Raw genomic sequence first — 50,522 nt, 5'->3', positions numbered from 1 at the left:
AGATTTCTTAATCTCCTCTTAGAATTAAAAAGATAATGATTAAGAGTCAATAAAGCTTAGTGCTTTTACTTACTTTTAGTTAGTATTACTTACTTTATCTTTTAAGGGTTTTATTTAGTTTCAATCAAGCTTTCTTTTGTTGTATATAAGAAAGCTTTAGTGGGGTTATTGGTTTTTGTTTATGCTTTTAAAGCTTTTAAGTTTGTTATCTATTCTTTATATCTCTTTATATGTTTTAGTTTATTTGTTTCTTAGTCTCTTAGTTTCTTTATTTAAGGCTTTAGTTTTCTTAGTGTCTTATTGCTTATTGTTATTTAACCTTTTTGGTTTGTAAAATATCTAAATTCTACCCTTTTCTCTCCTATTTCAAGTTTCAAATACATCCTAAATTTTAGGCTATACATTTTCATAAGCAAACTTAGATGCTAAGTATCATGAACTTAAAAACATATGCAAAAATGTTGCTACAACTCCACCACATAATGGAGCTAAAATAGGAATCCAAGAGTATTTCCAATCTATCTTTACTTTAAGTGGTAGCAAAAATAACACTATCCTAGGTCCTAAATCTCTAGCAGGATTCATAGCATAACCTGTCGTAGAACCCAAAGAAAGACCTAATACCCAAACTAAAATAGCCACAGGTAAAGCACCTATAGAACCAAGCCCTATATTAGCATTTGGATCAATTGTTAAATGAATATTAGCACCTGTAATATGTAAAATCGTAAAAATCAAAACGAAAGTAGCAGTAAATTCACTAATAAAATTAGATACATAATTACGAATTGCAGGTTCAGTGCAAAAACAAGCTCTCTTAGCACTTTCATCTTCTGTAATTTTGAAATGATCTTTATAAACTATCCAAACCAAAAAAGCTCCTACCATAGCACCAATAAATTCTCCCATGAGATATTGTGGCACTAATTTCCAAGCAACAGCATTTGTTAGCGCGAAAGTTATCGTTACAACAGGATTAAGATGTGCACCACTTATTGGTCCAGCAACAATAACCCCTACAAATACTGCAAAAGCCCACGCAGTAGTTATTATCATCCAATTCCCATTTTTATCATGTTTAGTGTTTTTCAAACAACAAGTCGCTACTACTCCATTACCTAAGAGTATCATTAAAGCCGTACCTAAAAGCTCTGCCATAAAAATACTCATTTCAAAAATCTTTATCGTCTTGTTCTAGCCAATGCAAGGAGCTTTTTACAGCTTTCTGCCAATAATATAACATCTTATTAACTTGTTTTTTGTCTAATTTTGGTGAAAATAAAGTATCTATATGCCATTGCGATTTAATCTCATCAATACTTTTGAAATATCCCACCGCTAATCCTGCTAAATAAGCTGCTCCTAAAGCAGTTGTCTCAATTATTTTTGGGCGCACTATATTAAAGTTAAAAATATCTGATTGAATCTGCATTAAATATTGACTTTGGCTCGCTCCTCCATCAACTCTAATTTCTTGGCAAACACTATTGGCATCAGCTTCCATTTCTTTAACAATATCATAGACTTGAAAGGCAATGCCTTCTAAAACAGCACGAGCCATATGCCCATCTGTCGTCCCTCTACTAATCCCAAAAAAGGTTCCGCGAGCATATTGATCCCAATAAGGTGCACCAAGTCCAGTTAAAGCAGGAACAAAATAAACTCCGCCATTATCTTCAACATTTGCGGCTAAGGCATCAATATCTGAAGAGGTGCGTATCATTTTAGCACCATCTCTTAGCCATTGAATAGCTGCACCACCGACAAATACGCCACCTTCTAAAGCGTAAGTGGTCTTTCCATCAATTTGCCACGCAATGGTTGTTAAGAGATTATTTTTACTCTCAACAGGCTTCTCTCCTGTATTCATCAATAAAAAACATCCTGTGCCATAAGTATTTTTTATCATACCTTTATCTATACACATTTGCCCAAACAGAGCAGCCTGTTGATCTCCTGCAATTCCCGCTATTGCAATTTCATTATCTACCCAACGCGTTGCAGTATATCCATAGATTTCACTAGAGGATTTTACTCTTGGTAAAATCGATAAAGGAATATCAAATAATTCTAATAATTCATCATCCCAATCTAAAGTATGGATATTATAAAGCATTGTTCTACTGGCATTACTAGGATCTGTAATATGCACTTTACCACGTGTAAGATTATAAATTATCCACGTATCTACCGTTCCAAAGCATAATTCTCCATTATTAGCTTTTTTCCTAGCATTTGGGATATTATCTAAAAGCCATTTTATTTTTGTCGCTGAAAAATAAGCGTCAATAATTAAACCTGTCTTAGAGTATATTATTTTAGAATAATCTTTTTTCAGATTCTCACAATAATCAGCGGTTCTACGATCTTGCCAAACGATAGCTTTAGCAATAGGTTCCCCTGTTGTTTTATCCCAAATAATAGTTGTTTCTCTTTGATTGGTTATGCCAATAGCTGCAATATCTGTAGCATTAAGATTAGATTTTGCTAAAGCTTCAGTAAGAGTAGAAATTTGGGAACTCCATATTTCCTTTGCATCATGTTCCACCCAACCCAAATGAGGAAAATATTGCGTAAAAGTTTTTTGCGCATTAGCAATAATTTTGCCCTCTTTATCAAAAATAATAGCTCTTGATGAAGTTGTTCCTTGGTCTAAAGCCATAATATATTTTTTCACACTAAACTCCTTTAATACAATATTGTTTGGTTAAATTTTTGAAATCTTCAATCTCTTTTTCTAATCTCTTTTTGCTCCAGTTTTTATATTTACCAATAAATATTCCAACCTCTTTAGCTATTTCATTAGAAGCCTTTGCATCAAGAAATAATAAGCGGATTCTACGGGATAATACATCCTCTAAAGTTTCTGCCATTTCATATTCTAAAGCCCACAAGACTTGCGCATAAGTATAAGGATAATTGGGGTGGATTTTTTGGGCTAATTGTGCTTCTTTTTGCTCTAATTCTAAAATAGCCCTATAATCACTGCCATAGACACAGAGTCTATCCTTAAAATCTCTATTATTTAAATAACCATATAAAGGAAGCTCTTTAGTTATGCAAGGTTGATAAGGTAATAATTTCTTTGCAATAGCAAAATCTATCGTTTCTTCTGCCATTTTTCTATAAGTCGTCCATTTACCACCATTAATAGAGATTAATTGACTTTCAGAAATGTGGATTTTATGGCTTCTTGACACATTCTTACTAGCTTTATTCTTTTGTTTTATCAATGGACGTAAGCCAACAAAAATAGACAAAATATCTTCTCTATTAACTTTTCTAGTAGTGTATTCATTAAGTGTTTTTAAAAGAAAATCTATCTCTTCTTCTAAAGGCAGAGGTTCATAGGCAACATTTTGGATTTGGGTATCTGTTGTTCCAACAATTAATTTATGATGCCACGGAATAGCAAACAATACCCTCCCATCGGAAGTTTTTGGGACTATCAAAGCATTATCATTAGGTAAAATCTTCGCATCAAAAACCAAATGGATTCCTTGGCTTATCACCAGACTTAAGCTATCATCTTTATCCATTTGATTAATCTCATTGCTAAAAACTCCAGTTGCATTAATAACACATTGAGAATAGATTTGTTGCTTAAAAGAAGGCTCTAAAACATCCTCAATCTCAACACCACAAATTTTTCCCTCTTTGTTTTTCAATAATTGATTAACTCGCATATAATTTATCAAACAAGCTTGATTTTCAACCGCAGTTCTAGCTAGACTCAAACCCAATCTAGCATCATCAAACTGCCCATCATAATAACAAACTCCCGCTTGCATTTTTAAGTCTTTTATCCCACTTAAACTCTTTCTAACTTCTTCTCTATTGAGGTAGCGCGTTTTGCCTAAGCTTAATCTTCCTGCCATATAATCATAGATACTAAGCCCTATAGTATAATAAAAAGCACTAAAAATACTTGTAGTAGGGATAACAAAAGCTTGTGGTTTGCATAAATGTGGCGCATTGCGTATTAATAGACTTCTCTCGTGTAGTGCTTCATAAACTAAAGGAATATTGCCTTGAGCAAGATATCTTACACCCCCATGTAATAATTTTGTAGAGCGACTAGAAGTCGATTTTGCAAAATCAGATCTCTCTAATAACAAAGTTTTATAGCCACGAGTTGCACAATCAACCGCTATACCCAACCCTGTTGCCCCTCCTCCAACGATAACGACATTCCATAATTGTTCTTTTTTGATCCTTAGAATCTGCTCTAAACGTTTCATTACAGCTATCTTTATTAATGGATTAACAAAAGCATTTGAAAAAATTAAATCTTTGCAGATTCTAACACAAACTCGCCACACTATCCCAATAAAATTAAAACATTAAACGCAATATTCTACAAAATGTTACAAATAATCCAAGACCTATTAAATATCCATACCAAAGAATCTTGTAAAATCTATAGAGCAATGAGTATAAACTCAATAATTATTATCTTAATTTTTATAGCTTATTTGATTTTATGGGAGACGAATTTTGATAGATTATCTAAAATCTCCCCTCCTTTTCTAAATCCTAACGCACAAGCTTCATAAGCATAAAAGACATTTGCTTGGTAGAAACTATTATTATAGGTATTTAAATCCACAAATTCTTGATAAACTTCTGGATAATTCCCATAATTTCCCTCTTTTACTATTAAAGCATTCCCCGCATTATCAAGGATACTCACACTCTCCCCCTCCCTACCAAAAGCGTGTTTTTTAACCTGCTTTTTATTAGCTAAAGGCTCAAAAGAAGTTTCTAGTAAAAGCGGATGATTAGGGAATAAATCCCATAGTATCTTTAGCATTCTCTTGCTTTGAAACATCAATGTATAAGCAGGATTTAAAAAGATTGTATTTTTATTGCGTATCATTGCAGTTATTAAAGTCGCCATTTCTGGTTCATCAGTAGCAATGCTCTCCCAAGGAATAAGCTTAAACCAAAATTCAAAATTCTCTTCTGCATAACTTAAACCTAAACTCTCATCTAAATGTGCTTCGTGAGCGTAACAAAAATCAGTCTTAAATCCTGCTTCCTTAGCAATCACTTCAAGCAATCTCACCGTGTTTTCTTCTTCCTCACTCCCTTGTATGCTAGAAAAAAGTATCTTCCAACCCTCATAAATTGCACCAAAATTAGAAATATCATCTCCTAAAGTAATCATACGTTTAAAGTTATCACCTAAAGCCTCATAGAGATTATTAAACTGCAAGGATTCATCAAATCCATTTTTTTTCAACATCGCCCATTGAATAATCGCACTTTCATAAACCATCGTCGGGGTATCTGCGTTAAACTCAAGTAACTTAATAGGTTTCCCATCAATTCCACCAGCTAAATCAAAACGACCATACAAATGCCAATGCACTTCCTCTGCCCAACTCATCTCAATAGCTTCTATGAGATTAAAGGGGATTCCAAGCTCAAAAAACAAACGATTATCAATTACATATTGCCCCGCTTCAATATACATATCATAGAGTTCATTAGTAGCATTATAATAATCTTGTGCTTCCTGTTCTGTAACCTCTATAATTTCATCACTAACATAAGAAGTATTGTCAGTATCCATATGCCAACTAAGCCCAAGCTCTTCTAAATCTTTTGGACTTAAAGGATTAACTTTTAAAATCTCCATAGGTTACCCCCCAAAACTGCTTGAACCCGCAGAAGAACCGCTTGAAACATTATTTCTATTTTGCCCACCTGTGTTATTAGGAGCATAAAACCCACTTTTTCCGGCATTTGTCCCCGCTCTTGTCCCTGCGGTAGCTCCCTTATTAAACGAGCTTTGTGAGCGTTCATAGGCTTGTGGTGATTTATAAGAGCTTCTTTGTTGGGATTGAAAATTTTGATTATTAAAAAGTTTGCTACCTATCCAACTCCCCAAAATTGCTCCAGCAGCACTTGCTAAAATCGTCTCCCCTAAGGATAATCCACCACCTGTTGGATTGGTAAGCTGTGAAGTTCCAGAATCAATCTTTTTAGATTCTTCAGCGATGAGCGTATCCACTTCTTCTTGAGTTAAAATCCTCTCATTACCATTTGCTTCCTTTAAAATTATTCGAGTCGTGCTACTTGGATATTCCTCTAATATTTTATAACTTCCATCGCTTTGTTGCTCTATCATTACGGTTGCACCATTTTTAACCGCTTCTTTTACTTTACCACCCACATTCTCACCAATATTGTTATTACAACCCACAATAATGAGCACAGCAGCTAGTCCTAAGCCACTTTTACTAAAAATACCAACAACTTTGGGATCAGATATTTTTCTTAAATACTTCTTCATTCCAGCTCCTAAAATCCAAATATTGTATGTAGAATTAAATAGTTGCGATTATACCTTTTTAACCCTTAAACTCTATAAATCCTAAAAAATCTAAGTCTATATTAAACTTTTTAATTTTTATTTAAGTTGAGCTTAAATATACTCCAAAGTATGGTTTTGTGACCAAAAATGCACTCAAACTTTAAAAAGAAAGGAATAAAATGAAATTTATAAAGCTTAGTTTAGCAACATGCGTTGCACTTGCTGGTTTATCAACTATAAGTTCAGCTCAACCTTTAGAAGAAGCTATCAAGGGTATTGATGTTAGCGGTATGTTGCGTTATCGTTATACAGATGATAGATATAAAAATCAAAGATACACCAAAGATGATTCAGCAAGTATTCGAGGTCAAGGTGGTGCAAGTAAGGGTAGCGCTAAACACGAATGGAGAGCCGAAGCACTCTTTAAAACTCCTGTTATTAACAACATCTCTATGAATCTTGGTGTTTATTATGGGGGTTCTAATAATGTTAATCACGGAAAAGGCACAAGTGGTGATATAAACAATAATACTTCAACTTCAAATGGATTTATAGGCAGTGGTCTAGGTGCTGGAAGTGATGGTCAATTTGGTGTGCGTGAATTTACCGCAACTATTACCCCAGATACCACTTCTACGACATTCAAATTAGGTAAAATGCCTTTATTAACTCCACTTAATGATTCTGATGATAGAGGAACAGGAGTATTTATCACAAATTCTGATATTGATAACTGGAGTTTCGCAGCAGGAGCTTTTGATTCTTGGAGTTTAGATGATGGTGTGCCAAATGGTGATGGCGGTTCTGTAGCTAAACCTTACTATACACTCGCTGCTTTAAGCAACTATGATACAAGCATCGGAAACTTCAGCACTCAATTATGGCTCTATTATATCCAAGATATTGCAGATTTTATCGGGTTTGGTGAATTAACTTGGGATAATAATATGGTATCTTTAACAGGACAATATGCTTATAGCAAATTAGATAATTCAGGACCTCTTAGCACCAATACTGAAACTATGTGGAATTATAAGCCTAAAACTGCTAATGACCTTTATACACTTGGTGCAGGATTAGACTTTAGTGATTTTAATGTTCCTGTCGCTCTTAATGTAGGCTATTGGGGTAATACTCAAGATGGTTATGCGGTTTCTTTAGACAATGAAGGAGGGTTTTTAAAAGCAGGACAACTTTGGTTTTCAAACCCCGCTACAGGAGTAAATATCTCTATGTTTAATGTGGGTGGTGGAGCAATGCCTAAAGGATATGAGAAAAATAAGCTTAGTGCATTTTATGCAAACCTTAATCATGATATTTTAGACAATCTCAATATCGGTATTGATTATGTTCAAGGAAAAAATAAGCTTACAAGAGGCTTATCAAATGCTAAAAGTTCTGGAAATGTTAGCTTCTATGAAATTAGCCCAAATCTCACTTGGCAATATTCTAAATCACTGACAATCTCCTCTTATTATTCTTTCTTACAATCAAAAGCACAAAGAAGTATTAGATCCTCTGTAGGAGATGCTAGTGCTGCTAATTCTACCAATAAAGAGAAATTTAACGAATTAAGGGTTGAAGTTAAATACCTCTTCTAATCTTAAGCTAGAGGATTCTCTAGCTTTACACATATTTAAGAAATCTTTGAATTTTTCTTCATTCTTCATAAAAAGAAAAGCTAAATTTTATTTTTATTTTGCTACCTTTAGAAACTAAAATAATTAGTATTAAGGAGAAAGTATGCGAACACAATGGGTTAAAGTGCGTAAAGATGATAAAATCAAAACACAACTTCATTATGCCAAAAAAGGTATCATTACTCCAGAGATGGAATATGTAGCCAATATCGAACATTTAACAACTAATAAAATTTTAAAAGAAATTGCTAAAGGAAGATTAATACTTCCCTCTAATGTCAATCATACGAACTTAGAACCTATGGGGATTGGTATAGCAACAAGAACTAAGATTAACTCTAATATTGGAAGCTCTGCACTTGCTAGCTCTATTGAAGAGGAAGTTGAAAAAACCCTTGCTTCTATTAAATATGGTGCGGATACTATTATGGATTTAAGCACAGGGGGAGATTTGGATAGTATTCGTCAAGCTGTTATTCAAAACTCTAGTGTGCCTATTGGAACGGTGCCTATCTACCAAATCCTGCACGATGTTAAAAATGATATTAATGCCCTAACTATTGATAAAATGCTAGAAGTTATGGAGAGACAAGCCAAACAAGGTGTGAGCTATTTTACTATTCATTGTGGATTTTTGTTAGAACATATGCCCCGCCTTGCTAAACGAAAAATGGGTATTGTAAGTCGTGGCGGAAGCCTTATGGCTGCTTGGATGATGCACTATCATAAGCAAAACCCTTTCTATGAGGCTTTTGATGATATTTTAGAAATTTGTCAAAAATACGATGTTTCTTTAAGCCTTGGAGATTCTTTGCGTCCGGGCTGTTTAGCGGATTCTAGTGATGAAGCACAATTAGGAGAGCTTAAAGTTCTAGGTGAGCTTACTTTAAGGGCATGGGAGAAAGATGTGCAAGTTATGATTGAAGGTCCAGGACATGTGCCTATGAATGAAATAGAACGCAATGTAGAACTCCAAAAAGAATTATGCCACGAAGCACCCTTTTATGTCTTAGGTCCTCTTGTAACAGATATTGCCGCAGGTTATGATCATATTGCCTCTGCTATTGGAGCTTCTATTGCAGCGTGGAAAGGAGCTGCTATGTTATGTTATGTAACCCCTAAAGAGCATTTAGGGTTACCTAATGTTAAAGATGTCCGAGAAGGCATTATCGCTTATAAAATCGCCGCACACGCTGCTGATATAGCTAGGGGCAGGATTCACTCTAGGGTAAGGGATGATGCGATGAGCAATGCAAGATATAGCTTTGATTGGAATAAACAATTTGAATTAGCCCTTGATCCAGAGAGAGCTAGAGAATATCACGATGAGAGCTTACCCCAAGAAGTTTTCAAAGAAGCGAAATTCTGCTCAATGTGCGGACCAAAATTTTGTAGCTATAAAATCTCACAAGATATTATCGAACAAGAAAAACAAGAAGTTTAATAAAAAGGAAAAAAATGAATCAAGAACAACTCGTTAATTTACTTAAAGAGATTATTTACCCTAATTTTGAAAAAGATATTGTTACCTTTGGATTTGTCAAAGAAATGTTAATACACGAAAACTCTGTTTCTATACGATTAGAGATTCCCTCTGCTTCTGCAGATGTGGCTAATACATTGCGTGAGAGTATTACGCAAAAACTTAAAGACAATGGCATTACTAAACTTAACTTAGATATTAAACAACCCTCTCCACAAAACAACAATAAGTCCCAAGGGACAAAAAATTTAGCACCCCAAATTAAAAACTTCGTTATGGTTAGTAGTGGTAAAGGGGGAGTTGGTAAATCAACAACAAGTGTTAATCTCGCCATTGCTCTAGCCCAACAAGGTAAAAAGGTAGCCCTTTTAGATGCGGATATTTATGGTCCTAATGTGCCTAGAATGTTAGGATTGCAAAAAGATAAGCCTGAAGTGCATCAAGCACTAAAAAAACTTATCCCGCTTCAAGCCTATGGTGTAGAGATGATGTCTATGGGTGTGCTATATGATGAGGGACAGAGCCTTATTTGGAGAGGTCCCATGATTATCCGTGCGATTGAACAAATGCTAACAGATGTATTATGGGATAATTTAGATGTAATGATTATAGATATGCCCCCTGGCACAGGAGATGCACAACTTACATTAGCACAAAGTGTGCCTGTAACTGCAGGAATAGCGGTATCTACTCCGCAAAAAGTTGCTTTAGATGATGGAGCTAGGGCTTTAGATATGTTTTCTAAACTTAAAATCCCAGTAGCTGGAATCATCGAAAATATGAGCGGATTTATCTGTCCTGATAGCGGTAAAGAATATGATATTTTTGGTAAAGGCACCACAGAAGAAGTTGCCAAAAACTATGGCACAAAAACACTTGCACAAATCCCTATTGAACCTAGTGTTAGAGAGGGGGGAGATGAGGGCAAACCTATTGTTTATTTTCATCCAAATTCTAAATCCTCTCAAGAATACCTTAAAGCCGCTAAAGAACTATGGGATTTTATAGAAGAAGTTAATCAAAAAAAACTAGCGGATAATAGCTCTATCCAACCTGTAGATAATGGTAAATCCGCCTGTTCTTATTAAATACAAAGGAATATAATCCTTTGTATTTAATAAATCTAATATAACAAAGGCAACAACTAATACTTTTAAAAATAGAATCTTAAAACTTTTCTTTTATGTAAAGGGGTGGTTTTCAATCTACTTAATCTAACCAATGCCTTAATCTGCAACTTGTAAAGATACTATGACCTCAAAGTCCAACTTGATTTTAAACGCACAGGGCTAAAAGAATGAAATTTTTTAAGGAAGAGCTAATTCTTTTAAAAGGCACTTATAAGCTATAAACCCTGCCTCACAACTTCCATCTTTTATAAAAATTAGTTTTGATTATGCTCACCTTGTATAATCCGCTATCAAAACTTATTAGAGGGGTTAAGATGAATTACCGCTTTTTAATACTTTCTTTTTCTATGTAAAGACATATCAAAATAAATAGCACGTAATAGGTAAATGAAATAGAATTGATACATTTATACACATAAAATATAGGAGTTTTCAAAAATCTTATATTGACTCCATTCCATAAAAAGTAGTGGTTAATGCAGATTTTTTATTCTTACAAATTCATTGCTATTAAATTTATAATCCATAAAAAGGTATCATCTGTATCAATAAGTTTAAATTATCGGTGCCAATTTTTCTTTACTAATTTATAAGAGCCTCTTTTTGCTCTTGCAAATACAACTAATTGATGGCGATATTGATTAGCTAATCTTTTAGCCTTTGAGAGTTTATAGGGAGAGAAAGCATAAAGCATTTGGTATTCTTCAGGGGAATAAAACCAATTTGATTTTTTTAGCAAAAATGTAAAACCAATTTTATTAATCTTAGCCAATCTTGATAACTCTATAAAGATTCCATCAGAAATATCCATTCCAGCCCTTGCAATAACATTAAGGGCTAGAATCATTTTAGGGTATAGCAAAGGCATTGCAAAACGACTATCTTTAGGATAAATGCCAAATAATAAAGCCCTTTTTAAATGCAAAACATTTTTCCCAAAAACTTGTTTTTTAGAATGGTTTAAAATACTTTTAGGATTAAGATAGGCTAAATAATCATTAGGTTTAATGCCACAGCGATATAATCCTTTTTTACCCTTTTGCCCTAAGAGCGTTAAAGAAAAATGCAATTTCTCCCCTACAATCGTATCTCCCCCGATAATCTTTAGACCATATTTCAAAGCCATTGCAGAAAAGATTTTAGCAAGATATTTAACATCTTTTATATCTTTTGGAACACAAAGGGTTAAGAGTAAATATTTTGGGATCGCATTCATCGCATAAATATCAGAGAGATTAACCAAAAAACATTTTTCAATAAGAATCTCTAAGCTGCCCCATTCTCTTTTGAAATGGATTCCTTCAAAAAACGCATCTGTAGCTATAACATAGTCTCCTAAAACAACACCATCATCGCCAACCCCATAAGTAGCATTTCCTCTCTTTAAGGTTTGAATAAATTGCTTTTCTCTATCTTGCATTAATCAATTTTCATACTCATATCTATCCATTTTGCTTGATGAATAATTGCCCCACACGAAATAGCATCAACACCGCTTAAAGCATATTCCCTAATGTTGCTTAAAGTAATGCCGCCACTAGCCTCTAAAAATACACTAGGTGCTAACTCATTACGCATTTTTACCACTTCTTTTATCATTGGTATTTCCATATTATCACACATTAAAATATCTATCCCTGCTTCTAATGATTCTCTTGCTTGTAAAAGATTTTCACACTCTACTTCAACTTTAGCAGTCATAGGGATTTTACAACGAACATCAGCAACAAACTTTTTTAAAGAAAGTATCCTTGATAAATGTGTATCTTTGAGCATCAAGCAATCATCTAATCCTAAACGATGATTAATAGCCCCACCATTACGGGTAGAATATTTTTCAAAATCTCTCAACAAAGGACGAGTTTTACGCGTATCGAGTAAAATACATTTGCTCCCCTCCATAGCTTTGACATAAATATTAGTTAAAGTAGCAATACCGCTAGAATGCTCTAATAGATTCAAAATTGTTCGCTCAGCACTTAAAATATCATTAATATTTCCGATAAATTTTACAAGTTTTTGCCCTGCCCCAAACTCTCCTCCATCCTCTAAACTAAATTCACCTCTAATATTAAGTAATTCACATAATCTCTCTACATACATTCTACCAGAGAATACACCCTCTTCTTTAGCGACAATATAACTTTCTATAACAGAGTTATTAGTAATTCGCATATACAAATCACCCCTACCAACATCCTCTTTTAAAACCTGTTTTAAGAAATCATCTAATAAAATCTTTTGCATTTGTTTCCTTTATGAAAGTTCAAGCATCTTATCTAAAGCCCTCTTAGCTTTTATAGCAGTATCTTTAGGCAATATTATTTCATTATAAGATTCCCCTTTATCAATGTATTCTAAAGCCTTTAAAATATCCTCTAAAGTTGTTTCATTCATTGTAGGGCATTCGGGTTTTGTAGAAGAGAGGACAAAAGTGTTTTGTATCCCATTATGAGGTTTTCTTAAACGATTGACAAGATTAAATTCTGTCCCTACTACTACTTTTTGCGTTTCTTTTAGCCCCTTTACATAAGCAATAATTTGACTAGTAGAACCTACAAAATCTGCCTTTGCTACAACACTTGGTTTGCACTCTGGATGCACAGCCACTAAAATATCGGGATACTTTTCACGATAAAAATCAATATCCTCTGGAGTAAAAAGCTGATGCACGGAGCAAAAGCCATTATAACAAATCACATCAGCCCCCTGCACTACTTCTTTAGAATCCTCTCCTAAAACCGCACTTTTTAACCCATTTTGAATAGCCAAATTCTCGCCTAAACATCTATCGGGTAAAAAAAAGATTTTTTTGCCCTGCTTAAGTGCATATTCCATAATCTTAGTAGCATTAGCACTTGTACAAACCACGCCACCAAGTTCTGCAACTTTAGCTTTAACTTCAGCATTAGAATTAATATAAGTAACAGGAAAAATATTTGTGATTCCATAACTTTCAAGTAACGCAATAGAATCATCAAAATACGCATCGCTAATCATTCTTGCCATAGAACAACAAGCGATTTTGGGCATAAACACTTTTTTGTTGGGTGCCAATATCTTTACACTCTGCCCCATAAATCCAACACCGCAAAAAAGGACTATATTATGCTCACTCGCACTTGCCTTCCTAGCTAATTCTAAACTATCACCTGTTAAATCAGCTATTTCTACAACTTCATCTCGTTGATAAAAATGCGCTACCAACAAAACATCATTTTTTTCTTTTAACGCTTCAATCCTTGCTCTCATCTTTAACCTCTTTTATGGCTACCTATACATTCTCCAAAATGTATTTTCTCCTTATTCTTTATAGAATATTCCCAATTTTTAGATAAAACAACAATAGTAGAACCCATTTCAAAACAACCAATTTCATCTCCTTTCTTTAAAAGATAAGATTCTTTAAAAATAAAACTTTTATTTTCTTTTAAATTTACAATCTCTGGGATAATATGTATTTGAATCCTTCCAACATTTAAAGCGCCTATTGCAACTAAATAAAAAGGATTTTCAAAATCATCTATGCATTCTAAAACCACTCTTTTATTTTTATTAAAAAGATTATCATTTTTTTCTAAAGATTTTCTATGCACAGGTAACAACATTCCATTAATAAAATTCACACTTTTTACCTTTAAATTTATAGGTGCGTGGAATCTATGATAATCTTTAGGGGAGAGATAAAAATTTATGTAAAAAAATCCATCTTCTAAATTCTTTGTTACAAAATCACTAATAGCATAAGCTTTACCCTTAATTTGCATAGCTAAATCATTTTGACACTCTCCAAACTCCATAATAAGGCTATCACAAGGAGCAATCATAGTTGTAGTTGTTTTATCAAACTCTCTTTGCTTAACAAAAGAACGCGTAAAAAGAGCATTTAAAGTAGGATAACTCTCTAAAGTATCAAATTCTTCCATATTAATACCAAAAAATTTCACATAAGTGCGGTTAATAAAGACTTGTATCTTTCTAGGAAAGGCACAATGTGTAATTTTTTCAAAAAGATGAGAAATAAAATTTGTATAATGCAAATTATTCCTTTATCCAAATAGTTTCTTCATTCAAATGAGGACGATTGCTTAATATCTCAAAAGGTTTAAATCTCTCTTTATACCCCATAGAATGGTGATTCTTTATCCAATAGCCCGGATATAAATACTTAATATTATACTCTTTTGCAATTTTAATTTGCTTAAGAATAGAATAAGTTCCAATAGAGAATTTTTCAAAATTATGATCATAATAACAATAAACTGCAGAAATACTATTAGACAATATATCTACTAAAGCAACACCTACTAGTTGCTCTCCATAATAATAATCAAATTCATAGCCAAAACTTTGATAACCTTGAACAAAAGTTTCATAATAAGCTTCTAAGGTGATATTTTGATAATCCCAACCCTTTTTGTCTTGCATCCTTTTATGGTATTGATCATAAAGGATTAAATGGGTTTGGGTTACTCGTGGGCGACAAATTTTAAGTGTTAAAGGATTTTTCAAAATTCTTTTTTGTGATTTAGAAAATACAAAAGATTCACAATCTTGACGAATAGTAATACAAGCATTACATTCTTTGCAAATGGGAACAAAAAAATAATTCCCAAATCTTCTCCAACCCCTATCTAATAATTTATAATAAAAACTAGGGGTGCATCCTTGAATGTAAAAATAACGAAAAGTTGCTTCACAATCTGGCAAATAGCTGCATACTTTAGGAGCTTGCACTAATTCAAAAATTTCCATTATTGCAAACTAGCTATATCCCCTAAAGATGAGGCATTATTTGATACTTTTTGAAATTCTTTTTTGGCGGTTGTAACCTTTAAAAGATAATTTCTTGCTTCCTCGTATTTTAAAGAAGTTCTAAGCTTTCTATAAACTTCTGCAGAAGTCATTCCATTAATAATTTCTACTGCCTTTGTCCTATTACTATGAAAGACTGATAAAACATTTCCACTACCTGTATTATAAGCAGCAATAACAGCGTATTCCTGTGAGAGAGAGTTTTTAATCCCCTTTAAATAACGCGTAAAGAGAATATTTAAATAAGTTGAACCATATTGAATATTAGTTTTTGGGGTGAAAAGCATCTCCTTTGTTGGAACTCCATCTCTACTATTTAAAGTTTTATAAACATCTCTCCCCGCACTTGTTGGGACAACTTGCATTAATCCATAAGCAGGTATGCGGCTAACCGCATAGGGATTAAAACTGCTCTCTGTTTTAATAATGGCAAATATCAAAGCTTGATCAAGCTTATATTCTCTAGAATAAAGTGCTACATATTCCCCATATTTATGTTCGCTTTGAATCTCTCTATCTCCTACCATATCAAACTGGACATAATGCACCTTTTTTGTTATACCACCTTCTACAATATCTTTTGTTTGTAATTTATTTTCTACTAAATATTTTGCATAACGATTAGCCCTCCAAGGATAAAGAACAACCATCCCTTCATTATCTTTTACTAAATCTGCCAAGTAAGGCTTCCCTCTATATTCAATATCTTTATCAGAATACAAATCAACCTCTTGAGGATCTTCTGGTGTTAATAAAGTCGTTACAATAGCTTTTTTCAAGGCTTCTTTAGGATTCTTTGTATCTAAAGTTGAAACAGATATTACACCTTTTGAAAAATCTACCTCTGCACGTGAGAGATAAGAGTTTGTATATTTTACATAAATATCTTGAGAAGCAGTTGGTGCATTATCTTTGCCCCATTGTTTTGCAACTTGCTGTGTAAATTGCGTAAGAATTTTTTTGAAGTTAATAGGAATGTTTTGAATATACTCTTCAAGTTTTTGCGGATTTAATAGATGTTCAGCAACTTGCTTCATAAGTGCTTCTTTGGGAACTTCTTTAGGAATTATTTGGGGAATTTCTTTAGGGATTTCTTTAGGGATTATTTGGGGAATTTCTTTAGGGATTTCTTTAGGAATCGCTTGAGGATTATAAACTAAATCTCTATAACCCATTAAACAACCCGCTAATAAAACACCCGCTCCAAAACAAAAGGTTATGATTTTCAAAGAACCAACATTCCTTTTTTTATCTCTTGGGTTTTTTCTAATCCTACTAACTTTTCTGCCAATATAAAAGCAAATTCTAAAGCCGTAGCAGGTCCTCTTGAAGTAATAATATTTGCATCTTCAACAACATTAGGTATAGTTTGATAATAATTATTTGTAATCATTCCCTCAATGCCAGGATAACAAGTAAATCGTTTGTTTTCTAAAATCCCCATTTTAAATAATGCTAAAGGTGCAGCACAAATAGCACCAATAATTTTGCCTTTATTATGCAGAATCTGCAAAATATGTTTTAAGGATTCTGAATTTGCTAGATTTTGAGTGCCTTCCCAACCTCCAGGAAAAACTACCGCATCTAAACAATCCGCCTGTATTTCAAAAATACTTTTATCCACTATAAACTTAACTTTTCCTTGAGAGGAGACCTCTAAAGATGTCTTTAAACTAGCAAGAATAACCTCGCAACCAACTCTTCTTAAAACATCAATAATAGAAATTGCTTCTAGCTCTTCAAATCCATCCGCCAATGGAACCAAAACTCTTACTATCATTTTATTCCTTATTTTACCTTATCTAAATACTCGCCACTCTCTGTATTAATGCGGATAATATCTCCCTCCAAGATATGATAAGGCACTTGCACAACCGCCCCAGTTTCTAATGTAGCCGGTTTCTTGCCTGCACTTGTAGTATCCCCCTTAAAGTTAGGAGGAGTTTCAGTAACTTTTAATTCTACACTTTGTGGAACATTGACACTAATGGCTTTACCATTGTGGAATAAAACACTAATACTCATTCCATCAATGATCCATTTAGCACTATCCCCAACTTGCACCTCATTTAACCCAATTTGTTCATAAGTCTCATTATCCATAAATTGAAAAGAATCGCCATCGTGGTATAAAAACTGCATAGAATGTTCTTGCAAATTAGGCTCTTCGCATTTATCCCCTGCGTGAAAAGTTTTCTCTAACACTCTGCCATCTAAAAAAGATTTCATCTTAACGCGAACAAATGCCGCCCCTTTTCCAGGCTTTACATGCTGATATTCTACAATTTTATAAGGGATACCCTCTAATTCAATCTTTAAACCCTTTTTTAAATCTCCCATTGAATATGCCATTATATTCCCTTCTTTTTAAATCTTATTAGAACTTCCTAAAACATCCATTCTTTCGCTTATCACCTTTATCATAAATTCCTTTGCAGGAGTAAAAAACTTTCTTAAATCAAATTGCGTTTTATCTTCATTAGCTACCCTACGCACTTCAGATATAAAGGCTATTCGCAAGTCTGTATCGGTATTAATTTTGTTAATTCCACCCTTAATAGCTTCTTTTAAAAAATCAAAAGGAACACCCTTGCTACCCTTTAAATCTCCACCATTTTGCAAAAATGCTTCCCTTACATTTTGTGGAATCGCACTTGCTCCGTGTAACACCAAAGGTATCTTTGTTCGCCTCTTTACCTCTATAAGACGTTCAAAATCAAGAATAGGTTCTCCTTTAAACTTAAAAGCACCATGACTTGTCCCAATAGCAGGTGCTAAAAAATCTACTTTACTTTCTTTAACAAATTCCTCTGCTTCTTGAGGATTCACCAAACACGCCTCTTTTTCATCAACAGAAATATTATCCTCAATCCCCATTAATCTACCAAGCTCTGCTTCAACGCTAACTCCCGCAATATGCGCAACTTCAACAACCTTTTTAGTTTCTCTTAAATTTTCCTCAAAAGGATGATGACTAGCATCAATCATTACAGAAGTAAAACCTGATCGTATTGCCTTAATACAAGATTCAAAGCTTGTCCCGTGGTCCAAATGCAAAGCAACAGGAATATGAGGATACCTCCTAGATAGTATCTCTACCATTCCTGCTGCCATATCAATACCCATATATTTAATAGCACCCTCACTTGCTTGAACGATAATAGGGGAATTTTTAAGATTTGCCGCTTCAAAAATCGCACTTAGCATTTCATAATTTACAAAATTAAATGCACCTACGCCATAATTTTCTTTATTTGCCTTATCTAAAACAACACTCCCGCTAACTAACATAAAAATCCTTATTGAGAAATTTCGATTTTTGCTTTTTTACGCAATTCGTCACCCTCTTTTTTAATTGTATCTTGAAACTTGCTAATTTTAAGATTATTTTCAATCTGCCCCTCGACCTCTTTTAGAGATAATGTAGCGGATGGTTTTTTATCATCTACATAAATTATATGATAACCAAATTGACTCTTTACAGGAGCTTGCGTATAGCTTCCTTTTTGGAGCTTAAAAGCTGCTTCTGAAAATTCTGGAATAAATTGGTTTTTATCGAACCAGCCTAAATCTCCACCATTTTGTGCAGAACCATCTTTTGATTTAATCTTAGCCAACTCTTCAAATTTACTTAAAACATTCGTTCCCGATTTTTTTAAATCCGCAATAATTCTCTTAGCATCCTCTTCAGAACTCACCAAAATATGCCTTGCTTTAATAAGATCAGGTTGAATAAATCCCGCTTTATTTTCATCATAAAAGCTTTTAATTTCCGCACTAGAAACTTTGATTTTATCCAACTTTTGACGCATCCAAACTTCAAGCATTAAGTCATCTTGTGCATTAGCTATAGCTTCTTTGTATTCCTTAGTATTTTGTATCTTATCTTTTTTGCTTTGTTCAATTAAAAGCTTTCTTTCAATGGCTTGATTAATGACTTGCTCTTTTCCTTCTTGCGGTAATTGATCAAAAGATACTCCGGGCATTGCACGCATTAAAAGCGCAATATCTTTGTCTGTAACTTCTTCTCCATTTACCTTTGCAAAAGTTTTTGCGATACCTATCCCTTGTAACAACGCCAATGTAACCAATGAGCTTAAAACTACTCTTTTCATTACTTACCTTTTTTACTTTGATATTGATAATATATGAAATTTTACCTTGAAATATTTAAGAGAGTATTAATATTGACAATTAGCGTAGCAATTCTTAGCAAAGACAATCATTACAAAATACCAAAACTCTTTATATTTTACATCCAACAAATATTCAATAACCAAGTTTATTCTTTAGGCTTATATTGAAAAATTGGTAATCCCAAATGATAGCGGATGGCAAGCAATCGAGCAACAAAACCAACCAATAGAGAAAAAATAGTTATAAAATTTTCACTTAAACCAAAATAATAACTATTAATAAAATTTAGCACTACATATAAACTACCTGTCAATAAAGCAATACTAGCATAAAGCTCTTTTTGGAATACAAGCGGAATCCTTGCACAAAAAATATCACGCAAAATACCCCCAAAAACCCCCGTAATAACTGCACCAGCTACTGCCATAGCACCGCTAGAGTGTAAATCCATACCAACTCTTGCTCCAATAACGCTAAATACGGCTAAACCTAAGGCATCGAGCACTAAAAAAGCCTTTTCAAATCGCTCTACAAAATAAGGAATTTTTGTAGTGATTAATGCTGCAAAACAAATAATTACAAGATATTCAGGATGAGCCACCCAAGTAAGAGGATAATGCCCAAATAGAACATCACGAATAGAGCCACCACCGATAGCTGTTACACAAGCAATAAATATCACTCCAAACCAATCCATATTATGCCTTCCAGCAGCTAATGCACCAGTCATTCCCTCTGCGGTAATCCCGATAATATACAAAGTTATTAAAAGCATATTAACCCTTAAACCCTCTAAATAAATAACCCAAATCTATCCCATTAATTTCTTTATCATTATATTGATATTCTAGGTTTTTTGCACCCTCTTGTAAATCTTTACTAGAGATTCCATGCCCTATGGAAATTTTTGCTTCTAAAAACGCACTTAAATGGTCGCAATATTTCAAAAATTCCCCAAAAACAGGCGAATAAAAATCTTTATTAAAATCCCTTAAAATCTCCTCACCTTTAGGCAAGAATATTATTTTTCCATCTTTTTTATAACGATTACTAAATTCTTCTTTAGTGAAATAAATAATATCCTCTTGAATAGGTTTTGGAACTTTTGTAAGGATTTTTTCTTTCACCTCCTCTTCTTCAATTTGCTTAATAAAAGTATCTAATCCCTTTATACTTCGCTTAATAGGAGAGATAATATCCCTTGTTAAAATCTCTGGCAAATCGTGAAATAATCCACACAAAAAATGATTAATTTGCATCTGTTTGCAACATTTTAAATCATAGCCTAATAATAAAGCACAAAGGGCTACAACCAAAGTATGCCCCAAAACAGAGGTGGTTGGAACCCTAGGTGTTTGACTCCAACGTTTTTGGAATCTAAGCTGCCCAAACATACCTATAATTTCTCGTATTTCTTGATAAAGCACAATTTCAACAATCCCTGCTAAATGATAATGCTCCTCTACTTGCCTATCAATGATATTTTTAATATTTTGAACATCAAACATTTTAGGATTAAAATGATAAATAATATCAAACTCCCATTTAGAAGCATAATAATGAGATGCTTTTAGAATCTGTTTTTCTATATTATTAACCTCTCCATAAAGATAACTACGCATATTTTCAAAAAAAGGAAAACCTTTTAAATCCTCCTCAAGCTCTAAACATACAAAATCTACAAGCTCTTTATTATGATTTTTAACAAGCTTATGAAAAACAGGGGGTTTAATATCCGTAAGGATAATCCGCTCAAAAAACTCATAGCAAAATTGTAAAATCAAAAGCTCCCAATCAATTGTTTGTTTGTTTTTTATGGTTTCAAAATGTGCTAAGAAATACGCGATAACAAATTTATGTGCTTGTTTATCAAGCTCTAAAAACTCTACAGGTGTAGCCTGATCATTCCACCTACGAATGCTTGCTGCAACAAAGATTTTATACAATAAAGAAAAAGATAATCTAGGTTTTTTCAAAGATTCCCTTTTAAAGATATTTTTAAGCTAATTATACAACTTTATTATTATTTTATGGATGAAAGATTATAATTTTAGGCTTTGAGATTATAGAAGGTGAATTAATGCCAAATCATTTATTGGATACAAGAGACTTCAGCAAACAAGAAGTAGAAAATATTTTAGAGCTAGCCGAGCAGTTTTTAGATGGAAAGCCAAGAAATAGCTTAAAAGGGCATATCATCGTTACAATTTTTTTTGAAAACTCTACACGCACACTCTCTAGCTTTGAATTTGCAGCTAAGAAACTTGGGGGAAATGTTGTTCGATTAGAAGTCTCAAGAAGTTCCACTAACAAAGGTGAAACACTCTTTGATACAGCGGCTAATCTTAATGCAATGAATCCTAGTGCTATTGTTGTCCGCCATAAAAATGCTGGAGTACCAAATATCCTCTCTAAATATGTCTCCTGCTCCATCATAAATGGGGGAGATGGGGCACACGCACACCCTACACAAGCACTTCTAGATTTACTTACACTCAAAAAACATTTAGGGAATTTACAAAATAAAAAAATAGCCATTGTAGGAGATATAAGAAATTCTCGCGTAGCCAATAGTAACATTGAACTTCTAAGTCGCTTTGGAATGGAGATTATTTTAGTAGGACCTCCGCATTTTATACCGCAAACTTCACTAAAGCATAGCCTTTTTTTAAAAGAAATCATCAATGAAGTCGATGCTGTAATGAGCTTAAGAACACAAACAGAAAGGCATAATTCTCCTATTTATTCAAGTCTTAAAGATTATGCCAGTGATTATTGTATTACCAAAGAACTTTTTGGGGAGAGGGATATTATCTTACTCCATCCAGGACCTGTAATTCGCAATATTGATATTAGTGATGAAATGCTTGAAGACAAACGTTGTAAAGTGTTAGAACAAGTTACCAATGGGGTTGCTATTAGAATGGCAGTTTTAGAAACACTTCTTATCAGAAAAACACCCCAAACTCCTAAAAACTTTCCCTATTTTTAGTATGGAACTTCTAGGACTCTTTTTACTAGGCTTTATGGTAGCATTAACTCCAGGACCTGATATTTTATTCGTCCTTAGAAACACACTAAATTTTGGTGGCAAACAAGGATTCTTAGCATTTTTAGGAATTTTTAGCGGTTGGATTATTTTTTTAAGCCTTATTTATTTTGGACTTTCACAAGTTTTTAATGGTATTTTTATTCAAATCTCCCTTAACCTCATAGGAGGAATCTATCTCTTTTATATCTCCTATACACTTTTTAAAAAGCCCAAAAACCATATTAACTTCCACCAAAAACTTGAAAAAAGTCTTTTTATTTATTTTAAAGGTTTATTAATTAACCTCTCTAACCCTAAAGCAATTTTATTTTTTACTATTGTCATCTCACCCTTTATAAATACAAACTTTGAAATAAGTTTAATAATTTTGCTTTGTGGATTATCTTTATCTTTTTTATTGGTTATCTTTTTAGGCACTTTTAGTAGAAGCTTTATTAGCAATACTTTCTTTGATAGGATTGACAAAATTTGTGGAATCCTTTTTTTAGCCTTTGGTATTTTGCTACTCTTTCAAACTTATAAACTCTTTTTAATGCTCCAAAGCCTCTAAAAAAGATCGCACACTCTCTAAAGAGGCTGAAATTTCAAGCAAAACACCCTCTGATTGAAAATTTCTTTTTAGAATTTCAATTTCCATTTTTTTTATCCAATATTCTGCTTGGGATAAATCACTAAAAGGAATAAAAATTTCTTTTTTTGTCTTTGGCGTATAAGGGATTAGAGCATCAAGGTTTTGTGCTTTTAAAATCACTTCTTTTGCACTTTGTGTATAAGCCCGCACCAGCCCACCGCTACCAAGCAATACCCCACCAAAATAACGCACAATCACTAACCCGCATTCAATAAGCTCATAGCCTCTTAACACCTTTAAAGTAGGCATTCCTGAAGTCCCTTTTGGTTCTCCATCATCGCTAAAAGATTCTACAATCTGTCCTTGTTCGTTAAACCCTCTACTAGCATTAACAAAATGCGCAGCTTTAGGGTGTTTTACACGCATCTTAGCAATAAAATCAATAAAAACCTCTTTAGGGGTTAAAAAAGCAAGGAATTTAGAATTTTTAATTTCATAAGATTCTTCAATAATCCCTGAAGGACTTAACATATTTTATTCACTTCGATTATTAATTAATATTCCTTGAGAAAACTTAATAATTCTTAAAGGGATATCCTCTAAAGATACTACTTCAGTAATTGCACCCCTGCTAATAGCCTGTTTTGGCATACCAAAAACTACACAACTTGCTTCATCTTGTGCGATAGTATAAGCTCCATTTTTATGAAGCTCTTTTATGCCAATACTCCCATCATCACCCATTCCAGTTAAAATAATTCCTAAGGCATTTTTTCCAGCAACATTATTTAAACTACGAAACATAATATCAACGCTTGGTTTATGGCGACTAATTCTCTCTCCTTCTAAGGGTTCAGCACTATATTCATTACCACTACGTTTTAACAACAAATGCGTTCCTCCTGCCGCAAGATAAGCACAAGAAGATTTAAGAAGCATTTTTTTATTAACCTCATATACTTTCATAACAGAGATTTCATCAAGACGTTCTGCAAAAGAAGTAGAAAATCCAGCAGGTATATGCTGTGTGATAACAATAGGAGGAAGATTAAGAGGCAAATTTTGCAAAATTTTTACAATCGCATCGATTCCACCTGTACTTGCACCAATACCTATGATTTTTTTACCTTCTCCATCATAAGGGGAAGATGCCAACAACAAATCTGGATGATGTTTATCGTAATTTCCCAAAATTTAATCCATCACTTTTACAAAAATATTCTGTCCAAGTTTTTCAACTTTATTTTGTATGCCTAAAGGACTTTCTGAATGACCCAAATAAAGTGTTCCACCAATTTTTAAATAAGAAAAAATCTTTTTTAATACTTTCTCTTGATCTTCAATTTTAAAATAAATAATTTGATTACGGCAAAAAATAATATCAAATTCATTAACCCCAAAAGGATAAGTGGATAATTGTAAGTTAAGCTGTTTAAAAGTAATAAAATTTTTTAAAGAAGGCTTTACTTTGATAAATACATTTCTCTCACTCTTAGGAGTAATATCAAAAGAATTCTCTAAATCTAACCATTCAGGTAATGGAGTAATACAAGTATCTACGACATATTCACCAATTTTAGCAGTCTCTAAGACAGAAGTATCAATATCTGTGGCTAAAATACTACAAGGAGTATTAGAGCGGTAAATATCTCTACCATAAGATAAAGTTGCCGCTATAGAATAAGGCTCCTCTCCTGTAGAGCTTGCAGAACACCATATTTTTAAAGGTTCTGATTCTTTTAAGCGATGTGGTAATATCCTATCTAACATATCTACAAAATGAAAATCTTCCCGAAAAAAATCCGTCTTATTATTAGTAAAGGTATTGATAAACTCTTGCTTAAACTTTCCAGTTTTTAATTGCGAAAAAAAATCATCAAAATTTTGAATATTACAACTTTTGATTAATTTATTTAGACGATTCTTAATGGCTAAATCTTTATCGTTGGATAAATGTATCCCCGCTAATTCATAAATTAATTCCTTAGCTTTATTTATCTCTGCATCACGAACAACTACGCTCATTCTGTCTCCTTATATAATCTCTTTTCCATATTTGTGGGGTTATAGAATCTACTCTCTGCCCTATTTCTTGATATTTTTTATAATAGTCTTCGACAAATAATAAAACTTCTATTTTTATAGGCTTAAAAATACCTTTTTCATCTTTTTTCATATACCTAATTAAAAACTCTTTAGCATCACTTTTTTGTAAATAAATAGCAACTAATTCATTATAAGCCTTTAAATATAAATCCATAAGAATTTTCACCTTTTCATAATCAACACTCAAAGCAATATTCTCAAAGTCTCCACAATAAGATAAGATTCCACTACTAAATAAAATATCTAAATGAATAAGTCCTTCACAATAATAAGGCAATACTTCATTTTCTCTCTGCCAAGTAATAAGGGAGACTGCACGGGATATAGTATTAAAAACCAATTCTTTTAGCAAGGTTAAATCGCCCTTTAAAAAATAATAGACTAAACCACCCATTGTTGCTTTAAATTCTTCAATATTTTTAAATTCTCCACTCTTATTCATCTGCAATTCACTATCAAAGCTCACCCATAAAATGTGCCCAAACTCATGCCCAATGGTAGAAATTTCATAAACCCTATACCAATCTTCTTTTCTAAAATACAATAATTCCCGATTAAAATCTAGAAAATCTTGCGAAAAGGTTTTAGAGCTTAAAAGCATAAAAGGCTTTGCACAAGATAGCTCCCTAACCCTATCGGGAAAATAAAAAATTTTCTTACCATATTTTGCACTTACATTTTCATCATTAGGAACAACTTGTGCGCTAAAAAGCCCATTTAACTCTGCCCCATAAAACAACAAAGGCATTCCACCATAACTTTGAGTTTTCTTTAAAGACTCTTCTACGCACACATCTATTTCAGATTTAAAAGCAGTCTTTGGCATTTGTGAGCTTAATTCTTGATAGAATCTCAAAAAAGATTCTTTGCTAATGCCACAATTAGGGACACCTGTTAATAAATCCTGACCCTCATAAATTCTAGCAATTCTTAAATCCCACTCTGGTGCAACAGCTCTTCTAAAATGATCCTCATAATACTCTAAGGGATGTCCAATTTGTAAAGGTGAAGTAATCTGCATCCAACACCTATCCACTTCACGCCAAGATTCTAAGAGTTCTTTAGTATCCTTTTGCAATAAGGCTTGTTGCAAAGCTTTAAGGTATCTTAAATAAGATCCCTTTTGTTCTAATTTGGGACAAACCTCTTTGGTATTTTCTAAAAGCGGCAAAGACTCTTGAAAAATGGTTTTAAAAGTTAAAAATTCCTTTTCAAAAAAATCTGCATAAGCCACTGCTTCATAAGTATCTTTTAAAACAGGAATAGAATAGCTTCTATCACTAATCTCCCCATCTTTAGTAACCTCTAAACTTGTCTGTAAAACCTTTAAAATAGTAGGCAAATCATTATAATACCTATCTTTTAAACTCTTGTTAATCCCTAAAATCAATTCTTTTTGCCAACTTCTAAAAAATCCATTAAAACATAAACCAATTCTATGCACAACTTCTATAAGTTCCCTTAAAAAAGGAGTTAAAAGCTGTTGGGATTGGATAAAATTAAGCAATTTTTCGTGTTTTTGTGTATAGAATTTTTCACTTAACAAAAACATTCTCTCTTTTACCTCCAATATTTTTTCCTCAGAGTAATCAAATTTTTTTAAAATATTTTCTAAAGAAGCCTCTTTTAAGCTTAAAACTCTATCAAGAAGTGCTAAAAGCATTTCCTCGTTTTGTGGTAATGAAGCAAAAATTTCTACTAAAAAGCTAGGAATGTTTTGAAGACTCACATTTTCATACAAAGCATTCATAGCTTTATTTTCATTTTCTAAGAAGTGATAAATTTTGATAATATCCGCAAATACCCTCTTTTCCACCTTATTCCTTCTTAAAAGCCTTAATGCTCTCATAAGCAGCATTAATTTCTTGAAGTTTTGCCGTGGATGTTTCAATAATAGATTTATCCAATCCTTTATGGTGCAAAATATCAGGATGATATTCTCTTACTAATTTTTTATAAGCCTTTTTTATCTCCTCCAAACTATCCTCTTTATTAACACCTAAAACCTTACAAGCTTCGTCTATATTAGAGGATTTTTTATGCTCTGCATAAAAGGCGATAAATGCTTCATATAAAGTATTAAAATCTGCATTTTCAATCTCCAAATAAGCCGCAACATCTAAAATAATTTCTCGCTCTTTTTCACCCAAAATTCCATCGGCATAAGCAAGGGCTAATAAATATTCAACTAATTTAAGACGAGCCTTATATTGTCCTTTAGTCAGTGTTGCATATTTTTGCGTTAATTCCTCCACTGCCTCTTGAGTATTAGCAAAAATTGCTTGAAGTGTTTGCAAAATTTCTTCTTTTTGATTCATAGCACTTTGCAAGGCAATCTGTTCAGCCATATCCTCTAAGGTATTAGCAATCATCTCCTCTTCTAGCTCACAAACTTTGCCATCACTTTTTGCAAGTTTTGACATAAGCCCTATCATTAAGCCATATTCGCTATTTCTAATTTTATATTCTTTACTAGATGTAGTATAAATATCTTGATAATTTTTAAAATCTTCAATTTCATTTTCTGGATATATCTTTGGACGTTTATGAGGATTAGAGAGATAATCTTTGAAATTCATAATTGCAAGAGCAATAATAACTATAGTAATAAGCAAAAGAATTTCCATAGAGTGATTCCTTAATAATTAATGTGTAAAAAAATTCTTTATTTTTCCCACAATGCCTTGAGGTTGTAAAAAACCTAATTCTTGAAGCTTGTTTTGAATTTCCTTGAGCTGTTCTTCATTAACATTGACCTCAACAATTTGTTGAGGAATATCCACCTCTAAATCTGGATATTTTTGTGCTAAGGCGTTTTTAATTTTATCAACACAACCTTGACATTTGATATTTACGCATTGGATTTTCATAAAATATTCCTAATTTTTCCTATAAAGAAGTGGTGGGTCCTATAGGACTTGAACCTATGACCAATCGGTTATGAGCCGAGTGCTCTAACCAGCTGAGCTAAGGACCCTGATTTAAAAAAGAGCTGTGATTATACACAAATTTATACTTAAAAGCAAGAATATTTTCTAAAATAGCAAATAAAACCATAAAGGTAATAAAACTAGTTCCGCCATAACTAAAAAAGGGTAAAGGTATCCCAACTACGGGGGCTAACCCAATTGTCATTGCGATATTAACACTAAAATAAATAAAAATTAATAATCCCACACAATAAGAAACGACTTTTAAAAAATAATCTTTTTTATCTTCTCTACTAAGGCTAAAAATATGAAAAATAAGCATTCCATAAAGAATAAAAAGCCCAATAACCCCGATAAAACCAAATCTTTCTGCAAAATAAGGAAAAATAAAATCACTAGTTGCAATTGGCAAAAATTGATACATAGCTTGTGTTGCCTCTTGCTTATCTTTACCTAAGATCCCTCCAGAACCTATAGCGATAATAGATTGTTGAACTTGATAATCGGGATCTTTAGAAATAAAATCTATAATACGTTTTTTTTGATAATCGTGCAAATTCGCATATAAAATCGGTGATAAAAAACCAATCGCTACTAAAAGAATAAGCCAAATTTTATAATTAACCCCAATAAGAAACAAAACACCATAACTCATTAACAGCAGCACTAAAGAAGTTCCCAAATCGGGTTGTTTTAAGACAAAAACAAAAGGTAATAAAATAAAAAAAGAAAATTTTAAAAATTGAAAAATACCATAACCATTTTTTTTAGGAGGATTTTTATTAATAAGATAAGCTAACATTAAAATAAGTGCTATCTTCATTGTTTCAGAGGGTTGGAAGGTAAAATGTACAAAAGGAATTTCAAGCCATCTTTGAGCACCAAGCCTTGTGCTACCAAAAAATTCCACAATTAGCAACAAAAGAATATTTAACCAATAAAAAGAAATAATTAGCCATGGCACTTGTTGCATAGGGATAAGGAATACTACAATAAACACCAAAAACCCAATAAACATATAAACTAATACTTTATCCCCTAAAAAACTATTATTCTCATTAATAAGATGCCAAGATAATAAAATAATGGGAATTGTAAGCAAAAGCAATGCAAAATCAAAATATGCTAGAATCTTTTTATTGAAGCTAAACAAAATCAATACCTTAATTATTATGTTTGGTTTAAGAGGCTAGGATTCTAACACAACTTTTTAGAATAAAGAATAAAAACTTATGAAAAGATCATCTATTACTTTTAGGGCTTTTGATAATGAAACAAAGCGATTAGATAAATTTCTATCCTCTACGCTTAATCTGCCCCGTAACCAAGTAGAAAAACTTATCCAAAATCAACAAATTCGCCTTAATAATGCACCCCTAGATAAAAAAGGAATTCTCATAAAAAATGGAGATATTATCAGCATTAAAGAACAAATAACTCCACAAAAAACTTTTGAAAAAGATTTTTCTATCCCTATTTTATATGAAGATGAAGATGTGCTAGTTATCAACAAACCCATTAATCTCTTAACCCATAGGATTAATGAATACGACAAAGAACCAACACTTGTAGATTATCTTGTTGCCAAAAATTTTGCATTATCAAATCTTGGAGATTCCTATCGCTTAGGAATTGTGCATAGATTAGACAAAGGCACAAGCGGTGCTATGATAATCGCTAAAAACAACATAGCCCACCAGAACCTAAGCCTTCAAATCAAATCTAAGACAATGGGTAGATATTATCTATGCGTAATTGATAAGCCCCTTAAAGAGCACAAAATTATAGAATTCCCTCTCATACGTAGCCCAAAAAACCGCTTAAAATACATTACTGCAACTCTAAACAATCCTTTAGCTAAAAGTGCCAAAAGTGCTTTTTTTAAAATTATCACCAACCACAAAACAGAACTCATAGGGGCAAAACTCTTTAGCGGAAGAACCCATCAAATAAGGGCACATTTAGCAGGAATTAATCGTCATATTTTAGGCGATAATTTCTATGGATATAAAGAAAATTACCAAAAAAGGATTCTTTTACATTCTCATATCATTCATTTTATTCACCCTAAAACACAAAAATTCATAAAAGTTTATGCCCCACTTTATGAAGATATGAAAGATTATTTAGAAGAATCTTATTATCAACAGCCCTTAAATGAAGACTTTCAAATACCTCTTGATGAGATGTATTGCCATATTTTTGGTAAATAATATTTTTAGAAAATCTATGCTATGATTTAGCACTAAACAAAATGCGTATTAAGCGTATTAATATTTTAAAAGTGCTATCAATATAGTAAATCTTTAAGGAATCTCTATGAAGCGACCTAATACCTATATTTTAAAGTTATTTTGTTATGCTTTTTTGCTATTAATATCCTATAGTTGCAGTAGCACCTTAAACAACCCCTTATCAAGCCTAAACCCCAATACCCCCCAAACTATTAATAATAATCTAACACCCCCTAATGATATTAATACCTTAACAGATATTAACACAATTGCTTTTGAATGGCAAATTGTGCCTGATTCTAATACAATAGGCTATCAAATCTACCGCAAGAAAGCTAATGAACAAAATTTCCAAAAAATAGCCACTTTAGATTCAAGATTCATAACCCATTATGCGGATACAAAATTAACACCGAATACGGATTATCTTTACCAATTTGCTTCCTTTGATACAAGTAAAAATATCTCACCCTACTCACCAATTATTGAAGCAAAAACACAAACTCTAGCACCCCTAAGCTACATAAAAGCCATTAGCAATTATCCACGCATTATCAAAATACTTTGGAATCCTCACCCAGATCTAAGAGTAACTGGCTACCTCATAGAAAAGAAAAATAAAAATGGTGATTGGAAAGAACTTACAAAAATCCCTAATCGTCTTTTAGTGGAATATCTTGATAAAAATTTAGAGGATAATACAACTAATGAATATAGAATCTATGCCTATAATGCCAATCAATCCTTATCAGAACCCTCTGAAGTAGCAATAGCCACTACTAAGCCAAAGCCCATTTCTGTTAGCAATTTGCAAGCTACCAACAATCTCCCTAGAAAAATTACCCTGCAATGGGATAAACACCCAAATCCAGAAGTTACCCACTATACACTTTTACGCTCTTCCCTATTAGGTTTTTCTAAATTACAAACTTTAGATTCTTCGGCAACAAATTATACAGATATAATAGATAAAGATGGGCAAAGTTACGAATATAAGATTCTTGCTATTGATAAAGATGGAATTCCAAGCCTTGAAAGTCCTCCTGTAACAGGTAGCACTCTACAAATTCCAGCAACACCCCTTATTACTTATGCACAAATTGAAAATAATGCTGTGATTTTACGTTGGACTCCTCAAGATGATAGAGCCACTGAATACATTGTTTATAAGAAATCAAGCTTCTTTAGTGAAATCTTGCGTTACAACAAAGTCTTAACACCAGAATTTATAGATAGAGAAATAACACCCGGACAAAAATACGATTATAGCGTTAGTGCTCTTGATAGTAATGGTTTAGAATCTAAACAAACCAAAGAAGTAACACTTTCTTTTTAATCCTATGCCACATTTCAAATCTCACACCCTGACACTCCCTGCTCTCCCCTTTGAGACCACTACACAAGAAGGTAAATTTTGTTTTTTAGAGCATTACATTTCTGCTTATTTTAAAAACCGCTCTCTACTTCACACAAGATATATTCCACACAATCTACCCCCTAAAGACTTCTTTCTATCCATTAAATCCCCCAAAAAAGACCAATATCTCATAAAATGTGATAAATCATCTAAAATCGCCCCCATAGAGATCGCAAAAACTGCACTTTTATTCTTAGCTAACCAACAAAATTCCCTTATATCTCACAACCTAACACCAAAGAACATTACCCCAAACTTTAAACTCCCTTTTATTAAAGAAATTGCAGATATTAAAGAAATGTTAGAAGATTCTACACAAGCTCTCTGGCTAGAAATTGGCTTTGGTAGTGGGAGACATTTATTACATAATGCAAAGAATAATCCAGATATTTTACACATAGGCTTAGAGATTCATCATCCCTCTTTAGAACAAGTTGCTAGACAAATTGGGCTTTGCAAACTCAAAAACTTGCTTATTTTTAATTATGATGCAAGAATCTTTTTAGAATTATTACCTACTAACTCTTTAGAGAGGATATTTATTCATTTTCCAATCCCTTGGGATAAAAATCCTCATCGTAGAATCTTTAGCCCATCTTTCTTGACACAAACCCATAGGATTTTAAAAGAAAGAGGAACTTTAGAATTACGCACAGACAGCAAAGAATACTTTGAATATAGTCAAACTTTAGCTAAAGATTCACCACTTTTCACCGCTAAAGAGGCTATTAACCAACAAAACCCAATAACAAGTAAATATGAAGCGCGTTGGAAAAGACAGCAAAAAAATATTTATGATTTGGTATTAACCGCTAAAAAAACACAAAAAAACACAAAAAAACCTATGATTTTACTTTTCCTTCCGCAGATTCAATCAAACAAGCAATGCTTACACAATTTGCTCCCCATAAATTTCTAAAAAAAGACTTTTTTTTAAATCTTGAAGATTTATTAGTAGAATCAAATTCTACACAAAAACCTAAAAAAGTCTTAAAAATTTCTTTTGGGGCATTCAATTATCCGCAAAACCACTATATAATTATTGACAATAAAGTCCAATATTTCAAAGAAAAACCACTACCAACGGAGGCAAATTATCAATCCCACAGATTGCTTTGCACTCTATTATTTAAAGGATTAAACAATGGATGCAATTATTAAAGCAGAAAATATGAATTTAGGCTATAACAATGAAATGATTATTAAAAACGCAACTTTTAGCATATTTCCTCAAGAATTCGTTTTTATTAGCGGTCCTAGTGGAAGCGGTAAAAGCACTTTAATGCGTTCTATCTATGGCGATTTAAATCTAAAAAGCGGCTCTTTAGAAGTATGTGGAGTAGAGATGTTTAAAGCAAGTAAAAAAAATATAGAAACACTTCGCCGTCATTTAGGGATTATTTTTCAAGATTATAAACTCATTAAAGATTTCAATGTTGAAAAAAATGTAATGCTACCTATGATTATAGGAGGCTTTACTAAGGAATCTTGCCAATCCCAAACAGATAGACTTCTAGCGCATATTAAACTTTCTCATAAAGGCAGTAAATATCCCTTAGAGCTAAGCGGAGGAGAACAACAAAGGGTCGCAATGGCTAGAGCACTCTCCCATAATCCTCTCATCATTTTAGCCGATGAACCCACAGGAAACCTTGATGATTATTCTAGTGAAGTGATATGGAGTCTCCTAAAAGGAGTTAATGAACAATTAGGCATTACCATATTAGTTGTAACACATAGAATCCCAGAAGCTTTCAATCTCCATTATCGTCATCTACACATTGAAGAAGGAGTGATTTATGAACTCTCTTAAAAATCATCTAGCACTGATTATTCCCCTTATTGCCTTACTCTTTGCTTTAGAAAGTATTTTGCTTATGCATCGGATACTTAAAGACTATGAGAGTAAATTAGGTAATAATTATGCGATTATCCTTGCAGCTTCTAAAGAATTAACCCTAGAAGAAATTAAAAATAAAATTCCAGAGTCTAAATCCCTCAACACCATAGATTCAAAAATTATTTTAGAAAATTTAGAGAAAAATATCTCTCCCACTAACCTAACATTACTCAAAAACTCTCTCCCATTTTTTTATTCATTAAACCTTGATTCTTATCCAAGCTCTTCACGGCTAGAAGCCATTAACAAAGCCTTAAAGTCTCTTGATAACATTCTACGCATAGAAACTTTCACAAAAAGCCATAGCCAAATTTACCAACTACTTTTAATTATTAATGGAAGTATTCTTATCTTTTCAAGCCTTATTGCACTTATTAGCATCCTCTTAATGTTTAAACAAATAGAAATTTGGAAATTCCAGCATTTAGAAAGGATGGAGATTATGACTTTACTTGGAGCACCTCTATGGATGCGTTCTCAAATATTGTTCCGACTTGCTTGTTTAGATACCATTATCGCTGTTATTATCGTAGGCATTGGGTTATGGTATGTTACCCAAAACCCTACATTCCTAATCTTTATGCAAGAATTAAGTCTCAACCCAAAAATATTCTCCCCTATGGCAGATTGCATTATTCTCTTATTTGTAGGTTTAACCATCTCCTTAATCTCTGTTTGGATTGTTAGCCTACAAGCAAAGGATTAAAAATGTTTAAAATATTTCTTATTCTTTTTTGCATACTTTTCTTAAACGCCAATGAAAAAGATATTAGCCAAAAAATCACACAAAATAAAGCCGCTCTTGAAAGTAAAAAGAAAAAAGAAGCACAAATCAACCAAAAACTTCAAGAATTAGGCAATGAAGCCAATAAACAAAAAGAAGAGGCTAAAGCCTTGCAAAAAGTTATAGATGAAAGTGAGGCTAACATTGCTAAAAATGAGGAAGAATACCTCCAAAAACAAAAATCTATGGAGGCTCTCTCACAAATACAAAAAGACCTTTTCCAAAAACGCAAAAAAATAGAATTAGAAATTATTGATTTAATGACTAAAGAGGCTTCATTTTCTATCTTATTAAATAGCTACCAGCCAGAATCTATTCGGGATTTACTAACAGAGGAGAGCTTTAAAGTTTTAAACCAAAACACTAAACAACATATCATAAATCTAAGCGAAGAACAAAGCAAAATTGTAACCAACCTTCAAAATTTACAAGAAGAACTCAAAACACTCAAAGCATTTATACAATCAGAAAACAAAAAAAGGGAGACCCTAAAAAATCTCCATAAGAAGCAACAAACCTTACTCGCAAATTATCAAAAAGAAATTGAAAAATACAACCAAGAGCTAAAGAAAATCGTCCAAGAAAGGGATGGTCTCCAAGATATACTTGTTAATCTTAATATCCTAAAAAGCCAAGAGGAAGAAAAACGCAAAAAACTTCAAGAATTAGCCAAAAGCGAAAAACCACAACCTGAAAATCTCTCACCTACAAACACTAAACAACAATCCCAAAAAATACCCACTAATGACTTTGATGTGCGTCAAGTAGCAAGCTCTTATCATAATATCAACACCACCAAATACAAAGGCGCTAAGACAATAGCCCCGCTTGATGATTTCACGATAGAAAAACGTTTTGGTCCTTATTATGACCCCGTTTATAAAATGAAAGTCTTTAATGAATCCATAACCCTTGTCCCAAAAGGAGATGACAAAGTTAAAAGTGTGCTTGATGGAAAGGTTGTTTTTGCCAAAGATACACCGATTCTAAAACGCGTTGTAATTATCGAGCATAAAAATAATATACATACCATTTATGCCCAACTTGATAAAATAGCTCCGACTATCAAACCCGGAAGCACCGTAAAAAAGGGATACACCATAGGGAGAGTAGAAAATGTCTTGAAGTTTGAAGTAACCCTTAAAGATAAGCATATTGACCCACTAGAACTTATTACATCACAAAATATTTAAAGACTTAAACTACTCACTCCTAATCCCTTAATATAATGCATTATCTGCTACTCCTATTATCAAAAAATAGCATACAAATATCACTTATCACTATCCACACCTCTTAAAAAACTAAAATCCTTCAAAATTAAAAAATAATAAAGAATTTATTTTTTACTTCACTTTTTTTATAAATATCCGATATACTTCAAAGAAATTTATTTAAAAGGGGATAAAATGAACACAATTGAAAGTGGAACAAAAATTGCTGACAACCCAATAAATACCCATCAAGGGAATAAAACAAGAGATAGCAATACCTCCACTTCCTCATCTATGCAAACACAGCAAGTGCAGGAACAAAGTATTAAGGAAAGTCAAAAAAATCAAGATAAAGAGGAAAAAAGACAGCAGCTTATTGAGTTAGCACAACAACTCAATAAAGAATTAAATCCTCTTAATACAAGCATTTCTTTTGGCTTTAATGAAGATATTAATGGAATGTATGTCTCGGTTACTGAAAAAAGCACGAATCGCTTAATCCGAAAAATTCCAAGCGATGAGGCAATGGAACTTATGGCGAAAATGAAAGAAATCGTGGGCATAATTTTCAACAAAGAGGCATAATCTCAAAAACAAGGAGTTTATTATGGCAATAGCAACTACTTCATCATTAGGAATTGGTAGCGGAATCTTAAGTTGGGATAATCTTAATGACCTTAAAAACAATGATGTTAAAAATCTCATTAATCCTATCACCAAAAAAATAGAGAAAAATGTCGAACAACAAACAGAGCTTGCTAAACTCATCACCAATATGACTTCTTTGAATACTCAAGCAAAGAATCTCTCGGATTTAAGCACTTACCAAAAACGTTCAACCACTATTGAAGGCACAGGGATAAAGGCAACCGCAGGGGCTGGTTTAGCGGTGCAAGATATTAAAATTAATGTCTCTCAACTCGCACAAAATGATGTAAATCAAGTAGGATTAAAATTCGCATCAAGGGATAGTGTGTTTAGCAACAAAAACACAACCTTAAACTTCTACCATAATGGCACAAACTATAATATTAATATTAAAGCGGGTATGAAGCTCTCTGAAGTCGGACAAGCTATCACAGACGCTACAGATGGTAAAGTTTTAGGAATCATTATGAAAACAGGTGGAGATAATCCCTACCAATTAATGATTCAATCTAAAGATAGCGGAGCGGATAATAAAGTCTATTTTGGTAGCACCCTAGTAGGATCCGCATTACCCGGAGGTAAAATAGAAAATTCAGGAAATGGGAGTATTGAATTTGATATTGCTGGTCAAAAACTAAAAATTGACGCTAAGGATATTCAAAGCGACTTTGGGAATACTGCAGAACAAAACGCTCAAGCACTTTTAGATGCTATCAACAAAAAACTTGAAGACCCAAGCAATAGTACACTCAAAGGATTAGTCGATAGCGGACAAGTAACCATCGGCCTCAATAAAGATGGCACAGGATTAATGCTTAATGATTCTAAGGGCGGAGACATATCAGTTGAAGTTAAAGATATGAAATTCCAAGCCGCACAAGGAACAACTAGTGCAGAGACTGATTTAGGTTTCTCTACCACAAAAACACAAACCCCTAACCAAGTTACAGGTAGCAAAGGAGTAAGCAACGAAACTTTAAGCGGAAAGTTTTCTATCAATGGCACAGAGTTTGATTTAAGCCAAACTATCTCACAAACAGGAGCTAATAATGCAGAAAAAGTCGCCGCTCTTATCAATACACAAACAAGCACTACCAAAGTAGAAGCCAAAATAGAAAATGGCAGACTTATCTTAAATCATCAAAGTGGGGAAGAGATTACCTTATCCTCTAGCGATAATGCACTAGATTCATTAGGATTAAATGCAGGAATTTATGCAACAAACAAAAACTTCTTAAACGATATGAATATCACAAATATTCAAAAAGCACAAAATGCAAAACTTACCTATAATGGGATTAATATAGAAAGGGATAAAAATAGCATTGATGATATTGTCTCTGGACTTACCCTAGAGCTTACCGCAGTTACTAAACCTAATGAAGAAGTTATCGTAAGGATAGCAAGAGATGATAGTGGACTTAGTGATGAAGTCAAAAAGTTTGTAGAAAACTATAATGAAATGTTTAATAAACTCAAAGAGCTTACTAAATATGATAAGGATACAAAAGTAACAGGAGTTTTCAATGGTAATAGTGATATTACAAGTATCACGCGTAAATTGAATGCTATTATCACCTCTATGGACCCTAGTGGAAATAACTTAATGAAATTTGGTGTCTTTCTTAATGATGATGGAACTTTGAAGTTTGAAAAAGAGAAATTCGATACAGAATTTAAAAAAGATCCTGACGCTGCGATCGCATTTTTCAGAAGTAGCACTAGCACTATTAATGGAGAAAGTAAAGAAATTGATGGAGTTTTTACAAAAATTAAAAAAACCCTTGATGGACTTATTACCGATGAAAAAGTCAATGGAAAAGAAAAAAAGGGAACCTTAAAGCTTCTAGAAACCTCACTTAATGATGATAAGAAAAAGTTAGAGACAGAAAAAACCAATACGCAAAAACGGATTGATGACAAATATAATGCGATGGCAGAGAAATGGGCACTTTATGATCAAATGATAGCCAAGCTTACCCAACAACAACAAAAAATGTCTGCAATCATTGCTGCACAAATGAAACAATAAAGGCTAGAAATGAAACCCAATGCAGCTTATAACTCCTATCAACAAAACTCTGTAGCAGTAGAATCTCCTACAAGATTGATCGAAATGCTTTATGAGGGTATCTTGCGTTTTGCCTCTATGGCAAAACGTTGTATCGACTCAGAGGATATTGAAAAAAAAATTTATTATATCAATCGCACAACCGATATTTTTGTAGAATTACTCAATTCTTTAGATTATGAAAAAGGTGGGCAAGTAGCTCATTATCTAACAGGATTATACACCCACCAAATCAAGCTTTTAACCCAAGCAAATATGGAAAATAATAAAGATAAAATTGATATTGTAATAAAAGTAACCAAAGGCTTATTAGAAGCTTGGAAGGAGGTCAATCAAAATGAACTGGCTCAATGAATTAAAAGTTGCTTACCTTAATAGAAACGATAATAAAATTAACGAATTATTAGATAATCTGCCTACCCTCACTACAAGGGATGAAATATTTGAAGCTCTAACGATAATGGAGCAAATCACGGAATATGCTAAAACTCAAAAACAGCAATTAAGCCAAGAAATGAGAAAACTCAAACAAACAAAAAAATTTCTACCCCAAGAGCAAAACATTCCTAGAATTAATCTATCTTTATAATTCTTACTATACAATTACGCTTTAAAATAAGGAAATTGTATGGACTTTAAGCCTATTAGCATAGAAGATAAAGCATTCATTGAAAGTTTTTTAAAACCTCAAAACCTCTTAGTATCGGATTTAACTTTTAGTAATCTTTATTTATGGCACTACTCAAGAGCCATTAGTTATTGTGTTTGTAACGACTGCCTTGTGATACAAACCCAATACCCCAATAAACAACCCTTTATCTTTTATCCTATCCACAAAGACAACCATAAAGAATCCAAAAGACAAGCCATTCTAGCCATTATGCAAGGATATAAGACTCAAAGCTTAGAGTTTTCTATCCATTCTTTAAGCCAAGTAGATAAGGAGGAGTTAGAATCCTTGCTACCTAATGCTTTTGATTATGTTTATAGGGAGGATAGGAGCGATTATATTTACTCTATCCCCGAGCTTATTGCGTTAAAGGGCAAAAAATATCATAAGAAAAAAACCCATCTTAATCGCTTTTTAGAACGTTATCCTTTTAGTTATGAAGCCCTAGATTCTTCTAATATTGCAGAACTTATTACAACCTATGAACAATGGTTTGATAAGGATAATGCTAATGAGGGCTTAAAGAATGAATATATAGGGATTATAGAATCCTTAAAAGCCTTTCATACTCTAAGCTTTAAAGGAGGGATTATTAGGGTAAATGGCAAAATTATCGCTTTTAGTTTTGGGGAACCTCTAAATGCAAATACGATTGTTATCCATATCGAAAAGGCAGATATTAAGTATCAAGGGGCTTATCAAGCTATCAATAGAGAGTTTTTAGCTAGAGAGTGGCACAATTATACTTATGTCAATCGTGAAGAGGATTTAGGGATTGAAGGGTTAAGGAAAGCCAAGCAGTCTTACCAACCCCTTTTTTTACAAAAGAAGTTTGATACTCTTTTAAAAACATAAATACCAAAACTTTGGAGTCTTAATAGAAATATGAAAATCCTTATCATTTGTATTTTGCTCTTTTCTTATCAACTCTTAGGAAACCCTACACTCATCGTCGCAGAGCCTATTAAAAATGGAATCTTTACACAAAATCATTACTATATCGGGTCTTTGTATTTTAGCGAACGTTCCTTTTTAGCCTCTGAAATTTCTGGTGTTATCGAAGAAATTTTTGTCAATGAAGGGGATAAAATCCAAAAAAATCAAGCCCTAGCACGGCTTAATAGTGATTTACTAAATACAGAAATTACTATTAAAAAAGCTCTCTTGCGACAAGCACAAGCTCTTTTAAAAAAAAGCGCAAAAGATTTTAAACGTTATGAAGAGCTTTATAAAAGTAATTCCATTGCTTATAAAGAATACGAAGACGCCCTCTTTGACCTACAAGCTCAAGAGGGAAATACAAACGCTATTGCTTCAGAGTTACAGCTACTCCAAACACAACTACAAAAAAAGACGATAAAAGCCCCCTATGATGGGGTAGTTTTAGAAAAAACCCTCAAAATTGGTGAGTGGGTAAGCACAGGAGCAAATGTTTTTAAAATTGCCAAACTCAGTCCGCTAGAAGCAACCATTGAAGTCCCCTTTGCAATCTTACGTTCTTTAAAAATTGGGGATACTATAGAAACCTCCATTGCTGGTAAAAACTACCCATCTAAAATCATCACCATTATTCCTCTAGGGGATTCCAAAACTAGGACTTTCCCTATTAAACTCTCTATTGAAGATAAAAAAGGAGAACTCATTGAAGGCTTAGAAGTTAAAGCTAACCTGCATATACAAAGAGAAAAAGAAAGTCTTCTTGTCCCTAGAGATAGTATCATTCCCATACAAAATGGCTACGCGATTTTTATCATCAAAGACAACAAAGCTAAACAAGTAATGGTTAATATCAAGGGTTATGAAGGATTTAATGCCTCCATTGAACCACTAAATACGACCCTAAGCACAGAAGATAGAGTTATTACTCAAGGTAATGAACGTTTAAGGGATGGAGAGAGCATTAAAGAACAAGCATTATGATAAAAACACTAATTAACCGACCCATTGTTATTATTGTTTTAATGATTTTAATGGCACTCTTTGGAATTTTAAGCCTTAAGAGCCTACCTTATCAATTAACGCCAAAAGTTACGCGTCCTATTATTACTATACAAACGACTTGGAGCGGTGCAACACCCTATGAAATAGAAAGAGAAATTATCCAAAGGCAAGAACAAGCTCTTAAAGGCATTGATAATTTAGTAAGTTTATATTCTAACGCTCGCAATAGCAGAGCCTTTATTGCCTTAGAATTTAGCATTAACACCAATTTAACCCAAGTGATGTTAGAAGTTAGTAATAAGCTTAATGAAGTTAAAGGATACCCTGATAATATAGATAAGCCTATTATAAGGGCTACTGGAGAAGATACTTCACCCATAGTGCGTATGATGTTAATAAGCTTAGACAAAAATAAAAATGTCCGCCAATACCGAACTTTTTTTAATGAGCAAATCATTCAATATTTTGAAAGAATAGAGGGTGTTGCAGAAGTGTTTTTCCCTAGTGGAGATAATAGAGAAATGCATATTATCTTAGATTATCAAAAATTAGCCGCTTATAATTTAAGCATTGATTCTATTATCAACACCCTAGAAAGAGAAAATGTCAATATCTCTGCTGGAATTATGAATTATGGAAGAAAATCTTATAGAATCCGCACAAATGCTGAATATAAAACCCCACAAATGATTGCTGATACCATTCTTTGGAGTGATGGCTTAAAACGCGTAAGAATTAAGGATATTGCAGAAGTCAAAGAAGGTTATAGCACCAAAACGACCGCTTCCCTTTATAATGGCAAAGAAGCCTTAAGTATTTTTATCAAGCCTACCGCTGATGCTAATGTTTTAGATTTAACAAATCAAGTAGAAAAAGTTTTTTTAAGTCTCAATGCAGGAATCCTAGCCAAAGAACACCTAAAATTAGAATGGATGTATGACCAAAGGGATTATATAAAACAAGCCATTGCTTTAGTGCAACAAAACATTTTTATAGGAGCTTTTTTAGCTTGTGGCATACTCCTTATATTCTTACGCTCTATCACCTCTACCTTTATTATCGCACTCTCCATACCCCTAAGTATTTTTGGGGCTTTTATCATTATGTCAGCCCTTAATAGGACTTTAAATGTTGTCTCTTTAGCGGGGATCTCTTTTGCAGTAGGTATGCTTGTAGATTCATCTATTGTAGTATTAGAAAATATCCATAGACATACAAAAATGAATAAACCCCTCTTTCAAGCTATTAATGATGGAACCACAGAAGTTATTGGCGGATTAATCGCTTCTGTGCTTACTACTATTGCTATCTTTATCCCTATTATTAGGATACAAGAAGAAGCAGGACAACTTTTCAAAGATATAGCCCTTGCTGTAAGCAGTGCGGTTGCTTTCTCACTTTTTGTATCCCTAATAGTTATTCCAACTTTATACTACCAAATACATAAAATAACACCAAAATTCCAAACAATCCCTCTAAAACCCTTAAATACTATCTCCCAATGCCTCCAAAATTTTGGTGATAAATGTGTAGCCCTCATTATGTTTTTCGTCCAAAAATGCCTTCAAAACACTAAAAACAAGATTCTTACAATCCTTACTTTAACTTCCCTCCCCTTGCTATTAGGTTATATTCTATTCCCCAAAATGGAATATCTCCCACAAGGCAATCAAAATTTCATTCTAAGCATTCTAAACCCACCTCCAGGACTTTCTTATAATGAGCGTCAAAAAATCGGTGAAATGCTTTTTACGTGTCTGCAACCTTATTTAAAAGAAAATGGGTTTAAAGGTAATGAAAAAATGCCTCCTATCCACAATATATTCTATTTAGGGAGCGAATCCAATATGCTCTTTGGGTTGCGTTCTACAGAGATTACAAGGGCTTCTGAACTCATCCCCTTAGCAAGAGAATGTATTGCAACCATTCCCGGTATTAGCGGAAATACCTCCCAAGCAGGCATCTTTGAAAGGAGAGGGGGAGCAGGAAGAAGCATTGATGTCAATATTAGCGGAGAAAATTTAGAATCCATTATAGCAACCGCCCTAGAATTACAAAAAATTATTTTTGAAACCTTTGGAACACAAACACAAATAAGACCTATCCCAAGCTTAGAATTACTCTATCCCGAATTTAATCTCTATCCCAATAATGACAGATTAAAAGCAGTAGGCTTAGACTCAAGAAGTTTTGGTATAGCCTTAGATGTTTTAATGGATGGCAGAAAAATTGCAGAATACAAAGAAGAGGGAAGAAACAATATAGACTTAATCTTAAAAACTCAAAAATCCCAAATCTCCTCTCCAGAAGAACTTCATCGTTCCCTTATTTATACTCCTAATGGAGGGATATTACCACTCTCTTCATTAGCTTTACAAAAACTGGAATATGGCATTAACGAAATTAGGCATTTAGAGACAAACCGCACCATAACCCTACAAATCAATCCCCCCCAAAATATCACGCTACAAGAGGCGATGGATAAAATAGAAAAGGAAGTTTTAGAAAAACTTAGAAACAATGGTTTTTTAGGGGACAATAAACTAACCCTTGGTGGAAATGCTAACCAACTTACAAAAATACGGCTTGCTTTAGAGGGGGGATTCATCCTTGCTGTTTTTATTATCTATCTGTTAATGGCAGCTTTATATGAGGACTTTATTTACCCCTTTATCATACTCTTTACTATCCCTTTAGCTTTAAGTGGAGGGATTTTAGGCTTATGGGTTGTGGATACCTTTTTAATCAAGCAAAGTTTAGATGTCCTTACAATGCTTGGCTTTATTATTTTAGTAGGAATTGTTGTAAATAACGCTATTTTAATCATCTATCAATCTTTACATAATATTAGGATTTATGGAATGGATTATCAAAAAGCCATTATAGAAGCTATAAGAGTCCGAATCCGACCTATTTATATGAGCTCCCTAACCTCACTCTTTGGTATGCTTCCCTTAGTCCTAGCTCCCGGGGCTGGAAGCGAAATCTATCGAGGGCTTGGGGCAGTAATCTTAGGGGGATTAGCATTATCCACCTTTTTAACCATTTTCCTAATCCCTTGCCTTTTATCTTTTTTTATCACTAAGGAAAAAAAGTATGTTTTATAAAATATTACTCCTTATAAGTCTTTTTCATTTTAGCTATGCACTAAGTTTGCAAGAAGCCATAGAATTAACCCTTAATAATAATCATAGTATCAAAGAACAAACATACTTTTTAAAAGAAATGCAATATATTCACCAAAAAAACCAAAGCCCTTTTTATCCGTCTATTGACGCTAATTACACCACCAATCAAAGCAATCGCCTAAACCAAAGAGGTAAAAAAGCTTCAGGAAGTTTTGGAGGTAACATTACCTATAACCTTTTTAATGGATTAAGCGATATTTTCACACTCTCTAGCTCTAACTCTCTCTACCAAGCACAAGAACACCAATTACAAGCCACTAAAGAGGATATTATTTTGCTAGTTAAAACCGCTTATATTAATGTGTTGCGTCAAAACCAAAATGTCCTCATAGCCGAGCAGTCTAAAGCCCTCTTAGAGGAGCAAAGGAGAGAAAGTGCAGAATTTTATAAAGTAGGATTAATCCCTAAAAATGATTTATTGAAAGTAGAAGTAGAACTTAAAAATGCCACACAAACACTCTTAAGCGCAAAGAGTAATTTAGCCTACTTTATAAAAACACTTGAACGATACACAAACACAAGCATTAATCCCAAAGAACTTATAGAATTAAAACTCCATAAACCAAGCTTTAAGCTTGATACCCTACAAAATCTTATGTATGCAAAGAATTCCGCATTACTCTACCTAGACAAAATCATCCAAAGCAAAGATTATCTCATCAAAAGCAATGAGGGAAATTTTCTACCCGATATTAACCTTATAGGAAAATACACCAATTATAGCGATAATTACCCATTAATAGGCAAAAATAGCAGTTATAGAGAGGAAACTTCAGCAGAATTACAAGTCAATCTTAATCTTTTCAATGGCTTTAAAGATAAATATCTCTTAGAATCCTCTAAAGTCAATAAATTAGCTTTTCAATCCCAAAGAATCACCCTCATAGAAAATCTAAATTTACAACTTTTTGAAAGCCTAGAAACTTATAATCTTGCTCTAAATGCTTATGAAATCTCCCTTATAGCTCTCAAACAAGCGGAGGAAAATTATAGAATCTCACAAAATCGCTATAAAGCAAGGATTGAAAGCACAAGCAATTTTTTAGATGCGGAATTACTCCTAACAAAAGCTAGAAGTAATGTGGTTTTAAACCGATATGGCATTATACAAGCCATCGCAGAAATAGAAAGAATCACACAAACACCCCAAGTGCAAGAATGATTAGGTATCGATAAACTTATCGCGTCTTTCTTAACAACACTTAGGATTGCCCTTAGAACCATATTTATTATCCATAGCTTCTTTAAAAAACTCCTCTTGTGTTTTAAGGGGTTCATTAGGGCGGTATTTAGACATATACTCTTTATATTTATCATAACTAGGTATGCCAACAAGTAAATACAAAAATCTATCAGATTTTTGATAGATTTTTTTTAGTAAGCTAAAAAATTTTAATATTCTATCCATTAAACAACCCCCTCATAATCGCTTGTCTTTTTATAAGGAAATTCCGCTAAAGGAATGGTTTTTTGCCCCCTAAAACACTGCCAACAAATCCTTAGAGTTTGCACCAAAACAAGCAAAGTTACAAACATAAAAAAGGCACAAAGAATCGCATTTAAAAGATTATTATTAGCAATCTTTGAAAGTCTTTGTGCTTCTTGAGTGAGTTTAGTAGCCAGCTCTACATCACTTGTTGCCATTGCTTCAAGCATTTTTACTTCGGCTTTTGCACTATTATTTTGCCAAATAGCAATATGGCTAACAGAATCGTGAATCTTCTCTCCATTAGCAGGAAGTAGCTTTAAAGTCCCCGCATACAAAGTGCTTACCAATACCCAAGTTACAGGCAAAATAACAACCCAGGATTGTTTAATTTTACCCATTTTAAAAAACACGACCACCACAGCAAGCAAAGCCATTCCCGCAAGCATTTGATTAGAAACCCCAAAGAGCGTCCAAAGGGATTTAATACCACCTTGTGGGTCTGTTACCCCTTGATAAAGAATATAACCCCAAAGGGCTACACAAATCAAAGTCGCAATCGCACCATAAAAAACAGATTGAATATTCCCAAAGGGCTTATAAACATTGCCTAATATATCTTGCACCATAAACCTAGCAGCCCTTGTCCCTGCATCTACTGCCGTTAAGATAAAAAGTGCTTCAAACAAAATAGCAAAATGATACCAAAACGCCATAGAACCTTGACTAAAAAGTGGAACTTGCGAAATAATAACAGCTAAACCAACCGCAAAAGTCGGTGCTCCCCCTGTTTTGCTTAAAATACTGCCCTCCCCTATTTCTTGTGCAGTATTTAAAATCTCCTCTGGAGTAATAACAAATCCCCAACTACTAATAGTCTGTGCTGCTACCTGTGCAGCAAGAGCAGCATCTTTTAGCACTCCACCCTCATAAAAAGCACTCGTCCCAAGTGCAGCTGGAGCAACATTTAAAGAAAAATACAATCCCGGAGTTAAAATTACAGCCGCTATTAACGCCATTACCGCAACTGCAGATTCCATAATCATAGCTCCATAACCAACAGCCCTAGCGTGCGATTCTCTCTCTAGCATTTTAGGGGTTGTCCCACTTGAAATAAGTGCGTGGAATCCACTAATTGCCCCACAAGCAATAGTAATAAATAAAAAGGGGAATAATTCTCCGCTAAAAACCGGACCACTCCCATCAATAAATTGCGTTAGACTTGCAAATTTAACCTCTGGAGCGACAATTAAAATCCCCACCGCCATAAGCACGATAACGCCAATTTTTAAAAAAGTGCTTAAATAATCCCTAGGAGCGAGCAAAAACCACACAGGTAAAATAGCAGCGACAAAGCCATAAACAATAATTACATAAGTTAAGCTAACAGGACTTAAAGTAAAAAACGCACTTAAAGTAGGATTTGCTGCCACCTCACTACCATAAATAAGTGCTAAGATAAGCAATACAAAGCCTATAATACTTGCCTCCCCAATCCTACCTGGACGCAAGAAACGCATATGAATCCCCATATAAATCGCAATAGGTATCGTCATAGCAATCGTAAATAACCCCCAAGGCGATTGTGCTAAGGCATTCACCACCACAAGGGATAAAATCGCAATAATAAGCATCATAATGCCTAAAATCCCAATCATAGTAATACTCCCTACTCCCTTACCAAGCTCTAGCTTAATAATCTCTCCTAAAGATTTACCATTCCTACGCATAGAGATAAACAGCACCGTAAAATCATGCACCGCCCCTGCTAACACAACACCTACAACAATCCAAAGCATACTGGGCAAATACCCCATTTGTGCCGCCAAAATAGGACCAACCAAAGGACCTGCTCCCGCAATAGCGGCAAAATGATGCCCAAAAAGCACTATCTTATTAGTAGGGACAAAATCCCTACCATCATTATTTATTACCGCAGGAGTAGCACGATTATCATCTAACCTTAACACCTTACAAGCGATATATTTAGAATAAAACCTATAGCCAATAGCATAAATACATACAGCGGCTACTACTAACCAAACCGCAGAAATGCTCTCTCCGCTATGGAGTGCTAAAACCCCAAAACTATAAGCCCCAATAATGGCTACAATAGCCCATAAAACCATAATCAAACCTTTATTCATCTGAAGCTTCCTTTTACCAAATTTAGTTATAAAACAAGCATTAAAACTTATTTTATATATAAAGTCAATTCTTTTTAGTAATATTTAAGAAATCTACCAAGCATTAAAAGAATGTGTTAATTTTCTACCCATTAATAAATTAATATTGACAAGAAAAAAGTTTTAGACTAAAATTCTACTTTATTGTAATATCTGCAAAACTACTAGAAGGGAAACTTCGACTTAAACTAAAGACTTAAATAAAACTAATCTTAATAGTTCTCTTAAGCATTCTTTGACAAGCAAAATTTTTGCACTCTCTTAAAAGGAGTTTTGCGATTTTAAAAAGGTTTTATATGAGCGATAATCAGCATAAAAAAGAACAAAAGATGAGGACACATACACCCGTTGAAGGCTACACCATAGAAGACTTACGTGCAAAACCTATTAACAAACTAGCCGATATTGCAAAATCCTTAGGTATTGAAAACCCCCAAGAGCTTTTGCGTCAAGACTTAATCTTTGAAATCTTAAAAACCCAAGTGAGTAAAGGCGGTTTTATCCTCTTTACCGGGATTTTAGAAATCACTTCAGAAGGCTATGGTTTCTTACGCGCTATTGATGAAAACTTCTCTGGCTCTCAAAATGACGCCTATGTAAGTAGCACCCAAATCCGCAGATTCGCCCTAAGAAGTGGAGATATTGTAACCGGACAAGTCCGCTCTCCTAAAGACCAAGAACGTTACTATGCGTTGCTAAAAATAGAAGCAATTAACTACCAATCCCACGATGAGATGAAAAACCGCCCCCTCTTTGATAATCTAACCCCCCTATTCCCAACAGAGCAAATCCATTTAGAATACAATAGCCTAAAAATCACCGGAAGAATGCTAGATTTATTTGCCCCCATTGGCAAAGGACAAAGAGCCTTAATCGTAGCACCCCCAAGGACAGGAAAAACAGAGCTTATGAAAGAATTAGCCTATGGAATCACGCACAACCATCCAGAAATTGAACTCATTGTTTTACTAGTCGATGAGCGTCCAGAGGAAGTAACCGATATGGAAAGAAGCGTTAAAGGAGAGGTTTATAGCTCCACCTTTGATATGCCAGCGAACAATCACACACGCGTTGCGGAGCTTGTTATAGAAAAGGCTAAAAGAATGGTAGAGTTAGGCAAAGATGTAGTAATCTTGCTTGATTCTATTACTAGACTCGCAAGGGCTTATAATACCGCAACCCCAAGTAGTGGTAAAGTCCTAAGTGGAGGGGTAGATGCTAATGCCCTCCATAAGCCAAAGCGATTTTTCGGAGCAGCTAGAAACATCGAGCAAGGAGGCTCCCTAACCATTATCGCAACTGCCCTTATCGAAACAGGCTCCCGAATGGATGAAGTGATTTTTGAAGAGTTTAAAGGCACAGGAAATAGCGAAATTGTCCTAGCTAGACATATCTCAGAGCGTAGAATCTACCCCGCAATGGATATTTTAAAAAGCGGGACAAGAAAAGAAGAACTCCTCTTAGGAGCCGATAAACTCCAAAAGGTATGGGTATTACGGAATGCTATCCACCAAATGAATAATGAAATAGACGCCTTAACTTTCCTCTACTCCCAAATGCAAAAATCCAAAGACAACGAAGAATTCTTAAATATGATGAATGATAGTGCAAAAAATTAAAACAACTCCCAAAAAAATCGGTGTTTTTGATAGTGGAGCAGGAGGCTTAAGTGTCTTAAAAAGCCTTATAAATTCTCAAAGCTTTGAAGAAATCATTTATTATGGCGATACCGCAAGAGTTCCTTATGGAAACCGAAGCCAAAAAGTCATTATCCAATACTCCCTAGAAGCTCTAATTTTTTTTAAAACCCAGCATATCGACTTACTCATTGTAGCGTGCAATACCATAAGTGCCTATGGGTTACAATCAATGCAACAAGCCTCATCTTACCCTATCATTGGGGTTATTAAACCCGGAATCTTAGCCTTAGAAAACACCATTAAAAACAAAGATTCTAAAATCTTAATCTTAGGGACAAAAGCCACGATAAAAAGCAATCTCTACCAAACACTTTTACAAAAGCGAGGCTATCATAACCTATCTGCACTAGCTACAAGCCTCTTTGTTCCCCTAGTAGAAGAGGGGATTTTTGAAGGAGAGATTTTAGATTCTACAATGCACTATTATTTCAAAAGCTACCCAAACAATCCAGACGCTATTATTTTAGGTTGCACCCATTTCCCACTTATCGCCAAATCCATAGCAAAATATTTTGACAACAAACCCCTGCTTATCCATTCAGGAGACTCGATTATGCAATATCTACAAAAGCAATATCCCCTAAAGCCCACCACAAACCCTACAAAAATAACCTTTTTTGCAAGTGATAACTTAGAGAGATTAAAACAAACTGCCAAACTATGGCTTAACCAACCCTAAACAAAACCCCTATAAGAATTTAGTTAATCCAAATCCTAGCAAAATCAACATAAGCACTCTTTAAAAATAAAGTATTATACCCTAATTAACTCACCCCACCCTGCTCCTTTAAAAGCTAAATTTAAGAATTAAACTAAAAATTAAAAGTTAATTAAAAAATAATCCTCTTTACTTAAATCAAAGTTTAAATTTTATGCTATACTAGGAATGTTAAAAATAGTTTATGACAAATACATAATAAAAATGCCTAAATCTCCTAATATAATAATATATTAGGG

The 50,522-nt window shown here is 33.5% G+C and carries 47 protein-coding genes and 1 tRNA gene; 21 read left to right on the top strand and 27 right to left on the bottom strand.

From position 1 onward, the window contains the following. Nucleotides 1–432: 432 nt before the first annotated feature. The 5 genes from LS72_RS07215 to LS72_RS07195 all read right to left on the bottom strand — a co-directional run bounded on the left by LS72_RS07215 (nucleotide 433) and on the right by LS72_RS07195 (nucleotide 6,301). A complete protein-coding gene (locus tag LS72_RS07215) occupies nucleotides 433–1,170 on the bottom strand; it encodes an MIP/aquaporin family protein (RefSeq protein ID WP_034554506.1) in 738 nt (245 codons plus the stop codon). Nucleotide 1,171: 1 nt separating this feature from the next. Further along, nucleotides 1,172–2,677 carry a glycerol kinase GlpK gene (gene glpK, locus LS72_RS07210; protein ID WP_034554505.1) on the bottom strand — a complete coding sequence of 502 codons (1,506 nt, stop codon included), beginning with the start codon at nucleotides 2,675–2,677 and terminating at the stop codon, nucleotides 1,172–1,174. Nucleotide 2,678: 1 nt separating this feature from the next. After that, nucleotides 2,679–4,241: a glycerol-3-phosphate dehydrogenase/oxidase gene (locus LS72_RS07205; protein WP_034554504.1), complete on the bottom strand. Its 1,563-nt coding sequence runs from the start codon at nucleotides 4,239–4,241 to the stop codon at nucleotides 2,679–2,681. 230 nt (nucleotides 4,242–4,471) lie between these two features. Beyond that, nucleotides 4,472–5,644: a glutathionylspermidine synthase family protein gene (locus LS72_RS07200; protein ID WP_034554503.1), complete on the bottom strand. Its 1,173-nt coding sequence runs from the start codon at nucleotides 5,642–5,644 to the stop codon at nucleotides 4,472–4,474. A gap of 3 nt (nucleotides 5,645–5,647) precedes the next feature. Continuing rightward, nucleotides 5,648–6,301 carry a UPF0323 family lipoprotein gene (locus tag LS72_RS07195; RefSeq protein WP_034554501.1) on the bottom strand — a complete coding sequence of 218 codons (654 nt, stop codon included), beginning with the start codon at nucleotides 6,299–6,301 and terminating at the stop codon, nucleotides 5,648–5,650. Between the two features lie 200 nt (nucleotides 6,302–6,501). On the opposite strand from LS72_RS07195, the gene LS72_RS07190 reads away from it, so the two are divergent. The 3 genes from LS72_RS07190 (at nucleotide 6,502) to LS72_RS07180 (ending at nucleotide 10,533) form a co-directional block, all read left to right on the top strand. Then, nucleotides 6,502–7,923, top strand: coding sequence for a major outer membrane protein (locus LS72_RS07190; RefSeq protein ID WP_034554500.1), 1,422 nt, complete (start codon nucleotides 6,502–6,504; stop codon nucleotides 7,921–7,923). A gap of 142 nt (nucleotides 7,924–8,065) precedes the next feature. Then, nucleotides 8,066–9,406: a phosphomethylpyrimidine synthase ThiC gene (gene thiC, locus LS72_RS07185; protein WP_138155228.1), complete on the top strand. Its 1,341-nt coding sequence runs from the start codon at nucleotides 8,066–8,068 to the stop codon at nucleotides 9,404–9,406. Nucleotides 9,407–9,420: 14 nt separating this feature from the next. Then, nucleotides 9,421–10,533: an Mrp/NBP35 family ATP-binding protein gene (locus tag LS72_RS07180; RefSeq protein ID WP_138155227.1), complete on the top strand. Its 1,113-nt coding sequence runs from the start codon at nucleotides 9,421–9,423 to the stop codon at nucleotides 10,531–10,533. A gap of 601 nt (nucleotides 10,534–11,134) precedes the next feature. Here LS72_RS07180 and LS72_RS07175 read toward each other — a convergent pair. The 12 genes from LS72_RS07175 to LS72_RS07120 form a co-directional block, all read right to left on the bottom strand. Then, nucleotides 11,135–11,995 (bottom strand): thiamine-phosphate kinase, encoded by an 861-nt coding sequence (locus tag LS72_RS07175; protein WP_034554447.1) that lies wholly within the window; start codon nucleotides 11,993–11,995, stop codon nucleotides 11,135–11,137. Further along, complete coding sequence (gene nadC, locus LS72_RS07170; protein ID WP_034554449.1) at nucleotides 11,995–12,822, bottom strand: carboxylating nicotinate-nucleotide diphosphorylase; 828 nt, start codon at nucleotides 12,820–12,822, stop codon at nucleotides 11,995–11,997. The genes LS72_RS07175 and nadC overlap by 1 nt, the downstream gene beginning before the upstream one ends. A gap of 9 nt (nucleotides 12,823–12,831) precedes the next feature. Further along, on the bottom strand, nucleotides 12,832–13,827 hold the full coding sequence (gene nadA, locus LS72_RS07165; protein WP_034554451.1) for a quinolinate synthase NadA: 996 nt from the start codon (nucleotides 13,825–13,827) through the stop codon (nucleotides 12,832–12,834). A gap of 2 nt (nucleotides 13,828–13,829) precedes the next feature. Then, the gene (locus tag LS72_RS07160; protein WP_034554453.1) at nucleotides 13,830–14,615 is read right to left on the bottom strand and encodes a phosphatidylserine decarboxylase; all 786 of its coding nucleotides are present in this window, start codon (nucleotides 14,613–14,615) and stop codon (nucleotides 13,830–13,832) included. A 1-nt stretch (nucleotide 14,616) separates the two neighbouring features. Next, entirely contained in the window at nucleotides 14,617–15,330 is a 714-nt protein-coding gene (locus LS72_RS07155) for an arginyltransferase (protein WP_034554455.1), read from the bottom strand. Next, nucleotides 15,330–16,619, bottom strand: a complete 1,290-nt coding sequence (locus LS72_RS07150; RefSeq protein WP_238700758.1) for a murein transglycosylase domain-containing protein — start codon at nucleotides 16,617–16,619, stop codon at nucleotides 15,330–15,332. The genes LS72_RS07155 and LS72_RS07150 overlap by 1 nt, the downstream gene beginning before the upstream one ends. Further along, nucleotides 16,616–17,170 carry a DJ-1 family glyoxalase III gene (locus LS72_RS07145; protein ID WP_238700756.1) on the bottom strand — a complete coding sequence of 185 codons (555 nt, stop codon included), beginning with the start codon at nucleotides 17,168–17,170 and terminating at the stop codon, nucleotides 16,616–16,618. The genes LS72_RS07150 and LS72_RS07145 overlap by 4 nt, the downstream gene beginning before the upstream one ends. A gap of 8 nt (nucleotides 17,171–17,178) precedes the next feature. Continuing rightward, a complete protein-coding gene (gene efp / locus LS72_RS07140; protein ID WP_034554456.1) occupies nucleotides 17,179–17,742 on the bottom strand; it encodes an elongation factor P in 564 nt (187 codons plus the stop codon). Nucleotides 17,743–17,757: 15 nt separating this feature from the next. Further along, on the bottom strand, nucleotides 17,758–18,681 hold the full coding sequence (locus tag LS72_RS07135; RefSeq protein ID WP_034554457.1) for a class II fructose-bisphosphate aldolase: 924 nt from the start codon (nucleotides 18,679–18,681) through the stop codon (nucleotides 17,758–17,760). Between the two features lie 8 nt (nucleotides 18,682–18,689). Beyond that, entirely contained in the window at nucleotides 18,690–19,505 is an 816-nt protein-coding gene (locus LS72_RS07130; RefSeq protein ID WP_138155226.1) for a peptidylprolyl isomerase, read from the bottom strand. Nucleotides 19,506–19,672: 167 nt separating this feature from the next. Beyond that, nucleotides 19,673–20,302: a trimeric intracellular cation channel family protein gene (locus tag LS72_RS07125; protein WP_034555321.1), complete on the bottom strand. Its 630-nt coding sequence runs from the start codon at nucleotides 20,300–20,302 to the stop codon at nucleotides 19,673–19,675. Nucleotide 20,303: 1 nt separating this feature from the next. Then, nucleotides 20,304–21,503, bottom strand: coding sequence for an HD domain-containing protein (locus tag LS72_RS07120; RefSeq protein WP_084590217.1), 1,200 nt, complete (start codon nucleotides 21,501–21,503; stop codon nucleotides 20,304–20,306). A gap of 104 nt (nucleotides 21,504–21,607) precedes the next feature. Between LS72_RS07120 and LS72_RS07115 the strand changes: the two genes are divergently transcribed. Then, entirely contained in the window at nucleotides 21,608–22,519 is a 912-nt protein-coding gene (locus LS72_RS07115) for an aspartate carbamoyltransferase catalytic subunit (RefSeq protein WP_138155225.1), read from the top strand. A 1-nt stretch (nucleotide 22,520) separates the two neighbouring features. Next, the gene (locus LS72_RS07110) at nucleotides 22,521–23,129 is read left to right on the top strand and encodes a LysE family translocator (protein WP_034555200.1); all 609 of its coding nucleotides are present in this window, start codon (nucleotides 22,521–22,523) and stop codon (nucleotides 23,127–23,129) included. Here the strand turns inward: LS72_RS07110 and LS72_RS07105 are convergent. The 8 genes from LS72_RS07105 to LS72_RS07070 form a co-directional block, all read right to left on the bottom strand. Continuing rightward, a complete protein-coding gene (locus LS72_RS07105) occupies nucleotides 23,109–23,681 on the bottom strand; it encodes a YigZ family protein (RefSeq protein ID WP_034555199.1) in 573 nt (190 codons plus the stop codon). The two genes, LS72_RS07110 and LS72_RS07105, sit on opposite strands and share 21 nt — an antisense overlap. A gap of 3 nt (nucleotides 23,682–23,684) precedes the next feature. Beyond that, on the bottom strand, nucleotides 23,685–24,341 hold the full coding sequence (locus LS72_RS07100) for a CheB methylesterase domain-containing protein (protein WP_238700754.1): 657 nt from the start codon (nucleotides 24,339–24,341) through the stop codon (nucleotides 23,685–23,687). 3 nt (nucleotides 24,342–24,344) lie between these two features. Continuing rightward, on the bottom strand, nucleotides 24,345–25,175 hold the full coding sequence (locus LS72_RS07095; protein ID WP_138155224.1) for a CheR family methyltransferase: 831 nt from the start codon (nucleotides 25,173–25,175) through the stop codon (nucleotides 24,345–24,347). Then, entirely contained in the window at nucleotides 25,156–27,072 is a 1,917-nt protein-coding gene (gene ciaB / locus LS72_RS07090; protein WP_034553994.1) for an invasion protein CiaB, read from the bottom strand. Before ciaB ends, LS72_RS07095 begins: the two co-directional genes overlap by 20 nt. Before the next feature lies 1 nt (nucleotide 27,073). Beyond that, nucleotides 27,074–27,883, bottom strand: coding sequence for a TerB family tellurite resistance protein (locus LS72_RS07085; RefSeq protein ID WP_034553995.1), 810 nt, complete (start codon nucleotides 27,881–27,883; stop codon nucleotides 27,074–27,076). A gap of 18 nt (nucleotides 27,884–27,901) precedes the next feature. Continuing rightward, nucleotides 27,902–28,126 (bottom strand): heavy-metal-associated domain-containing protein, encoded by a 225-nt coding sequence (locus LS72_RS07080; protein ID WP_034553997.1) that lies wholly within the window; start codon nucleotides 28,124–28,126, stop codon nucleotides 27,902–27,904. A gap of 30 nt (nucleotides 28,127–28,156) precedes the next feature. Further along, nucleotides 28,157–28,233: transfer RNA gene (locus LS72_RS07075), tRNA-Ile, on the bottom strand. Next, nucleotides 28,224–29,339, bottom strand: a complete 1,116-nt coding sequence (locus tag LS72_RS07070) for an FtsW/RodA/SpoVE family cell cycle protein (protein ID WP_084590151.1) — start codon at nucleotides 29,337–29,339, stop codon at nucleotides 28,224–28,226. The genes LS72_RS07075 and LS72_RS07070 overlap by 10 nt, the downstream gene beginning before the upstream one ends. Nucleotides 29,340–29,418: 79 nt before the next feature. On the opposite strand from LS72_RS07070, the gene LS72_RS07065 reads away from it, so the two are divergent. From LS72_RS07065 to LS72_RS07000, 14 genes are all read left to right on the top strand, one after another. Next, nucleotides 29,419–30,399, top strand: a complete 981-nt coding sequence (locus LS72_RS07065) for an RluA family pseudouridine synthase (protein ID WP_034553998.1) — start codon at nucleotides 29,419–29,421, stop codon at nucleotides 30,397–30,399. 106 nt (nucleotides 30,400–30,505) lie between these two features. Then, on the top strand, nucleotides 30,506–31,756 hold the full coding sequence (locus tag LS72_RS07060; RefSeq protein ID WP_052087293.1) for a fibronectin type III domain-containing protein: 1,251 nt from the start codon (nucleotides 30,506–30,508) through the stop codon (nucleotides 31,754–31,756). Between the two features lie 4 nt (nucleotides 31,757–31,760). Beyond that, nucleotides 31,761–32,756 carry a tRNA (guanosine(46)-N7)-methyltransferase TrmB gene (trmB, locus tag LS72_RS07055; RefSeq protein WP_238700752.1) on the top strand — a complete coding sequence of 332 codons (996 nt, stop codon included), beginning with the start codon at nucleotides 31,761–31,763 and terminating at the stop codon, nucleotides 32,754–32,756. Between the two features lie 225 nt (nucleotides 32,757–32,981). Next, entirely contained in the window at nucleotides 32,982–33,650 is a 669-nt protein-coding gene (locus LS72_RS07050; protein WP_034554001.1) for a cell division ATP-binding protein FtsE, read from the top strand. Further along, entirely contained in the window at nucleotides 33,637–34,443 is an 807-nt protein-coding gene (locus LS72_RS07045; RefSeq protein WP_034554002.1) for an FtsX-like permease family protein, read from the top strand. Before LS72_RS07050 ends, LS72_RS07045 begins: the two co-directional genes overlap by 14 nt. A 2-nt stretch (nucleotides 34,444–34,445) precedes the next feature. Then, nucleotides 34,446–35,714, top strand: coding sequence for a murein hydrolase activator EnvC family protein (locus tag LS72_RS07040; RefSeq protein WP_034554005.1), 1,269 nt, complete (start codon nucleotides 34,446–34,448; stop codon nucleotides 35,712–35,714). Between the two features lie 216 nt (nucleotides 35,715–35,930). Further along, complete coding sequence (locus LS72_RS07035; RefSeq protein ID WP_034554007.1) at nucleotides 35,931–36,320, top strand: FlaG family protein; 390 nt, start codon at nucleotides 35,931–35,933, stop codon at nucleotides 36,318–36,320. 22 nt (nucleotides 36,321–36,342) lie between these two features. Beyond that, nucleotides 36,343–38,415, top strand: coding sequence for a flagellar filament capping protein FliD (fliD, locus tag LS72_RS07030; protein WP_138155223.1), 2,073 nt, complete (start codon nucleotides 36,343–36,345; stop codon nucleotides 38,413–38,415). Between the two features lie 9 nt (nucleotides 38,416–38,424). Then, entirely contained in the window at nucleotides 38,425–38,808 is a 384-nt protein-coding gene (gene fliS, locus LS72_RS07025) for a flagellar export chaperone FliS (protein WP_034554377.1), read from the top strand. After that, on the top strand, nucleotides 38,792–39,043 hold the full coding sequence (locus LS72_RS07020) for a hypothetical protein (protein ID WP_034554376.1): 252 nt from the start codon (nucleotides 38,792–38,794) through the stop codon (nucleotides 39,041–39,043). Before fliS ends, LS72_RS07020 begins: the two co-directional genes overlap by 17 nt. A gap of 39 nt (nucleotides 39,044–39,082) precedes the next feature. After that, nucleotides 39,083–39,979, top strand: coding sequence for a DUF2156 domain-containing protein (locus tag LS72_RS07015; protein ID WP_034554375.1), 897 nt, complete (start codon nucleotides 39,083–39,085; stop codon nucleotides 39,977–39,979). A gap of 30 nt (nucleotides 39,980–40,009) precedes the next feature. After that, the gene (locus LS72_RS07010) at nucleotides 40,010–41,044 is read left to right on the top strand and encodes an efflux RND transporter periplasmic adaptor subunit (RefSeq protein WP_034554374.1); all 1,035 of its coding nucleotides are present in this window, start codon (nucleotides 40,010–40,012) and stop codon (nucleotides 41,042–41,044) included. After that, complete coding sequence (locus LS72_RS07005) at nucleotides 41,041–44,172, top strand: efflux RND transporter permease subunit (protein WP_034554373.1); 3,132 nt, start codon at nucleotides 41,041–41,043, stop codon at nucleotides 44,170–44,172. Before LS72_RS07010 ends, LS72_RS07005 begins: the two co-directional genes overlap by 4 nt. After that, nucleotides 44,162–45,415, top strand: a complete 1,254-nt coding sequence (locus tag LS72_RS07000; RefSeq protein ID WP_034554371.1) for a TolC family protein — start codon at nucleotides 44,162–44,164, stop codon at nucleotides 45,413–45,415. The genes LS72_RS07005 and LS72_RS07000 overlap by 11 nt, the downstream gene beginning before the upstream one ends. Before the next feature lie 30 nt (nucleotides 45,416–45,445). Here LS72_RS07000 and LS72_RS06995 read toward each other — a convergent pair whose 3' ends face one another. Together LS72_RS06995 and LS72_RS06990 are read right to left on the bottom strand one after the other, a co-directional pair. Next, nucleotides 45,446–45,661 (bottom strand): CstA-like transporter-associated (seleno)protein, encoded by a 216-nt coding sequence (locus tag LS72_RS06995; RefSeq protein WP_052087320.1) that lies wholly within the window; start codon nucleotides 45,659–45,661, stop codon nucleotides 45,446–45,448. Further along, nucleotides 45,661–47,826: a carbon starvation CstA family protein gene (locus LS72_RS06990; RefSeq protein WP_034554370.1), complete on the bottom strand. Its 2,166-nt coding sequence runs from the start codon at nucleotides 47,824–47,826 to the stop codon at nucleotides 45,661–45,663. The genes LS72_RS06995 and LS72_RS06990 overlap by 1 nt, the downstream gene beginning before the upstream one ends. Before the next feature lie 335 nt (nucleotides 47,827–48,161). Between LS72_RS06990 and rho the strand changes: the two genes are divergently transcribed. Further along, complete coding sequence (gene rho / locus LS72_RS06985) at nucleotides 48,162–49,484, top strand: transcription termination factor Rho (RefSeq protein WP_108910459.1); 1,323 nt, start codon at nucleotides 48,162–48,164, stop codon at nucleotides 49,482–49,484. Then, nucleotides 49,465–50,244, top strand: coding sequence for a glutamate racemase (gene murI, locus LS72_RS06980; protein WP_034555457.1), 780 nt, complete (start codon nucleotides 49,465–49,467; stop codon nucleotides 50,242–50,244). Before rho ends, murI begins: the two co-directional genes overlap by 20 nt. Nucleotides 50,245–50,522: the final 278 nt, after the last annotated feature.

It is taken from the genome of Helicobacter apodemus (assembly GCF_000765745.2).
Lineage (GTDB): Bacteria > Campylobacterota > Campylobacteria > Campylobacterales > Helicobacteraceae > Helicobacter_D > Helicobacter_D apodemus.
The sequence above is the reverse complement of the archived record's forward strand: the minus strand, read 5'-3'. Positions and strand labels throughout refer to the sequence as shown.

What these genes read in the sequence shown, in the direction of transcription:
- LS72_RS07215 (WP_034554506.1), bottom strand. Translation starts at nt 1,170, where the DNA reads ATGAGTATTTTTATGGCAGAGCTTTTAGGTACGGCTTTAATGATACTC.
- LS72_RS07205 (WP_034554504.1), bottom strand. Translation starts at nt 4,241, where the DNA reads ATGAAACGTTTAGAGCAGATTCTAAGGATCAAAAAAGAACAATTATGG.
- LS72_RS07200 (WP_034554503.1), bottom strand. Translation starts at nt 5,644, where the DNA reads ATGGAGATTTTAAAAGTTAATCCTTTAAGTCCAAAAGATTTAGAAGAG.
- LS72_RS07195 (WP_034554501.1), bottom strand. Translation starts at nt 6,301, where the DNA reads ATGAAGAAGTATTTAAGAAAAATATCTGATCCCAAAGTTGTTGGTATT.
- LS72_RS07190 (WP_034554500.1), top strand. Translation starts at nt 6,502, where the DNA reads ATGAAATTTATAAAGCTTAGTTTAGCAACATGCGTTGCACTTGCTGGT.
- thiC (WP_138155228.1), top strand. Translation starts at nt 8,066, where the DNA reads ATGCGAACACAATGGGTTAAAGTGCGTAAAGATGATAAAATCAAAACA.
- LS72_RS07180 (WP_138155227.1), top strand. Translation starts at nt 9,421, where the DNA reads ATGAATCAAGAACAACTCGTTAATTTACTTAAAGAGATTATTTACCCT.
- LS72_RS07175 (WP_034554447.1), bottom strand. Translation starts at nt 11,995, where the DNA reads ATGCAAGATAGAGAAAAGCAATTTATTCAAACCTTAAAGAGAGGAAAT.
- nadC (WP_034554449.1), bottom strand. Translation starts at nt 12,822, where the DNA reads ATGCAAAAGATTTTATTAGATGATTTCTTAAAACAGGTTTTAAAAGAG.
- nadA (WP_034554451.1), bottom strand. Translation starts at nt 13,827, where the DNA reads ATGAGAGCAAGGATTGAAGCGTTAAAAGAAAAAAATGATGTTTTGTTG.
- LS72_RS07155 (WP_034554455.1), bottom strand. Translation starts at nt 15,330, where the DNA reads ATGGAAATTTTTGAATTAGTGCAAGCTCCTAAAGTATGCAGCTATTTG.
- LS72_RS07145 (WP_238700756.1), bottom strand. Translation starts at nt 17,170, where the DNA reads ATGATAGTAAGAGTTTTGGTTCCATTGGCGGATGGATTTGAAGAGCTA.
- efp (WP_034554456.1), bottom strand. Translation starts at nt 17,742, where the DNA reads ATGGCATATTCAATGGGAGATTTAAAAAAGGGTTTAAAGATTGAATTA.
- LS72_RS07135 (WP_034554457.1), bottom strand. Translation starts at nt 18,681, where the DNA reads ATGTTAGTTAGCGGGAGTGTTGTTTTAGATAAGGCAAATAAAGAAAAT.
- LS72_RS07130 (WP_138155226.1), bottom strand. Translation starts at nt 19,505, where the DNA reads ATGAAAAGAGTAGTTTTAAGCTCATTGGTTACATTGGCGTTGTTACAA.
- LS72_RS07125 (WP_034555321.1), bottom strand. Translation starts at nt 20,302, where the DNA reads ATGCTTTTAATAACTTTGTATATTATCGGGATTACCGCAGAGGGAATG.
- LS72_RS07115 (WP_138155225.1), top strand. Translation starts at nt 21,608, where the DNA reads ATGCCAAATCATTTATTGGATACAAGAGACTTCAGCAAACAAGAAGTA.
- LS72_RS07110 (WP_034555200.1), top strand. Translation starts at nt 22,521, where the DNA reads ATGGAACTTCTAGGACTCTTTTTACTAGGCTTTATGGTAGCATTAACT.
- LS72_RS07105 (WP_034555199.1), bottom strand. Translation starts at nt 23,681, where the DNA reads ATGTTAAGTCCTTCAGGGATTATTGAAGAATCTTATGAAATTAAAAAT.
- LS72_RS07095 (WP_138155224.1), bottom strand. Translation starts at nt 25,175, where the DNA reads ATGAGCGTAGTTGTTCGTGATGCAGAGATAAATAAAGCTAAGGAATTA.
- LS72_RS07085 (WP_034553995.1), bottom strand. Translation starts at nt 27,883, where the DNA reads ATGGAAATTCTTTTGCTTATTACTATAGTTATTATTGCTCTTGCAATT.
- LS72_RS07080 (WP_034553997.1), bottom strand. Translation starts at nt 28,126, where the DNA reads ATGAAAATCCAATGCGTAAATATCAAATGTCAAGGTTGTGTTGATAAA.
- LS72_RS07065 (WP_034553998.1), top strand. Translation starts at nt 29,419, where the DNA reads ATGAAAAGATCATCTATTACTTTTAGGGCTTTTGATAATGAAACAAAG.
- LS72_RS07060 (WP_052087293.1), top strand. Translation starts at nt 30,506, where the DNA reads ATGAAGCGACCTAATACCTATATTTTAAAGTTATTTTGTTATGCTTTT.
- trmB (WP_238700752.1), top strand. Translation starts at nt 31,761, where the DNA reads ATGCCACATTTCAAATCTCACACCCTGACACTCCCTGCTCTCCCCTTT.
- LS72_RS07050 (WP_034554001.1), top strand. Translation starts at nt 32,982, where the DNA reads ATGGATGCAATTATTAAAGCAGAAAATATGAATTTAGGCTATAACAAT.
- LS72_RS07045 (WP_034554002.1), top strand. Translation starts at nt 33,637, where the DNA reads ATGAACTCTCTTAAAAATCATCTAGCACTGATTATTCCCCTTATTGCC.
- LS72_RS07040 (WP_034554005.1), top strand. Translation starts at nt 34,446, where the DNA reads ATGTTTAAAATATTTCTTATTCTTTTTTGCATACTTTTCTTAAACGCC.
- LS72_RS07035 (WP_034554007.1), top strand. Translation starts at nt 35,931, where the DNA reads ATGAACACAATTGAAAGTGGAACAAAAATTGCTGACAACCCAATAAAT.
- fliD (WP_138155223.1), top strand. Translation starts at nt 36,343, where the DNA reads ATGGCAATAGCAACTACTTCATCATTAGGAATTGGTAGCGGAATCTTA.
- fliS (WP_034554377.1), top strand. Translation starts at nt 38,425, where the DNA reads ATGAAACCCAATGCAGCTTATAACTCCTATCAACAAAACTCTGTAGCA.
- LS72_RS07020 (WP_034554376.1), top strand. Translation starts at nt 38,792, where the DNA reads ATGAACTGGCTCAATGAATTAAAAGTTGCTTACCTTAATAGAAACGAT.
- LS72_RS07015 (WP_034554375.1), top strand. Translation starts at nt 39,083, where the DNA reads ATGGACTTTAAGCCTATTAGCATAGAAGATAAAGCATTCATTGAAAGT.
- LS72_RS07010 (WP_034554374.1), top strand. Translation starts at nt 40,010, where the DNA reads ATGAAAATCCTTATCATTTGTATTTTGCTCTTTTCTTATCAACTCTTA.
- LS72_RS07005 (WP_034554373.1), top strand. Translation starts at nt 41,041, where the DNA reads ATGATAAAAACACTAATTAACCGACCCATTGTTATTATTGTTTTAATG.
- LS72_RS07000 (WP_034554371.1), top strand. Translation starts at nt 44,162, where the DNA reads ATGTTTTATAAAATATTACTCCTTATAAGTCTTTTTCATTTTAGCTAT.
- LS72_RS06995 (WP_052087320.1), bottom strand. Translation starts at nt 45,661, where the DNA reads ATGGATAGAATATTAAAATTTTTTAGCTTACTAAAAAAAATCTATCAA.
- LS72_RS06990 (WP_034554370.1), bottom strand. Translation starts at nt 47,826, where the DNA reads ATGAATAAAGGTTTGATTATGGTTTTATGGGCTATTGTAGCCATTATT.
- rho (WP_108910459.1), top strand. Translation starts at nt 48,162, where the DNA reads ATGAGCGATAATCAGCATAAAAAAGAACAAAAGATGAGGACACATACA.
- murI (WP_034555457.1), top strand. Translation starts at nt 49,465, where the DNA reads ATGATAGTGCAAAAAATTAAAACAACTCCCAAAAAAATCGGTGTTTTT.